Here is a 57,671-nt window from a genome sequence, read left to right as displayed (position 1 = left end):
ACTTCTGCACCGATGTTAATATGTTTCAGGATAAACTGAAATGCGTCAGATAACTGCTCGTAAATAGGACCTTCAAACTCTTTTTTATCTATAAAAATATCTCTATCATTGCCTTTAAACAGGGCACACTGTATCTTAGCAAAACGAGAGTGATTATCTGTCATCAAAGAAAATGCATGTGTAGGTGCTAAGTTCCTCCCACTCCTACAGAGTAACCCCATATCCTCAAGCTTGCCTATGGTCATGTCTTTGACAGCTAACTTCTCATCCTCTGTTTCGCAATTTGATAAAGCAATTTCCTTTACTACACGGCATAACTCGAGAGCCTTATTTTCATCAAATTCAACGCCAATTTCCTGCATTGAGTCATATGAAAGGTTTGCTCCTTCAAGCTCAAGTTCTTTTAATGTAACAGAATCTGCCGGTCTGCTGGTTCCGTTAACCCTTACATATGAAGTGTCTTCTTTGGTTTTATTTGCCAAATAGTATGGCCTGTGTTTTCCCGGAAAGACCTCAACAACAAGAACTGTCTTGCCTTCCACTGATTGGGGATAAATGTCGGTCTCAATAAGCGGTGTACACGAATCTGATATCATCGATGAAATTGAATCAGAGAGCTTAAACGGACTCTGATCCCCAATACCTACAACCTCTTTTGTCTCATCAACAATTCCAATTATACTTTTCCCACCACTCGTGTTAGCAAAAGCAATAATATCCTTTAAAAACTTCTCATGTTTAGATGGGATTTCCTGCTTAAATTCTACTTCTTTATTTTCTCCAAAGTACTCTTTAGATACCATAGGTAAATCTCCTCTGTTTCAATCATGTCATCCAACATGGATTCTCCACCAACTTGGTGGAGAAATATAATTACAATGATTTCTGAAGCAGCTTGCTTCAGTTTTTGTTTTTCTCCATGGCTTCCCATTCAGCCTTCATCAGTTCCAGCATCCGTTTCCTCTGCTCATCTTCCGGAATGTCAGAATGATCAACCTTAGTAATAGGGATATCTCGCATAGTCTCAATAAAATACTGCTTCTCACGCTCGTAGCTTTCCTGTGAGCGCTCAAATCTGCGCAGTTCACTGGTAAGCTTATACGCCTTTTCAATAGCAGCACACAAATCCTGATTCAGGGTTGCCTTCGGATCATGGAAAACTTCATTGTGATAGACCTTTAGCTCAATCCAATTTCGGTTCTCATCATCTGTAGCATCTTTTTCCTCTATATCAACACGATCATGGACTGTTGTCTTAATTGAAAATTCCTCTGTCTCATATAGCTCCAGGAAGCATGACAAAACATCTCCAACGCTTCCCAGATGGAAGGTCTCATCTCTTCCACAGAGCCAATCCATTGAAATCCCGCATTTATCTGCAATATTTATGATTGCATCAACAGTGGGCTTAATCTTTCCGCTTTCGTAGGAGGACAATGTTGGCTGAGGAATGCCTAACTCTACAGCAAAGTCCTTCTGCGATTTATTTCCCTGCAAAGAACGCAACATTTTGAGACGTTCACCAAATAGATTATCTTTATCAGCCATGATCCAGCTCCTTTCTTAATACAAGATATATTTTATCACATTCCATAAAAGAAATATATTATTTATATAAATATAGCTTATCCTAATATTGACATATAAAAATAATATTGTTATTATAAATATAGCTTAAGATGATATAAATCATAAAAAGCTATTAGAAAACTAAATAAACCGGTTCGAAAGAACCCGTAGTTTCCCGGATGATTGGATGTCACCAAAAGTGTTTCCCGAAACAAAGCCGGATGTCGACGATACAAAAACCATTATTAAGCGTGTTTGAAAGGAGGATGATAAGTTTGAAAACACGAGCAAAGCAGCGAGCTAATCGCAAATTGAAATTGGCAATGCTGGATCGAAGAGATGCATGTGGAGTCTATGATCCCACACCTTACGAGGCAGTGAAAGAAATGATCGAAGAGAACAGAAGAAACAAGGGAAGGAGGGCAAGCTAATATGGAATATAAGAATTTTCTGACAGAATATGATGATGTGCTGAGCATAAAAGATATCATGAAAATCTTAAAGATCGGAAGAAACAAGGTCTATGAATATCTCCAGAATGGCACAATCAAATCCATGATGATCGCAGGTAAGTACAGAGTTCCAAAGTTATATCTTCTGGAATTCATGTATCCTGACATGGAATTCATTAAGGAGGCAAGTTAATTCATGGCAAAACCAAAGAAAGATGGCAAAAGAGCCACCGGAGTTCAGGGTAAGAGTGGTTATCTCTATATAATCTCTTACCAGCACATTATGAAAGACGGCGTTAAGGTCAGACAGAAGCAGTGGATTTCCACCGGCCTTAAAGATACCGCTGAAAACGTAAAGAAGGCTTCCGAAATGAGAGCCAGGCAGCTTAACACCAAACACACTGATGTTTCCACAGACAGAAATATAACCTTAGCAGACTATATCGATAATTTCCTAAATAAAAAGAAGAGAGAGGTTTCCGACACGACCTCCTCTTCTTATTTTTATAGAGGAAACAGTATAAAAGAATTCTTTGGAGATATAAAAGTTAAGGAAATAACCGAGTCTATGGTGGAGTGCTTTTTGGATGAGCTGTTTGAGGAGCGACATCTTCAGCAGAGAACAGTAAAAGACATCAAAGTTCTCCTTAGCACCATTCTGGATAAGGCTGTAAAAGAAGGCATAGTAGCTTACAATCCGGCAAAAGAAGTAGTCATAAACAAGAAGCTGGCGCTCAAGTATGCCAAAGAAAAAAATACAGAAGATGAATTCTTCTCTTATGGAGAAGCGCAGACATTCCTGGACAACATCAAGGAACTTGATTGCTATGAAATGTACTACGTTGCCCTATTCTTTGGCTTAAGGCGAGAAGAGCTCCTTGGCCTTCGCTGGTCTGCAATCGATTTTAATTCCAAAACAATGAGCATCAACCACACTGTTACAAAAGGTATGACTGTCAATTACGTCAACTCAACTAAGACTGACGCCAGTAACAGAGAATACCCTCTGACAGATGAACAGATAGAGATGTTCAGACAGCTTAAGACCAAAGAAGATTTTAATCGAAAGCTCTTCGGCAACTGCTATATCGAGAATGAGTATATCTTCAAGCATGCCAATGGTAAGCTTTTCTATCCGGACTATCCAACCAAGACTTTCAAAAGTCTGATCATCAAGATGCCGGCGCTTCCACAGGGCATAACACTTCACGGTCTTAGAAGCTCCTGCGTATCCATCCTTGTTCATCAGGGCATGGATGTAAAGAGCATTCAGAAATGGGTAGGTCATGCAGACTATGAGACCACTCTTAAGATCTATGCAAAAGTAAAAGACAAAGAAGCAAAGAGAGAAATCTCTGACAAAATGACCAGTGTCATTACACTTAAGGAATACACTGACCACAACATCGAACAGTAACTTGACAACAAAATATAGTTTATAGAGAGTTTTCCATGTTTTTGGGGATTAACTTCAGAATAAAATCAAATGGGTAGAAAAAAAGTAGAATTGGGCATAAAAAAATCGGAGTGACAGGATTCGAACCTGCGACCTCGGCGTCCCGAACGCCGCGCTCCACCAAGCTGAGCCACACCCCGATGAAAAAACTATTCAGTTGAAAAAGATGAAAATCGCGCAACGTCCCGAACGCAGCGCTCTACCAAACTGAGCCACGCCTCGATATAATATCGCTGATGTGATTTCAAACGCATCAGCGACATTATCGATTTTATTATGATAGTGAAAAAAAGTCAATTACTCTCAGCAAATTCTTCTTCGGAATTCTCAGAATTATTCTCTGATTCGTTTGCTGAAAGTTCATTTTTATCTTCACAGGTCTCTTCCTTGGCTGTTACTGACAACTGCTGTAAGTCTTCAAGACAGATAGTCATCATATCTTCGCCGGAAGGATTTTCTATGGTTGAAACTCTCTTGGCCTGATTTGTTATTATTTCCTCAAAAAGATTTCGAATTTCTCTGGCATTTGCAAAGTTATCAATATTCTCAATCTTTTTTGCTGTGATAAGAGCTCTTATCTGGTGTTTAACATCTTCATCAACTTTGTAGTCGTACTTGTCACAGTTCATGTTGAAAATCTGCTCAAGTTCATCAATACTGTAATCAGGGAATTCGATGTATTTATTGAATCTCGATTTAAGTCCCGGATTGCTTTCAATGAATTTCTTCATCGGATTGGTATATCCGGCCACGATAACAACAAAATCGTCTCTATTATCCTCCATTGCCTTAAGGATAGTATCAATCGCCTCCTGACCAAAAGCATCGTCTTTTTGTGAAAGTGAATAGGCTTCATCTATGAAAAGAACTCCGCCCATAGCTTTCTTGATCTGCTCCTGTGTCTTGATGGCAGTCTGTCCAACATATCCTGCCACAAGGCCTGATCTGTCGACTTCAACCAACTGGCCTTTAGAAAGGACACCAATCTGCTTATAAATCTTAGCAATGATTCTGGCTACAGTTGTTTTTCCGGTTCCCGGATTTCCTGTAAAAACAAGGTGTAAAGATACCGGAACTAATTTTAGTCCCTGATCTTTTCTTGCCTTCTGAACCTTTACAAATGCTGTAAGCTCTTTAACATCGTCTTTTATTGTACTAAGTCCAATGAGTTTCTCAAGTGTCTCCATTGGATCTTCTTCAGGCTCTTCCGGTTTCTTTTCCTCTTCCTGATTAACCTGAGGACCATTTGCCAAAAGAGTTTTTGCTTCATCAAGAGCGGCGTTTGCGTTCTTTACGGCATCTTCTGAACTATCTGCTTTACTATCAGCTGATAAATCCTGACAGTTTCCAAAACCTTTTACAGTACTGCCACTAGCACCTGTGGAAACAGGCTTACTACCTGCTCCACTACTGGTACTCTTAAAAAAATCTCCATAGATGCTGCCAAGCAGATCTTTTTGCATATTTGTTATCTTGTTTAGTGTTTCCAGTTCTTTATCTCTTGAATTAGTCATTAGCTTCCCAATCACCTCTCGAAAGGAATGTTCTGTTTGTAACCAGAGCGTTTATATCTTCTCCGATGATTTCAGAAGCTTTTGTCTTATATGCTTCCTGCTGTGGTGTTCCCATAGCTTTATAGAAATCATATGCCATCTTGTGAGAGCCATCGAGATTCTTAAGTCCCTGTGCTATATGTGACTCCATCTCATGAGCATCATCTGTCTCTCTAAAGAGCATAAAACTTGTGATATAAGGATTATTTGCAGCCATTGTATATGCATAAGCTATTGAAGCTGCCTGTTTTTCCTCACCAAAGGCTGATGTAAATCCAATCTCAGAAAGAGAAATGGCTCTAACCTGCCCGTTTGGATTAAGGAAGGATTTCTGGCACATGTAATCTGTTAAAAGATAGATATTTTCCATTGTGATATACTTTGTGGAAATATCATTGCTTACATATCTTGCCTGCTGCTTCCAAGTATAAGGATCATACAAAGGAGCATTGTAAGGATGAACTGAAAGTCCCCAGTCAACATTTCCTTCTCTCAGCATGTAGTAATTGAATCTGTCGAGGAAGTCCTTGGATAAAGAGCATCCCGGATTAGATTTTCTCTGCCACTCCTGGTCAATTGAGTTGAACACTCTTGCATTTCCGTTTACAGCCTTGATCTCATTATAGAAAATACGGAAAGCCTTAACATACTCACTTACATTAAGCTCAAGATTTGTTGAACTCATGTAATACCATTCTGTTCTGGCATTTACTTCATTTCCGATTACCCAGTTATCAATTTTGCCATATGGTCCTGAATATCTCTGAGCAAGGAAAGATGCAATAGCCTTAAGATGCTGTGTTCCGCCATCTTCCTTTGTATTCATGGCATAACCCGGGCAAACATGTTCATCTCTTGAAAGAGGATGGATCAGATCAGCACCGGCTTCTGTCTTATTATTAAGAATTGTCATTGTAACCTGGAAATTGCTAAATCCACACCACTGAACAAAGTTGTCGTACTGTTCAAGTGCAGCTGTATTAAACTCATAATCCACACCGTTATAGTTAAATACAGTTGTAGGCATTGCAGGATTTGTGCTTGGTCCAACAATATCTCCCATGTAGATGTTGTAAACCATCTGGGAAACGCCAAGGTCCTTAAAAGTTGCTTCATCAGTATAAGTTGGAAGGATTCCCTTAATACCATGATCATTTCTGGGAACGCTCATATATGCATTTCCCTCAGGATTTGTGATATAGTGCTCATCACTTACCTGATACATTGAACCGCCGCTTTTTACAGCAACCAGGAACTTCTTTGAAATATTTGATTCAGGAGTGTTGTATCCCAGAGGAAAAGAAAAAGTTGCACTCTTCCCAGCCTCAGTTGAAGCTACAACAGTTCCTGTTGTTCCATCCTGATAAACCTCATCAGCAAAAAGATAAAACTTGCCATCGTCAGAAGAAGGAACTGAATTACATGATGTATTAACTACAACATTTTCACCTTCGATCTGACATGAAGTTATGCTAACAACTCTTCCTGCCGCTTCAGCTACGACTCCTGCATTCCCATTCACAATATGGGAACTCAACACGCCACAAGCTACAGTAACTGCAACTGTAAGTGCAGCCACCACTTTTTTAGCCACATTCATATTTTTTTTCACACCTAACCTCCAAAATTCTTAAATATATCATGCTTTAGCTATTGATTCAGTAAATGACTCAATGCTATCACAATCTGATTTATGCAATGCACTTTTTATTGTAAGACTCTCTTCGAGAATTGTCACGTTTTTTAATCCCTGAAGCTTTTCTGTCATAAGCTTAACAGTTACAGGCGCCCATGTTCCGTTCTGTGCAAGAGCAAAAATTCTATTCTGAACTCCAAGTGCATTCATGTCATTAAGAAACGCTTCCATTGGAGGATAAATCCCATTGTTGTAAGTTGGGCACATAAGTACCAACTTACTGCAGCGCCATACTTCCCCGATAAGATATGACACATCTGTTCCCGAGACATCAAATACCTTAATATTTTTTCCTGTCTTTTCACGAAGAAGGCTCGCAACAGCTTCCGCAGCACTCTTTGTATGTCCGTAAAGACTTCCATAAATAACCGCAATATCATCCGTTTCTGCCTCATATGTGCTCCACTTCTGATATTTATCCAAAAACCACGATATATCTTTTCTCCATACAGGCCCATGTAAAGGAAGTATCATTTCAATATCGATTGTCGCAGCCTTCTTAAGCGCTGCCTGCACCTGCATTCCATACTTACCTACTATATTTGCATAATAACGTCTTGCTGAATCCAAAAAGTCTTTTTCAAAATCATATTCATCTGCAAAGATTCCGCCATCAAGCGCTCCGAAAGTTCCAAATGCATCTGCTGAAAGCAGTGCTTTGCTCACTTCATCATACGCAAAAAGAACTTCCGGCCAATGAACCATTGGCGCTGTTACAAACTTAAAAACATGCTTTCCTGTCGATAATGTATCTCCTTCTTTAACCTCCAATTTCTTGTAAGACGCGGACTCTGGGAAAAACTGTTCCATAAATGTAAAGGTCTTGGCATTTCCTACAACAGTAACTTCGGGGTAAAGACCTGCAATTGTGCTGATAAGTGCACAGTGGTCAGGTTCCATATGAAGAACCACCAAATAATCAAGTTTCTTTCCCTCAAGGCAATCCTTAAGATTCTCAAGATACTGATCTGATATTGATATATCTGCAGTGTCAAAAACCGCTGTTTTTTCATCATCAATAAAATAACTGTTATAAGAAACACCCTCCGGGATTGGGAAAATATTCTCAAACCTTTCAAGTCTTCTGTCACTTCCACCTATCCAATAGATTCCATCTGTTATTTTTTTTACTCCGTTCACGTCTTTTCCCTCCATCTTGGAACATTTTTTATAAATTTTTAAACTCAAGAATAGTTTTCTCTACAACTCTTATATCAATTGGCTTCGAAACATGGGCATTCATTCCTGCGTCAAAGGCCTGCTGAACATCATCTGCATATGCATTTGCAGTCATCGCAATAATTGGTATTCTCTGAGACCAGTCAGTGCCTAGAGCTCTGATTGCTGCGGCAGCTTCGTATCCGTTCATTACAGGCATCTGAATATCCATAAGGATCATGTCATAATCGCCTTCCTGAGCATTTTTAAACATTTCCACAACTTCCTGTCCATTGCAGCCTCTTGTGACGGTTGCGCCCTCCATACTCATAAGTTCTGTAAGGATATCAGCGTTAATATCATTATCTTCTGCTGCAAGGAACCTCATTCCTTCAAGCGGATTCTTTACTTCCTCCTCTTGTGTTGAAGATCGTTTCATGATGTCATCAATTATTTCCATGAGTATTGATGCAAATACCGGTTTCTGCAAGATTTCGTTACAGCCTGCAGCCCTAAGTTCATCCTCGACCATATCATAGTTATCTGTAACCGCTAAAATAAGGCTATTATTTCTCTTATCTTTTCCTCTTATGCTCTTTATAAGCTCTGCCGGCTTCATGTCTTCAATCGTCTCATCGACAATTATAATGTCAAAATAAGAACTTTTCTCTGCTAGCTCATCTACTGCCTTTATCGCCTCAAAACCGGTCCATGCCTTCTTAACTTCAATATTCTCCGTATCTATGCTGTTATCAAAGCTCTTTTTATATGCTTCATCAACCTTTTCGTCTTTATTAACAACAAGCATTCTGGAAATTCCGTGTGCTTTCCAAAAATCAACATTATCAACTTCAACAGCTTTAAGCCTTAGGTTAACAATGAAAGTACTTCCCTTGCCTTCCTCGGATTCTACTCGTATTGTTCCTCCCATCAGTTCTACGAGACTCTTTGTTATCGCCATTCCAAGTCCTGTTCCCTGGATAGTCTTTGTTGCCCCCTTCTCTTCACGTGAGAACGCATCAAATATCTTATCCTTGTACTCAGCCTTCATTCCAATTCCATTATCTTTTATTGTGAACTTTACATTCTGGAATCCTTCTGATGAAGATGGCGATTCATTTATGATAAACTCTATCTTTCCACCCTCTGGCGTATACTTAACAGCGTTTCCAAGAATATTCATAAGTATCTCGTTGATTCTCTGTTTATCACCCATAAATACATCATGCTGAAGAGATTCAACTTTAAGCTCATATTCCTGGTTCTTAGCCTTTGCCTGGAAACTGATAACCGAATTAATTTCCTCAAGCAAAAGACCTATCGGCATTTCCTTGATATCCAGCGTCGTCTTTCCGCTTTCAATCTTACTCATATCCAAAACATCATTAAGCAGTGATAAAAGATTCTGCGATGCCAGACTTATCTTATGCGTGTATTCTCTTACTTTGTCCGCTTCCTCTGCATGCTTGTCGATCAGAAGATTGAAGCCTGTGATTGCATTCATAGGAGTCCTGAAATCATGTGACATATTTGCCAAGAAGCTCGTCTTTGCCCTGTTGGCAGTTTCTGCTGCATTCAGTGCCTCCTGAAGCTGATGATTTCTCTTATACTCCTGAGTTCTGTCGTATAATGCGATAGCCATTCTCTTTCCGCCATCGTCTATAGTGCATACGATTACTCCTCTGTAATATAGATGTTCGTTGGTCTTTTTATTTTCAAATTCTATCTCATCAAGGGCAAGGGCTTCTCCGGTAGTCATACTTGAAGCTATAAGACTTGACAGAGTCTGTCCTTCAACCCCGCTGGATATTACAGCTTTATCTATATTTCTTATATCCGATTTCATTTCCTCAATCGGTATTCCCAGTACAACATCCACGTTTGAAGTTATAAAACTAGGCTCATATTCATCAGTTCCAAGAACTGCAAGAATATCATTATTTTTCTCAACAACGAAATCAAATAGCCATTCTCTGTAATGAATATCACTTTCCTTCATTAGAAGATCCTGCACATTTCTGGCATTGATCTCTTTTACCATCTCTTCAAGCTGCTTGGCCATATCAACCATTGACGCAGATAAAAGACCTATCTCATCCTTAAATTCAATATCATCAGTCACATTGAAATCCCGACTTTTAATTCTGTTCGCCATTTCATTCAGATGTGTTATCTGCGCGCTTCTTCTTGTGGCATAGATTGATGCCACAAAATAAACTACTGCAAACAGAACTATTGCCATAATGATATCATTAATAAGAAGTGATATTACATCTGCTCCAATTGTTTTTCTGTCAACATAATAAAAAAGTCTCCAATCATTATCCAGCTTTCTTGAAACAGCCATGAAATAAGAATCCGTAGTTATGAAAGTATCCTCAGAAAAATTACTGTCATAGCTTATGGCATCATTTTTTATTTGTTCATCAAGAGTGCTATCTTCAATGTTTTTGTTCAGAATAACATTCTGATCATAGTCAACGATCAAAACGCCATTATCCAGATAGCTTGCCTGATTTATCATGGAAAAGAAATTACTGGTATTTATCTCCAAAACAACTATTCCTATGAGCCTTGATGACGTTGCAGAATCAAGGAGTGCCTTTATAAGGTAAACTCCGCCTTCCTTGTCACATACCCACATTGTGCTGTATTCTGCCCTGCAATAATCATACCATTTCTTTTCAAGATCAGTTTCGGGAATGCTTAAAAAATCACCAATATGATCCTTAGGTAATAAATCTGAATATATGTGTATTGACTTCAGATTCATATCACTTCCCTGGTAATACCATATAAGAGGCTCAATTTCGTCATTCAACTCCTCTGTAAGAGCATAAGGATTACTATTCGCACGTTCCAAGACTTTTCTGAAATTTTCTTCATAGGTAAAGAACTTTATTACATCATTTTCTATCTTGCAATTATTTTCAAGAGCTGTGGTTATTACATCAATATTTCCCTGAATTGCCATCTGCGTCTGTGCAATCAGGTTCTTTTTTGCCGCCATATACATATAAACTCCCAGTATTAAGATAGGGGTAATAATTAATACTGCAAGAATTGTGCGAAGCTGTGCCTTGAATCCGTATTTTCTGAGAAAGCTTTCCTGATTATTGCCCATCTGACCACCTCTTAATTGTTTTCCTTATGAATCTGCCTTACCTCATCATCTATCACGTTAAACGCAATTTCCATTGATCTTTCCCCTAGTATAACCTTTTGAAGCTCTCCCCCAAAAGCACGATATATTTCTGTACTGTTTTTGCCCCATTCATTCCACGGCATGAACATTCTTCCCGAATCAACCACAGGTCTTAACGAATCATATTCATCCGGATTATCGAATTTTACATTTTTAAGATATGTCTGGCTTCCTTTTCTGTCCTTCCATAAGGCTTCCTGACCTTCTCTTGTGGCAAGATCTGCTACAATGCTTATTGCATCATTCTTTTTATCTGAATAACTGTTTACTGCAAACCCACAGTTACAGCCCCCGATTAAAACCGGCTTTAATTTCATTTCAGAAGAAAACGCCATTGTACCTAACTTAATATCAGGATTACGTTCTTTTATCAGGTTGTAATCCTCCAGATCGCCACAATACATAAGACTCTTCTCACTCGCAAATTCATCAATTGCTGCTCTGTCATCCATAAGACACATATCTTTGGTGTAATAGTGATGAATAACCAGATTCTGCCATTTACCCATATGTGGCCGTATTTCTTTTCTAAAGCTTGTTTCGCCTTCTGCTATTCTTGTGCCAAAGCCTTTTCCCTCTTCAGTTGATAAATATCCTGATGCCAGTACTGCAATTGCACTATCAGCAACTCTTTCCACGTCTTTAAGCCCTGAGGACATGGGTTTTATCCCTATCTGCTCCATATAGTCCGCAAGGTCCAATAGTCCTTCAAATGTTGTAGGAATACTCTGCCCATTTTCCTTCAATATTGTTTTATTGTAAAAAATACAGATATATCCGGTTGTACTCGGAATCGCATATATAACATCTTCATATAAAAATGCATCTCGGCCTTCATCTGTAAAATCATCACAATACTTGGTCAGATCTTCTATATATCCGCTTTTTCCATGCTTTTTGGCCATACTTTGACTGACCATTACAATATCAGGAGCTGTCTTTGAAGAAAGCTGTGAATCTATAAGTGGTTCGTAGCTGGTTTTAGAAATGTATTGATATTCAAATGAATAATCAGGAAATTTTTCGGCAAGATATGCCATCAGATTTCTGGTGCAGGAAGGCTCATACCATCCTGCAACCGTAATATTTTTTGTTTCAGAATTGTCAACTGCCGTTTCTTCACCTGCAATTGACGCACTTTCATTAGAGTGTACCTCTGACCTGGAACATCCGGAAAGTACACTTGTGCTAACTAACATCGTACAAAAGAAAATAGAAAAGATATTCTTAAGCTTAGTTTTCTTCATAAGCCCCTCATTAAAAAGCGTCATAGGAACAGGGTTTCTCTTATCTTACCAATACCTTCTTTATTTCTCCCACATAAATAATGTGACAATCATCATCTTTATAGAATTTTTTAGGAATATCCGGATCCACAAATCCGTCCAATCCTATTTCTTTTTTATAAATAACTTTACAAATCAGAACATTGCTGGATTCTTCAATAAACGGAACCCCATCAAAATAAGTAATATTAAGCCTTGCTCCCTTTAGCTTATCCTCATCTTTCCCGGAAACTGCTTCAAGGTATTTCATGGCGCCTCGATATTCCTGATTATCAAGGAAACTTAAAGAGTATTCGCCGGAACCATCAATCAGATCTTTAGTATAACGGCTTTTACGCAAACAGATAAAAGTAACTCTCTTGCCCCACATCTGACCAACACCACCATAAGACGCTGCTGTAGTGTTAATCTTCGTTCCATCTCCCGCTGTTACCAGCACCTTATCTCCTCTGAAAACATAAGCTCCATGCTCAATATCTTCTGGTTCTACAGGCTGAAATACTCTCATAATACCTCCACTTCTCTGATGTTAGAAATCCCTTATCTTGTCCTCTTCCGAAAGACCTGTGTTGTCAATGTTAATTATCGTTATTTCATAACTATAATTATCGCTTACTTTAATAGTAACACGGTCTCCTACCTTATGTCCAAGTAATTGTTTTCCAAGTGGAGATTCTACACTTATCAGCCCTTTTAACGAATTCTGTCTCATGGTAGTTACAATTTTATATGTCTCTTCGCTGCCATCTTCTTCAATACGGACTGTTACAGTCTTATTCATTCCAACTTCGTCATCTGTTGTATTATCATCAATGACTTTAGCTGTCTTTATCATTCTCTCCAGAAATCTTATTCTGCTCTCATTCTGATTCTTAGCTTTTTTAGCTGCATAATACTCAAAGTTTTCTGATAGGTCTCCCTGAGCTCGAGCTTCTTTGACATGCTCAAGCAATTCTTTCCTGACAACGCATTTACGATGTTCAATCTCTGCTTCCATGTCTTCAATATCTTTTTTGGTTAATTCGTTGTTCATAATGCCCCCTTGTATGAAATATCCTCTATGAAATACAAAAGGCGAAGCCTTGCGGCTTCGCCCATTATATTTATGCAACTACCTGCATCAAGCCTTTCCAACTGATCCAAAGAGTTCCATCTTTTCCTTAACAGTTGCCTTGATAGCATCTGCGCCAGGAGCAAGAAGCTTACGAGGATCAAATCCCTTACCCTCAAGATCCTTACCAGCTTCAACATACTTACGTGTAGCTTCAGCAAATGAAAGCTGGCACTCTGTATTAACATTGATCTTGGATACGCCAAGTGTGATAGCCTTCTTGATCATATCTGCTGGAATTCCTGTGCCGCCATGAAGAACGAGAGGCATAACTCCTGTCTTCTGCTGAATTGCATCAAGAACGTCGAATCTAAGTCCTGGCCATCCTTCAGGATATTTACCATGGATGTTACCGATACCTGCAGCAAGCATATCAACGCCGAGATCAGCGATTCTCTTGCACTCATCAGGATCAGCGCATTCGCCCATTCCTACAACTCCGTCTTCCTCACCACCGATAGAACCAACTTCTGCCTCGATGGAAAGACCAAGCTGATGAGATACATTTACAAGCTCTGAAGTCTTAGCTACGTTCTCTTCGATATCGTAGTGAGAACCATCAAACATGATTGATGTGAAACCAGCTTTGATGCACTTATAGCATCCATCATATGTACCATGATCAAGATGAAGTGCAACAGGAACTGTGATTCCAAGGCTCTTATCCATAGCCTTTACCATAGCTGCTACAGTTTCAAAACCTGTCATATATTTACCAGCACCCTCTGATACACCAAGGATTACTGGGGACTTAAGCTCTTCTGCTGTAAGCAGGATAGATTTTGTCCACTCCAGGTTGTTGATGTTGAACTGGCCAACTGCATAGTGACCTTCCTTTGCTTTTACAAGCATGTCTTTTGCGGATACTAACATTGTTTCTCTCCCTTGCTAAGTAGTTTATAGTTGATTACATTATATACTTCTTAAGTTAAAAAATAAAGTTTGCTCAGCTAAAATCAAGTATATTATCTGCCCAGAACTCATCTTTGGAGATAGCTTCAAAGCTATTATAACGAAGAATCGTTCCTGATTTACGGGAAAGTGTAATCGTGATCACTCCATTCTTGGATGTAACTCCTGCGCCTCCGGGAATATATCCCATGTTGTCCGACATAATGATCGTGCTAAGTCTTGCATCCTTTGGGATTCCAAGCTGCCAAACCTCAATATCCTTGGTCACTTCATAGTCATTATTATTTATTGCCACAACAATTGCTGCTGTTCTGTTAAATCTTCCGTAGGCAATATAATTATCATCTGCCAAAAGTTCCCTGATAGAACCTGAAATAAGCTCCGGATATCTTTTGTGAATAGATATCATCTCTTTATGAAAGGCAATCATTTCTTTATCTTCATGCCCCCATGGATAGGTTCTTCTGTTGTCAGGATCAGTAAATCCGCACACGCCTGCTTCATCACCATAATAGATCGTTGGAGCGCCAGGCCAGGTAAACTGGATAATAACGCCTTCTCGCATAACTGCTTTTCTTACGCCTGTTTCAGCTGACTGAGGCATGAGATCTCTGCTTCGTCCAACTTTCTGTGATGTCCTTGTCAAAAATCTTGAGTGGTCATGGTTTGAAAGCTCATTCATCGCTGTATAAAGTGACGGCATACTAAAGTTTTCACCGCCGTTATACATCATTGCATCAAAGAATTCCCTTGAATTTCCCATTCTTGATGGCATGAACTTATCACTGTGCTTATCCATTCCTGTCAAAAACCAGGTTACCGGCTCCATAAAGGCATCATAATTCATGACTGTATCCCACTCCTCGCCCTGAAGCCATGCTCCGGCAGGTCCATAATGTTCAGCCAGAATAAGCGCTGATGGATTGGCTTTTTTAACTTCATCCCTGAATCTTTTCCAAAAATGATGATTATACTCTGGTGAGTGTCCAAGATCAGCACCCACATCTAATCTCCAACCATCTGCATTGTATGGAGGTGAAACCCATTTCTTTCCGATTCCAAGAATATAGTTTTCAAGTACGTGAGAGCCTTCATAGTTTAGCTTTGGAAGTGTAGAATATCCCCACCATCCATCATAATCATTATTATATGGCCAGTCTCCTCCCCTAAAGGAAAAGAAATTACGGTACGGGCTGTTTTCAGAAACATATGCTCCTTTTTCATACCCTGGCTGGCTCTCGTATATACGCTCTTTATCCAGCCATTTATTGAATGAACCGCAGTGGTTAAAGACTCCATCTAAAATAACCTTGATTCCTCTTTTATGAGCCTCTTCCACAACCTTTGCAAAAAGAGCATCACTGGCTTCAAGGTTCTTCTTATTTGTTACTCTTGAAATGTATCTGGTAGAATTTCTGTTATCATCACCATCACTTTGTTTATGAAGATCACCTTTATCTTCAATAATTACACCAAAATGTGGGTCTATATGGTCATAATCCTGAGTATCATACTTATGAGATGACGGTGAAACAAAAATAGGATTAAAATAAATAACATCTATTCCAAGATCAGCAAGATAATCCAGCTTATCAAGAACCCCTTGCAGATCTCCTCCATAGAACTCGCCAAAATCCCAATCAGGATCAGGATACTGGCTCCAATCTTCAACTCTTATGCTTTCATGACCGTTATATGTATACTCACCTGTCAGAACGTCATTATTCTTATCGCCGTTGCAGAATCTATCAACGAATATCTGATACATAACTGCTCCCTTGGCCCAATTCGGTGTTGAAAAGCCCGGGAACACTCTGAATTTCATGGAATCTAATATATCTTTCTGACATCCCCTTTTATCGTATATATAAAAGTTGTCATTTTCTGTTCTAATTTCAAAATAATAACTTACAGGATCATTTCCTGTTTTTACTTCTGTATCATAATAATTAAATTCGCCATTTGTTTCGGACAATGTCATAATAAATTTCTCGTTGCCCCAAACAAGTGTGACTTCGATCTTATCATCCTTATGTCCACGAAACCTTAGCTGAGTTATTCTGTTTTTATCCGGCTCAGCTGGTCGCAAATAATCCAGCGTCATGTCGTGAAATAAAGCTTTAATATTCATATTACTCCTCAAAAAACATATTCTCTGTACACCAGACCTTCTAATAAAAGGTCCAGCGCTCTGCTAAAATGCAAAAAAGACAGCTGCGAGGCTGTCTTTTTAGAGAAGGTATTTCTTTCTTATGGGGTATAGCAAAAAACTATATAATGTATTGGGGGGTTACGCCTATTATACTATCACCGCCTCAATCCCGCGTAAAGACTAACACTTCACAAATATATCAAAAACAGTGCTTCGTTTTTGTGCATTTTTTACAAATTAAATATCAACCTCAACATCAGATATCATCTCATGCCCTTCAAACAGAGCCTCAAACTCTTCTCTTCCAATTTTTTCCTTCTCAACAAGAAGGTTTGCGCTGCTGTGAAGAATATCTTCATACTGCAGGATGATTTCTTTTGCCTTAGCATAGCACTTATCAATAATGATCTTAACTTCCTTATCAATCTCACCGGCCATGAATTCACTATGCTTCTTGGAATGAGAAATATCATATCCGATAAATACATCTTCTTCATTCTCATCATAGTTTATAACGCCGATATTTCCTGACATTCCATACTTGGTAACCATATTTCTGGCTTCCTGAGTAGCTTTCTTTATATCACTGGAAGCGCCTGTTGTAATATCACCAAATATGATTTCCTCAGCAATTCTTCCACCAAGAGATACCATAATATCCTCAAGCATTCTCTTCTTGGTAATAAACATCTCATCTTTTTCAGGAAGAGGCATTGTATAGCCTGCAGCTCCAAGTCCTGTAGGAATTATTGATATTGTATGGACAGGTCCAACTTCCGGAAGCACATGGAATAGGATTGCATGACCTGTCTCATGATATGCCGTGATTTTCTTTTCCTTATCAGAAATAATGCGGCTATGCTTCTCTGTTCCAATTCCAACCTGGATAAATGCCTTATTTATATCACCCTGGTTTATATATTTTCTGTCAGCCATGGCTGCATTTATAGCTGATTCATTAAGTAGGTTCTCAAGATCAGCTCCGGTAAAGCCTGCAGTAGTCTGAGCTACCTGCTTAAGATCTACATCCTCTGAAAGAGGCTTATTTCTAGCATGAACCTTAAGAATTTCTTCTCTGCCGCCGATATCAGGTCTTGCAACTGTGATCTTTCTGTCAAATCTTCCTGGTCTCATGATAGCCGGATCAAGAATATCTACTCTGTTTGTTGCAGCCATAACAATGATTCCTTCATTGACACCAAAACCATCCATCTCTACAAGCATCTGGTTCAGTGTCTGTTCTCTTTCATCATGTCCGCCGCCCATTCCGGTACCACGTCTTCTGGCAACAGCATCTATTTCATCAATAAAGATAATGCAGGGCGCATTTTTCTTGGCGTCTGCAAACAAATCTCTAACTCTTGAAGCACCAACTCCGACAAACATTTCAACAAAGTCAGAACCGGAAATAGTAAAGAAAGGAACACCGGCTTCACCTGCAACTGCTTTTGCAAGTAAAGTCTTACCTGTACCAGGCGCGCCCTCAAGGAGTACTCCCTTTGGAATTCTTGCTCCAACCTGTGTAAATTTAGATGGATCTTTTAGAAATTCAATAATCTCCGCAAGCTGTTCCTTTTCCTCTTTAAGACCTGCGACATCATCAAGCTTTGTCTTGTTATCCTCACTGGTGGACATTTTGGCTCTGCTCTTACCAAAATTCATCATCTTGGAATTGCCGCCTCCGCCTGCCTGAAGATTTCCCATCATTGTAAAGATAAATACCATGACAACCAGTCCCACAATGATAGGTATAATGCCGTTTATCAGAATATTCTCCGATGGAATGTCCTTTACTTCAAGCGGAATTGCTTCCCTTGTAAGAAAAGATTCAACTACAGAAACATCTGTAGAATAAAACATTATGTCATCTGAACCATCGTTAAATGAAACCTTAACAGCTCCTGTTGGTGTCTCGGCATTTGGCATAATTACTGCATTTCTGACCCTACCCTCACTCACATCACTCTGAAGCTTGGAAACATTGTAGACATTACTGCTCTTGGAAAGAAGATTACTTCCATATTCGAGTATGACTACAAATGCCAGCAGTATCATTGAAAAAATCAGTATTGTGTTAAAACTTCTAGGTTTGTTATTCAAGGTTCCCCATTACCCCCTTTTGTGATAATGAACATTAATTAAACTCAACAACACCAATATATGGAAGATTACGATATCTCTGATCATAGTCAAGTCCGTATCCAACAACGAACTCATCAGGAATCTCAAATCCTGTATAATCGACCTTAACATCAGTAACTCGTCTCTCAGGCTTATCAAGAAGTGTGCAGAGCTTGATGCTGGATGGTCCTCTGTCTCCCAACATCTTAATAAGATAAGAAAGTGTTCTTCCTGAGTCTACGATATCCTCAACAATAAGAACGTCTCTGTCCTTAAGAGGTTCATCCAAGTCCTTAACAATTTTTACAACTCCGCTTGATTTAGTAGAACTACCGTAGCTTGATGCTGACATAAAGTCCATAGTTACAGGTACTGTGATACGCTTTGCAAGTTCACACATAAAGAAAACTCCACCCTTTAAAACACATACAAGGTGAACTGATTTTCCCTGATAATCCCTGCTTATGATGTCACCAAGCTCCTGTATTCTCTTATCTACCTCTTCCTCTGTAAGCAATACTCTAACTGATTCAGCCATTTATAATACCTCCATGATCTATTTGTATTTCCAAAATCCTCTCAGTACGATCACTTATCTTATAAGCGCCGCTCATTCTCACTCCCGGCACCCACAAAACATTGTTGCCATCTGCTAAAAGAATAATGTTCTCTCTCTCTTGCCTGGGAACTTTTTCATCCGTTAACAGCTTACCTATTTTTTTCTTAAAAAGAGCTGTCTTATTTTCAATCAAAATGTAGTCTTCCGGCTCTTTTTTCCTAAAAATAGCCCTTTGTATTCTATCATAATCAAACCATTTAGTATACGCAGAGGTTGGAAATAGTTTCCCACCATTATATTTCAATATACGAATGTGTGCTACACCCAATTTAGGGATATCAATATCAACTTCATCCCCAATGCCCATTAAATTCGGTATTTCAACACTCTTATTCTTATCTTGTAAAATTTTTGTGTCCTTGTTCTTTATAAAAAGTTTATTATAGCTTCTTATTGCAACAAGCCCATAGGGTAAATCTGCAGTCGCTGTTCCATTGTTATCTTCTGTAAGTGACAGGATGAAATCCACGTGTGCAGATGTGATATCCTTTCTATGCGGTGTCAGTTTTTCTAAAATAAGCAATATTACTTCTTCTCTTATTATGTTGTCAAACCCTCTTAAAACACAAAGGTCAGCTTCTGCCTGCCCATCTCTTATCCTTGCAGAACTTTCATAGGCTTTTTCCGCCTGCTTTCTTATATATTCATCTGCCCTTGAAAAATTTGTTGCCACCCTGAACAAATGCTCAGTTGTTTTTGTATTTATATCCTTCTCCATGACCGGAATAATAACATTTCGAATAATATTTCTGGTATGGATATTATCATCATTTGTGGCATCATGACAAAATGACTGATTTTTTTCACTTAAATACTGTTCTATTTCACTTCTGCTGACACATAAAAGAGGTCGTATAACGTTATCTCTTTTTGGTCTTATCGCACCTGCGCCGTGAAGTCCGCTTCCTCTGATAAGATTCATCAAAAGTGTTTCTGCAACGTCGTTCTGGTGATGTGCAATGGCAATAAGTGACGCTCCTGTCTTTTTTGAAACTTCTTCAAATGCCTGATATCTGACCTTTCTTCCAGCCTCTTCCTCAGTCATTTTCCACTCTTTTGAAAGTCTCGGAACATCTATCTTTTTGACAATGCATTCTATACCACGTTCCTTACAAAAAGACTCTGCAAAATCCGAATCATTACCGGCTTCTTTGCGAATCATATGGTTGATGTGAACTGCAATTATTTTGATATCCAGTATTTTTCTAAGTTCATAGAGGCAAAATAGAAGCGCTGTCGAATCAGCTCCCCCTGAAAATCCAACTATCACAGAATTTCCAGGTTCTATCATTTCATTATCTTTGATAAATTTAAGTACTTTATTTTCAAAACTATTCATCATAATTAAGACAAGCGCAGACCTATACGACTCAACGTACTATAGCCTGCGCTTATATATTGTTCCTAACTAATTGTTCTCATTTTTAAATATAATCTCACCCGGATAAACAAGTCCCAGTTTGTCTCTTGCTGTATCTTCTATGTACTTACGCGTCTGTGTATACTTCTCAAACTCAGCGATTTCCTCACTGCGCTGCTTCTCCTGTTCTATCTGTGAGACAAGAGCAGCTTCTCTAGCCTGATAATCATCTGCCTTCTTCATGAGTCCTATGCTTTTAATGGACACTGCCGTTACTAAAATAAGTACAACAATACATGCCCAAACCATTCCCGCCGTATTTTGGAAGCGACGCCTCTTATAGCGTGCTTTACCTGCCATCTTTTTAACCTCTAAGAAAATATGAAAAAACCCTAATTTAATAATAATACAGCAAAGATAATGGTGTCAAACACATACATTAAATATATTTATATAATGAGCTTACATCTTCCTTGTGAATCGTTTCCTGTACATCAAGAACTTCCACGCTTACATCCTTGTTGCCAAATCCGATCGTAATCTTATCCCCAACCTTTACTTCAGCAGATGCCTTTGCAGGGCGCCCGTTTATCTGCACTCTTCCGGCATCGCAAGCCTCATTGGCAACTGTACGCCTTTTGATCAATCTTGTTACTTTTAAATACTTATCTAATCTCATACTCTACTCCCTGTTTATTAACAGGGAAATCATTATGATTTCCCTGAATTTCATTTCTAATTTTATTTCTCAATTAGTGCTCGCACGCTTTTAAGTTCATTCCATTAACCAATTTGCGCATTTCCTTCTGAACATTGACTTATTTTAATCAGTTTTCTGCTCGGAATTAGATTCCTCTCCACTCTCAAGCGCAGCTTCTTCCGGCGCTTTTATTGGCTCAGCTTCAGTGCTCTTCTTGTTAGCATTATCATCTTTATTTTCTTCTGAGTCCTTTTGGGAATCTTCTGCATCATCTTTTTCAGAGTTAGCAGTTTTGGCGCTGTCATCCTTTGATGAATCATCGCCTTTTTCCTTATCATCTTTCTTCTTGCTATCACCAGAATCATCTTTTTTCGAAGTATCAGATGTGCCTGCCTCTTCACCTGTATTTTCCTTGGAAGAAGGATCTGATGCATCACTTGTTGAAGCTTCTTTGGAAGTATCATCTGTTGTTGCTTCCTTGGACTTATCTTCTGTACTTGCCTCAGCCGAAGTATCTGCTTCAGAAGGCGCATCATTTCCACTTATATCCATCTCAGGCTCTTCTTCTTTTTTGATAGATTCTTCTTCGCCTTTAACTTTTACAAGCTGCGGGAACTGATAATTAAGATCTACTTCATTATAATCAATATTGATTCTGTAGCTCTTTGTCTCATATCCGTCTTTTTTAAGGATAATCTCATGATTTCCGGAAATCTTAACTACGCTTGTAGGAATCATTCCGATATAGCTTCCGTCAAAATAAAGCTCAGCTTCGTATGGCTCATCAAAATAAATCCTATAGCCTTCTATTACTTCATACTGAGACCTTACTTTCTCAGTCTTTTCTTCTGTTGAATTTTGTGAGGATGCGCTGTTCGCGCTCACAGGCTGAACAATTACAGTGCTGCTTGTTGTACTTGCCTCAGCAGGAACTGATTCCTCGGAAGAAGCACTTGTTGAAGTCTCAGATTCATCTTTTTTCTCCTCTTCTTCCTCCGCTTCTTTTTCCAGTTCAATGCTTATCACAGACTTAGGTGTTCCAACCTTTAAATATTTAGTCTGTGTCTTGTACCCATCTGCTATTATCTTAAGGTTGTGATATCCGTACTGCACGCTTTCAGGAACTCCTGTCAGCACCTTTGTTCCATCGACAAAAACTTCTGCTGTATCCGGCACTATTTCAAAAGTCACAAGTCCTTCCTTTGGTTTTGCAATAGTGACATGGCTTGTATCCACAACAGTTTCCTGATTACGGCTTATATTTACTTCTTCCTGATAATTTGCACCATTTCCTAAAATCTGCAGAGTATAATCGCCTTCCGGCGCACTAAGCAGCATATTCGTAGATATCTTGTGAATAACTTCATTATCAAGTTCTATCCACGCCCCAACAAGGCTCTGATTATCTACAATATCAGAGGAAAGGCTTACATATCCGTGACCGCTTTGTACAACAACACTATAGATTTCTTTTCCCAGACCACTTGCTCTAATGCTGTCTGTAGAAAGCACATCCTCTGCAAGCGCAATATCCCCATCAGCCATAACAAGAGTTCTTGGGTCAATCTTATAAACTTCCCCATTGATCACTGCTGTCCCATCATTCCTTACAAGGTCATGCTTTCTTGTGTTTTCCACAACCCATGCCTCTTTAGACACATTAAGAGTTGTGAGATGCTTTGAACTTTTAAGGAAAGTCACATCAACTATTTCCCCGGCTTCAAGAAGTCTTGGAGAAAGCACATTGCCGTAGATATCATACATCATACTGGTATTATCATAGTTAAGTGTATAATTCTTTCCGGTAGAATGATTCCTTAGCCTTATTTCTTTTCTTTCGACATCTATTTCTCTTATTGCCGCTGTATCCGCAGAATCATACTTACCTACCAGCGAAATTGTTATCTGGTCACTCGAACTTGCAAAAGAACTAAACGTAGACGCACCAACAAGTACACCCACGATACCAAGCGCAAAAACTGCCTTAAACAATCTGTTTGCTCTCTTCAATTTTGCCCCCTTACTGATCCCTCATGAAAAAACTTAGGCGCTCCGGCTCTAGCAAATACTCTTTTGTGTTGTGTTCTGGATTTTCAAGTACATCCATAAGCATGGCATTTAATATTGTTCCGATCATCTTACCCGGTGCAATCCCTCTTTCAATCAGGTCCTTACCACCAACAGCAAGATCTTTTAATGATACACAATCTTTATTCTTAAGAATCTCCTCGTAACAAGCTCTGGCTTCCTCTACAAGCTTTAATTTCTCTTCTCTCTTATAATCACTCTGGGCCAAAGTATCAGCTATTCTGATTTCCATTAGCATTGATAATTCTTCAACGCCAACCCTGTTCATTGCTTTCCTGATATTTTTAATCGTTGGAGGAAATCTATAGTCATGATACTGAACAAGTTTAGCTACAAGGTCCATCGTGTAACGGTCAAACTTAAGCCTTTTAAGGATTTTTGTGGCCATTTCTACGCCTTTGATATCGTGTCCGTGAAAATGGCTTACTCCTTTTTCGTCTACTGTCATTGTAACAGGTTTTGCGATATCATGCAGCAGCATGGTAAGTCTCAAAACCCTGTCAGCACGGATATATTCTAGTGTTTTGATTATATGTTCACCCACAGTAAATGCGTGATGCTTGTTATTCTGCTCTGTCTCCATGCAGGCATCAAATTCCGGAAGTATTACTTTTGTAATCCCAAGCTCATATGCATCTCTTATTTTTTCCGGGTGGTCTGATAAAAGAAGTTTGACAAGCTCCACCTGAATTCTCTCTGCGCTTATCTTTTCAAGATTTGGCGCAAGTTCTTTTATTGCATCCCTTGTCTTTTCTTCAATAACATATCCAAGCTGAGCAGAAAAGCGTATTGCTCTCATAATCCTAAGGGCATCCTCAGAAAATCGTTCTGTCGGATCTCCGACGCATTTTATCAGCCCTTTGCCGATATCTTCAATACCTCCAAATCTGTCTATCAGGCCCTCTTCCTCGTTGTACGCCATGGCATTTATTGTAAAATCCCTGCGTTTCATGTCCTCAGTCAGATTCTTGGTAAATGTTACTTCGCTTGGATGACGGCTGTCCTCATACTTGCCATCGATCCTGTAGGTTGTTATTTCATATCCCTCTTTTCCAAACATAACAGTTACAGTCCCATGCTCAAGGCCTGTATCAATTGTCCTTCTAAAGAGCTTTTTTACTTCCTGCGGCATTGCATTGGTAGTGATATCCCAATCCCCCGGTACCCTTCCAAGAATTGCATCACGTACACATCCGCCTACTATGTAAGCCTCATATCCGGCTTCATGCATTGTATCCAATATTTTTTTTACATTTTCTGGCAAATTAATCTTCATAACACAATAATAGCCCAAAGATTGCATATTGTGAAGAATTTACTGGGCATTTTCTTTGAATAGACGTATACTAATTATATGTAATAAAGAGGATTTAAGTATGAAATATCAGAAAGCAAGGAAGATTTCTTTTCTTATTTTTTTGATTGGAATAATCTTTTTATTCGTGATTATTGCCTTAAACAACAATGAAAATATACAAAAAAATCCTTCTTCTGTCTCTCTGTTCAATGATGGCTGGACAGTAAATGTAAAAGGCAGGATTATTGAGTGTGCTGATATTGCAGAAGCTGACACTGGTATCATAAATGATCACGAATCAATTATTATTACCAAAACACTTAATGATGCAGGTTTTGATAATCCCTGTATAACTCTCTATACTATACAGGCAATCGTCAATGCTTATATTGATGATGAATTAGTTTATACATTTGGACAAACCTATTATGACCAAAGAGCAAGCGTCCCAAAGAAATATCACTGGTTTTCTCTGGGGGATGATTACACGGGCAAAACTCTACGCATAGAGATAACCGGTACCCGTCGTGACTGCTTTTCCGGTCTTTCGCAGATGTATATCGGTACAATTGATGACCTCATCACCAATGCCATTCGTAATCTCTCAATACAACTTGTCACAGGACTTTTTCTTTTTACTTTAGGAATTATCCTGATAATTCTATCTCCCTATATGTTTTTATTCCATAACAAAGACCTTAGGATCCTTTTTAGTGGGTTAGTTTCCCTCATGCTTGCTGTCTTTATCCTTGGCTTTAATGGCATCTTTGATCTTCTCGTTGGAAAGAGTTTTCTTAACACTGTCATGGAATATGTCGCCCTTTATAACCTTCCTACCTTTATCGTGGGTTATCTTATGTCAACCTATACTGGTCGGGCAAAAAAAATTTTTACAATCATGTTTTATATTGATTTCTTTTTATTCGCAAGCTCATATATAATGCATTTTACTCATATTGCCCGCTTTTCAAATATAACTATTGTCCTTCAGTTGTTTGCAGGAGCTGAGTTTATATTTACCTGTTATGTCATCTACAAGAGCTATGCCTCAAGAAAAAAAGACCATTTCCAAAATATTTACACAGCAGAGGATATATTTGTATTCGGTCTTATATTATTCATGGTATTTTGTTTCCTCGATATCATAAATTTTAATATCCTTAAATATGGCCATGGTCCTGGAGAAATAAGCGCTACACTCCATGGATTTACTATCGGCGCCCTGATCTTTGTCATCTGTCTGATGGTAAGCTATCTCTTTTACAATATTTTCAGCTCAGATTATGATTCAATGCAAAGCCATATCATGGACCTTGCCTATACCGATGCTTTAACAGGTCTTTCCAACAGAGCTCGCTGTGAACAACTCATGGAAATGCTTTCTGAAAACCATGGTTCCTATGCAATAATAAGTCTTGACCTTAACAGGCTCAAATATGTCAATGATACCCTTGGTCATCATGAAGGCGACAGGCTCCTTACCGGATTTGCCACTATTTTGTCTGATTGTTTCTGGGATGCGAATCTCATAGGAAGAATGGGCGGAGACGAATTTGTTGTAATTATGATAGAAGACAGGACATTGAATCTTACCAAACGTATTCATGAACTGTATACCCTTATCAATGACTGGAATAATAAAGAGCATATGTTTAAATACAGCGCATCCTATGGCTACGCCTACAGTTATGAAGTTCCAAACGGTTCTGCAAAAGAAGTTTATATGCTTGCGGATAACAGAATGTATGAGATGAAAAAAGAACACCACGAAAATGTCAGAGAGGAGGTAATGGTAAATGCGTAAATACCTTCCATTTCTTTCCCTTTCGCTGGCAATAATTGCCATGGTTGTAATTTTTCTTCATAATCTTTACCACTTTACTCCTGCTAATCATATTACAAGATTGTCAAAGGACTGGTCTGTTACTTTCAGAAATGAACAATATGTTAATACAAATCTTGAGAAATTAAGTAATCAGGTAGGCTCAACCTTTTCAAAAGGTGATAATATCACCCTTCTTTATACTAAGCCTTTAAATTTCTCGGATTACCAGTTTCCTTACCTTATGTTCAAAACACAGTTTTGCTCTTATGAAATATATCTTGACGATAAAATGATTGTTTCAAATCATACCGAAGATCTTTTTAATTATAATTTCGTGGGAAAAGGCTTTAATTATGTTGCTCTTCCAAAGGATAATTCAGGTGCAAGTCTTTTGATCAAACTTTTTGTAACAGAGAATAATACCAGAGCTGATATTTTCAGTCCAATGGTAGGCGATCTGCCTGATCTTGTCAGAGAAATCTTCCATACTGCCATGTATCCGGCATTTACAGGTGTATTTCTTGTTATCTTTGGCTTCGTATTTCTTGTCATTTCTTTGTTGTTTTACTTAAGGACTTCCGGCGTGGCAAACCAGGTAATCTGTTCTCTTATAAGCATTGCCGTCGGCATCTGGATGATAACTGCCTATGACCTTACCGATTTTGCCCTGCTTCCATCTTTTTCTACGACTATAGAATATGGAGCTCTCTACATGGTTGTTCCGCTTATGTACATTCTTATCTACAATCTTCATAAGCGCTACAACAATATAGTCATTACATTTTTAGGCTACACAAACATGCTCTTTAGTCTGCTTTTTATTCTTTTGCACCTTTTAAACATAGTTCATATCAATCAGTTTCAAAAGCCTTACTTTTTAATGTCACTTATTGGTCTGTGTCTGCTTGTTATCTATGTCTTCATGGATATTAATATAAAGACCACCAGTTCATCAACAAAGATATTAATGCTTGGCCTTACTGTGCTTGCCTTCTCACTGGCTTTCTATGCAATTGTAGCCATAAACCAGAAATATGTTGATTACAGACAAAACCTGCTCTTATATTTCATTATTCCATCGGGAAGTCTGTTCTTTGTAGTAACCCAAATGCTTAATTATTTCATTTTTATGACCCGTTCTTTTGCCCAGAAAAAAGAATATGCATCCCTTACACAGATTGCTTACAACGATAATCTCACCGGAATTCCCAACAGAGTTTGCTGTGACAAAGCTCTCGTCAAGCTTGATGAAGGCAATTTCGATTTCTGCATTTTAAGTCTTGACTTAAACGGGCTAAAATATGTTAATGATAATTCCGGACATCCTGCCGGCGACCGTCTCTTAAAATCCTTTGCAGAAAGTCTCACTTCTGCTGTAGGCGATTTCGGTGAATGTTTCCGAGTTGGTGGTGATGAGTTTGTAGTTCTTTTTAATGAGATAAAAAAAGAAGATCTACAGTCAATTCTGTCAAAACTTGGAAGTAAGCTTGAAGCACTGGATAAGAGCGATCCCGAAATAATTCACAGCGTCTCCTACGGATTTGCTTTTCGCTCGGAAGCCTCTCCCAAGGACGCCCATACTGTTTATATGCTGGCAGATAAAAGGATGTATGAATACAAGCGCACTTATTATAGCCATTTGATGCGGCATTGATTTATACGAATATGTTTTTACATAATGTCATAAACCCGCATTTTCTTCAATTTTCATGCAACAATACATCGATAATTAAAAAATAAAAAGACTCATTATTTTATCCCTTATCTGAAAGGGCAAAGTAACGAGTCTTTTTTTATGCATCAATGGTTATCTAATTCTTTTTTCTCATAAAATACGTATCTAGCACGCATTTTTTATCTGACTTTCAACCTGATTATTAATATGCTCTTCCCCAGTAAACCATCTTCTTAGCAGGTTCTCCGCATATTACGCACTTCTCTGAAAGATTATCCTGCTCAAATGGGATACAACGGCTTGTTACATTGAATTCTTCCTTGATCTTATCTTCGCACTCACGGCATCCACACCACATTGCCTTTACGAATCCCTTTGTCTCCTTAAAGGCTTCTGCAAACTCCTCTTTGTTGTGAGCTTCAAATGTATGTGCCTCAAGATGCTTCTTTGCTCTGTCAAACATATCCTTCTGGATCTGATCCAGAAGTTCACCTACTTTAACAGATACTTCTGAGATAGCACATTCAATCTTTTCTCTTGTATCTCTTCTTACAAGTACACATTTGCCTGCTTCAAGATCCTTAGGTCCGATCTCAACACGTACAGGGATTCCTCTCATTTCCTGCTCAGCAAACTTAAATCCTGGTGTTCTGTCTGTATCATCTGTCTTTACTCTGTAAGCAGAAAGGCTCTTTGCAATATCGTAAGCTGCATCAAGAACGCCTTCCTTCTTCTGCTGGATAGGAATGACTACAACCTGGATAGGAGCAATCTTAGGAGGTACTACAAGTCCTGAATTATCACCATGAACCATGATCATAGCACCGATTGTACGTGTTGTAAGTCCCCATGAAGTCTGGCATACATAGTGAAGCTGGTTATCTTTTCCTGCGTACTGGATTCCGAAAGCCTTAGCAAAACCATCACCAAAGTTATGGCTTGTAGCACTCTGAAGAGCACGTCCGTCATGCATAAGCGCCTCAACTGTATAAGTTGCTTCTGCACCTGCAAACTTTTCTTTATCAGTCTTCTGTCCCTTGATTACAGGAATAGCCATGTCATTTTCAAGGAAATCAGCATATACGTTAAGCATCTGCTGTGTACGTGCCTCTGCTTCTTCCATTGTGGCATGAGCAGTATGGCCTTCCTGCCACAAGAACTCACGGCTTCTAAGGAATGGTCTTGTCTCTTTTTCCCAACGAACTACGCTGCACCACTGATTAAGAACCTGTGGAAGATCTTTATAAGAATGGATCTCTCCCTTGTAATAATCACAGAAAAGAGTTTCTGATGTTGGACGAACACAGTATCTCTCTGTAAGTGGTTCAAGTCCTCCATGTGTTACCCATGCTACTTCAGGCGCAAAACCTTCAACGTGATCCTTCTCCTTCTGAAGAAGTGACTCAGGAATGAACATAGGAAGATATGCGTTCTGAACTCCTGTCTCTTTAAATCTTGCATCGAGATGTTTCTGAATAAGCTCCCAGATTGCATATCCTGCAGGTTTGATTACCATACAGCCCTTGATATTAGAATAGCTTACAAGGTCAGCCTTAATGCACACATCTGTGTACCACTGTGTGAAATCCTCATCCATAGATGTGATTTCTGCAACAAGTTTCTTGTTATCAGCCATGATTTTCTCCTTTTCTTTTTTAATATGGCAAATGAATTTGTATGTAAGCATCCATAGCGGAGCGTTTTTATTTCATAGGAATGCGGAGCAATTTCTATGAAATAAAACAAACGACCTTCAATCCCATAACAGGGACCGAAGGTCGTCGGCGGTACCACCCTATTTAAATTCGCAATAACATTTCAAGCGAATTTCTCTCAATTTACCCCTTAACGCGGGAAACGCTGTATTTACACAATCCTTATTTAAATCTTCATTACTCACTTTTAAAGAATTGCTTTCATGCAGGACTCCAAGGCAGGTTCACTGTTTAGTCGTAAGAGCCTCGCACCATCAGCTCTCTCTCTGAAACGCATTCACAATTACTATTCCTCTTCAACGTCTATGAATTTATTAAATGATTGTATTAGCATTAACTATTATTGTCAAGATTTTCATTTCTGTGCACATCATATATATCATTCAATTGTTACTGTTCACTCGCTTGCAGCTCGCTCCAGTAACGAATTCGCGCATTCATTCCAATTCGACTTCGTCGAAGGAATGCGCTCACTCCTGATTCACTTTCTCACGAAATGCGCATTTCTGTCTGAACAGTAACATTCAATTCTAATGTATTATAGATTGTTTCGCATAATGCGTTCTCATAATTCTTCGTAACAATCAGAAATCATTCTTACATAGCTGTCAATAGCATCAGTATAAGTCTAACAATCAGCGCTACAATCCATGCAATAACGCACTGCCACAGCACAACTCCCACAGCCCATTTTCTTCCAAGTTCTCTTTTGATTGATGCCACTGCAGCCACACATGGTGTATATAAAAGGCTAAATGTTAACATTGTTGCAGCTCCGATTGTGCTAAGCGCGCTTTCAACCTGTCCTTCAAAAAGAATTTCCATTGTTGCTACAACACTTTCTTTTGCAATAAATCCACTGATGAGGGATGTGCAGATTCTCCAGTCGCCGAGGCCAAGCGGTTTGAAGATCGGCACTAATAAGCCTGCAATCATCGCCATAATACTGCTATGTGAATCGCTTACAAAGTTAAACAACAGATCAAATTTACTCAAAAACCATACAACAATTGTTGCAATAAATATGATTGAAAAAGCTTTCTGCAAAAAGTCTTTAGACTTTTCCCACATAAGCTGCATGACACTTCTCGGACTTGGCAGTCGGTAGCTTGGAAGTTCCATAACAAATGGAACCGCTTCCCCCTTAAATACAGTCTTTTTTGACAAAAGAGCCATCAGTATGCCTATGATGATTCCAAACACATATAGCGCTGTGATTATAATTCCGCCTTTTCCCGGGAAAAACGCACTTACAAAAAAGGCGTAAATAGGAAGCTTCGCCGAACAGCTCATAAACGGTGTAAGTATAATTGTCATTTTCCTGTCTCTGTCACTTGGAAGCGTCCTTGTTGCCATAACTGCCGGAACAGTACATCCAAAGCCAATAAGAAGCGGAACCATACTTCGCCCGGAAAGTCCTATTTTTCTAAGGAGCTTATCCATGACAAATGCTACTCTTGCAATATATCCGCTATCTTCCATGAGAGATAGGAAAAAGAACAATGTCACGATTATGGGCATGAAGCTAAGTACACTGCCCACACCTTCGAAAATACCGTCAATAACCAGCCCTCTGAGAACTTCATTTACATTGGTCGCATCAAATATCGCGTCCACTTTTTCTTTTCCAAAGTCAATTATTGTTTCAAGAATCCCTTGGAAAAACGGACCAATAAGATTAAAAGTCAGGTAAAAGACAAGTCCCATGATCAGGATAAATACCGGTATTGCAGTGTATTTTCCTGTGAGAACTTTGTCTATCTGATTGCTTCTTGCCTGTTCCTTGCTTTCTTTTGGTTTCTTAACACATCTTTTGCAGACTTTCTTGATATAAGAAAAACGCATGTCAGCTATCGCTGCGCTTCTATCGAGGCCTCTTTCTTTTTCCATTTGAGATACGATGTGTTCAAGTGCATCCTTCTCATTTTCATCAAGTCTGAGCTTATCAATTATCAGCATATCGCCTTCGATTGCTTTGCTCGCAGCAAATCTAAGAGGTATACCTGCTTTTTCTGCGTGATCTTCGATCATATGCATTACTGCATGCAGACACTGGTGCACAGCGCCGCCATTATCATCCTTCGAACAAAAATCCTGCTCAATCGGCTTTTCCTGATACTTGGCAATATGCACCGCATGAGATATAAGCTCATCTACACCTTCATTCTTTGCAGCAGCTATTGGAACAACAGGCGTTCCAAGCATTTCTTCCATTGCATTGATATCAACTGCGCCGTCATTTCCTGTAAGCTCATCCATCATGTTGAGCGCAACAACGGTCGGTACATCCATCTCCAGAAGCTGCATTGTAAGGTAAAGATTTCTCTCTATGTTTGTTACGTCAACAATGTTTATGATAGCCTTTGGCTTTTCCTGAAGTACATGATTTCGTGAAACTATCTCTTCACTTGTATACGGGGACATCGAATATATACCCGGAAGATCTGTCACAAGGGTATTTTTAACTCCCCTTATCTCACCATCTTTTCGGTCGACTGTAACACCCGGAAAATTACCAACATGCTGCTTTGAACCGGTCAACTGGTTAAAAAGAGTTGTTTTTCCACTGTTCTGATTTCCAACCAGCGCAAAAGTAAGTGTTGTCCCTTCAGGAAGTGGATTCTCATGATCCTTGTTGTGATAAATACCATCTTCTCCAAGACCGGGATGCTTTGTCTTAAAATCACCCGATGTTTCCGTATTTTCATCCATATCCATGGCCGCATCAACTGAATTCTTATCACTCTTTGAAGCATTTAAATTCTCAGCTCCGATTTTTTTATTTGCTGAAGGCTCATATTCCTCTACTTCAATCTGAGCTGCTTCAGCAAGCCTTAAAGTCAGCTTGTAGCCATGTATAACTATTTCCATGGGGTCTCCCATAGGTGCAAGCTTTTCAACCTTGACCTTTACCCCCGGGATTACACCCATATCCAAAAAATGTTGGCGAAGAGCTCCTTCTCCGCCAACTTTTATTATTCTGGCACTCTTGCCTGTTTTTATGTCTTTTAAAGTCACAATATTACTCCTTAATGAAAATAATTCTCACTTAAAGATATGGTAAACCTTTTTGCTAATGTTAGCAACAGCTAAGTCGTTTTTAGACCGATACATCAAATCCACCTGTAACTGTTGGTGCAACCTGATTTCCGCCTGCTGCTGCGCCAGGCATTGATATTATAGGAGTTATTTTATGTGCAGATGAGGAACTTACAGGTGATGGTGAAGAAACAGGCCCTGTTGGCATTGCACCTCCTGCAGCCTTACTCTTTTCATGCTCCATAATACCTTTTAAATAATCCTTATCCGCCTCAGCAATTTCCTTCATTTCCTTGGTGCGGTGCTTAATCTTTAGCATTTTAAGGTCATCATCAGACATGTTTGGATCAGGAGCATACAGCGATTCTGACAGTTCTGTTAAATCCATTTCTTCAAGCATTTCTGACATTTCATCAGATAATTCTTCTACATACTGTGACATAGATTCCTGAGCCTGTGCTATAGCTGCTTCTCTGTCAGATGAAAGCTCCTTCATAAGTTCCTGCATTTCAAGCTTCATCTCATACTGATATTCTTCCATCATCTGAGCTATTTCATCATTTATCTCTTCAAGTTCAGAATCAGCCATCTGATCCGAATACTCTCCTGCAAGCTCGTCTAACTCAGCATCTTCTAAGTCCTTTAAACTTTCATCTTCAGGCTTTTCTTCTCTTTCTTTTTCAAGCTCTTCCAGCGCTCCTGAAAGGCCTTTCCCATGCCTTTCTACCATCTCTTCCTGCTCAAGATGCACAACTTTTTTCTTTGCCACCTTTTCCATAGACTTTGCATGGTCAATAGCAAGCTGCAATTCCTCTTCATCATATTCGCCGCTTCCTTTAAGCCTCTTAAGCCTTTGGATTTCCCGCTTTGCTGCCTGAACAGCTTTCCTTGCGCTCACAGAATTCTTACTTCTGATTATCTGAGAAGAAATCTTTTTAAAGCTATACTGAACTCTCTTTTTTTCAAGAGCTACCTCTTTTGCCTTCGTTCTTGATGCGTGAAGCTGATCCGCATAGCTGATATTTTGATCAACTACACTTTTCTGCCTGGCTGCCACTCTATTTTCATACTCAAGCTTTCTTAAAGCCCCGCTCTCATCATGTGATTCACTTTTTTCCGCCGATTTTTGCAGAATACTGCCTTGAGAATATCTTCGAGAATTAATTCCTGATTTTTGACTGTAATTATTAAGAATACCTATGGACATACGCATCCTCCTTGACGCTTATCATCACTTTATAAAAATGATGATCTATGCACATTTCAAATCCATTTTACAAGGTTTCTCATTTTGTATATCGGTAGCATCAATTACAATCTTTACACCATAAAAATAAAAAACCCTAAGGCAGACTTTATTTTGATTCTTAAACCTTCCTTAGGGATTTTATACATTTCATGATTTATTACAACAACTATAAAATTACCAGATCAATTAGCATTTATCGTATCCATGAGTTTCTTTATACGTGTATATTATTATTTATGACCATCGATAACTTAATACAATGTGCAGATTTATATTTAGCAAGCGCATAGTCGCATTAATTTATAACAGCTACACTAGCCTTGATGTATCTTTATCATTGTACTTGGATAATACAACAGTTCCTTTCGCTAAAGACTCCTTCACATCAATCACTCTCTGATTTTCAGACCCTCTGAATCTTAACATAAGATTCTTTTTATCAAGCACAAACTCTCCATCCACAAGAACATCTATCATCCCAAGAATCGCGTCAGTATCTTCGCCATGACATCTCGTATTTGCAGGATCTGTCAGCTCCTCCCATAAATATCCTGAATAAATCCAGATAGTCGCTCTTGGCACATCCTTCTTTATTCTTTCAATCAAAGGCCTTATCTCCTTCTGATTGACAATCTCCATCGGTTCCCCGCCAAGAATTGTTAGACCTGCTATATATTCCGGTTTTAAAGACTCAATTATCTCATCCTCAACCTCTTTCGTATAAGGAACTCCATAATTAAAGTCCCATGTCATTTCATTAAAGCACCCCTTACAATGATGCGTACATCCTGATACAAACAAAGCCGTCCTGCACCCAACACCATTTGCCACATCATTATAATAAATCTGCCCGTAATTCATGCTTTACACCCCGTTTATTTATAAACATCCTAACCGCTTATTGCCTATTCTATCACAGATAATATCGCTCTTACAGCATATCTATGATATCTGCGCTGTCATGTCAGCCATATCTTGGTAATCAATTTTGAAATGTGCAGACGAACAGTCATCAGACCGGTGGGCTGCTTAGAAATGTGCAGTTCTCGGACGAGCAAGATGATTTACAAAATGAAAAATCGAAGGAAGGTCGACTGTTTTGAACAGCGCTGAAAGGAGACCTTCCTTCGATTTTGAATTTTAGTAAATCACTGCGCAGACGAACACAAACATTTCAAAGCTGCCCACCGGTCTGATGACGTCCTAGAAACAACAATCGTCACACAGGGACCCATCTCAGATCTTAGGATTGCTCATGTGAAGCACACGCTCCTTGATTTCCTGTGTGCGGCCCTGATTCCAGAACTGTGTTCCGATGTAACCACATGTACGTCTTGCCACATTCATCTTGCTCTGGTCGCGGTTTCCACAGTTAGGACACTCCCAGATAAGCTTTCCATCCGTATCCGTAACAATCTTAATCTCTCCATCATATCCGCAGCACTGGCAGAAATCTGACTTCGTATTAAGCTCTGCATACATAATATTCTCGTAAATATACTTCATAACAGATATTACAGCTTCAATATTGCTGTTCATATCCGGAACTTCAACATAGCTGATAGCTCCTCCAGGTGAAAGAGCCTGGAACTCAGATTCAAATTTAAGCTTTGTAAATGCATCAATCTGCTCTGTTACATGTACATGATAACTATTTGTAATGTAGTTCTTATCTGTTACCTCAGGAATGATTCCAAATCTCTTCTGGAGGCACTTAGCAAACTTATAAGTTGTTGATTCAAGTGGTGTTCCATAAAGTGAAAATGCAATATTTGTCTCAGCTCTCCACTTAGCGCACTTATCATTAAGGAACTGCATTACCTTAAGAGCAAATTCTTTTCCCTTCTTATCTGTGTGGGAAACACCCTTCATATACTTGGTACACTCGCAAAGACCAGCATATCCAAGTGAAATAGTTGAATAATTTCCAAACAATAACGGATCAATTACTTCCCCCTTCTGAAGTCTTGCAAGAGCTCCGTTCTGCCAAAGGATTGGTGCCACATCAGAAGGTGTACCTAAAAGTCTGTTGTGACGGCACATAAGAGCTCTCTTACAAAGTTCTGTTCTTGCTTCAAGGATTTCCCAGAACTTCTCCTCGCTCTTATATGAAGAGCATGCAACATCAACAAGATTGATTGTTACTACGCCCTGATTGAAACGACCATAATACTTGTGATCTCCCTCATTGAAATTCTGAGCATGAGATTTATTTCCCTTGTTGCAAAGACCTTCTGCATTTTCCTCGCTGTCAGGAGTAAGGAAAGATCTGCATCCCATGCAAGGATATACATCACCCTTCTTGAGTTCCTTCATCTTCTTGGCAGAAATATAGTCAGGAACAAGTCTCTTTGCAGTACATTTAGCAGCAAGCTCTGTCAGATACCAGTACTTGGAATCCTCATGGATATTATCCTCATCAAGTACATAAATAAGCTTAGGGAATGCAGGTGTTATAAGCTGGCCTTTTTCATTCTTAACGCCAAGGATACGCTGTTTAAGCATTTCCTCTATAACCATGGCGAGGTCTTCTCTCTGCTGTCCTTCAGGAACTTCATCAAGATACATAAAAACAGTGATAAATGGAGCCTGACCGTTTGTAGTCATAAGAGTGATGACCTGATACTGAATAACCTGGCATCCTCTCTCGATTTCTTTTCTCACACGCATCTCTGCGATATCATCTACCTGCTTCTTATTTACTTTAACGCCGGCTGTTTCAAACTCAAGCGCTACTTCCTTGCGGAACTTCTGTCTGCTCACATCTACAAATGGAACAAGATGTGAAAGAGTGATGCTCTGTCCGCCGTACTGTGAACTTGCTATCTGTGCAATTGCCTGTGTAGCAATGTTGCAGGCAGTTGAAAAGCTCTTTGGTCTCTCAATCATTGTCTCAGAAATGACAGTTCCATTCTGTAGCATATCTTCAAGGTTTACAAGACAGCAGTTGTGCATATGCTGTGCAAAGTAATCTGAATCATGGAAATGGATAAGTCCTTCTTCATGTGCCTTAACCACATCCTCAGGTAAAAGAAATCTCTTAGTAATATCCTTGGAGACTTCTCCTGCCATATAATCTCTCTGAACACTGTTGACAGTGGGGTTTTTATTGGAATTCTCCTGTTTAACCTCTTCGTTGCTGCATTCAATAAGAGACATGATCTGCTCATCAGTTGTATTGGATTTTCTGATGAGTGCATGTTTGTAGCGGTATGTAATATACTTTCTTGCTACATCAAATTTCCCCAGCTTCATAAGGCCATCCTCTACCATATCCTGGATTTCCTCAACGCTGGCTGCTCTTGTAAGTGTCGCGCACTGTTTTTCTACACTTGTGGCAATGTCACTGATCTGACCTGCTGTCAGCCTTCTCTCCTCAGTAACCTCGTTATTTGCGCGCTCTACCGCAGATGAAATTTTACTAACATCGAAAGCAACCTCTTTGCCGCTTCTCTTAATGATTTTCATAGTAACCCCTTTCTAAGAATATATAAAAAACTTATAGTTTTTTGCCCGCTCAAATATTTATTTAATAATTGTGAATATCAAGCAATGAATATATTTATTGAAAACTGATCCTGTCAGTTTTTCGTAAGCTGAAATTGAAAAAGACTTTAGTCAGCGTATCTCTAATCATAGATATAACCACAAGATTCCTTTCGGTAACTACATCTTGTGGTTACAATATAATAATAATACAACATTTTGATTAATTCAAGACCGATAAAATCAGACTTTTCGAACTGCCTCCAGCCGATTATGCAGTCGTTTCAAGCGTTCCAGCGTTTCTATATTTTTTACAAAATTTTTAGAAAAATAATATTCGGTTTTCTCTTGACACAACATATTGTGGTAATCTTCAAAATACACCTCTTTATCTTGGTCATAATTGAATGGCAATCCCAAAACATCTGCCAGGTGATGTATTGTACCATAATTCCCATCAATTAGCAGTGTCTCTTTTCCACAAATTTCTCTGAATATCGGTTTAAAATAGTTAAAATGCGTGCACCCCAGTACCAGTGCGCTATATTCAGACTTATCAAATCTGCTGAATTGCTCTGTAATGTAGTCAACAACCTCATTTGAATCAAATTCTTCATTTTCGGCAAATTCAACAAGTTTTGGCATTGGAAGAAGATCAACCCTGTGTTCTTCATCAACCCTGTGCAATAAGTCTTTTAACTTATCTTCTCTGATAGTAACAGGTGTTGCTATTACCATGATCCGCTTATCCTCAGTGCCCTCAACAGCAGGCTTAACAGCAGGCTCCATTCCAAGTATCGGTATATCAAAACGATTTCTCAGTTCCTTAATAGCAACACTCGTTGCAGTATTACATGCGACCACAAGTGCTTGTGCGCCTTTTTCAATGAGAAACTCTGTGTTTTCAATTGCAAATTCAGTTATCTGCTGTGGAGTCTTTAGTCCATAAGGAACATGGTCCACATCAGCATAAAAAATATACTCCTGCCCCGGAATTCTGTGATAAGCCTCATGCAATACCGACAATCCGCCTATTCCGGAATCAAAAATTCCTATTTTCATATTCTGGTCCTGTCTTTACATTTTATAAAAAAACAATTAATCTATTTTTATGAGCGAAAAAAAATTCAACGAACTACAAAAACTATATAATAATGACAAAATCGGCACTCTTGTACAGGAAATCTGTGAATATTATGCCACACAGGATGGTTACGAAGATAATTCCTATCAGGATGAGATAGAACCACCTGAGATTGTGGAATCCATCTATCTTTTATTCTGCCTTCAGAGCCGTGAACAGATCCTTGATGAGCTTGATATTGTGCAAAAAAAATATCCCGAATTACATAAGACTCTTAACGGGATGCACAATACACTGCTAATTAATATGGATTGTCATGCTCTTGAAGAAACTTGCGGTAAAAGAATCGCTGAGTACGCCAAAGATACAACTCTCTCGGAAGTATTATCCCATGCTGATTCCTTTACACGAACAAGTGATAATCTATGTATGGCAGTTGACAAATTTTATAGTTGGCTGCACACAAGAAGTCGTTGATTAATTTGTATTAGTTGCTTTCTTTAACTGATAGGTATTTCATTGATGCATATACCTTAGAGCCATTGTACTCCACAAGAGCCCATGTGCCATCTTCCTTCACTGCCAGTCTTTTTAGTTCTGTGCCATTAGATACTGATGTGACAATGGTCGTGTCGCTGTCTTTGTTATCAACACTTCTTAAGTTAAGGCTCACAGCAGCCGTAACGACAACTGTATCATTCTTTTCTATATACCCTGCAGGGAGCGCAGCTACAACCGTCTGCACCTCGTCAGGGTCTTTTACAAAGTATTTATCAATAAACTTAACCTTCACAACAATTCCAAGTAAAATTAAAATTACTATTCCGGTTATTATCGATGATATTCTGATAAAAAGCTCAATTGGGAATCCTCCTTCTGAAGCTTCTTCCTCATCAGCCTCTTCATCATAATCATCCTCATAACTATCAGGTTCTTCTCTTTTTACTGCCTCACGCCTTTTTCCTGATTTTTTCTCACGAAAAGAAAGAGATGCCTCTTTTTCTGATTCATCTCCATTACGAGGCTCCTCTTTTTCTTTTGCTTCTATAATCTCTTCTCTTTCAGCTTCTTTTTTAAGCGCCTCAGCATTGGCTTCTTTCTGGCGTTCCTGAAAGTATTCTTCGCGTTCCTGCTCGTTAAAAAAATTATATGGATCCTCTATTTGTATATCAATGTCGGTATCTTCGACGCTGCCTTTTTTCTTGTAGTCTTCAAAATTTGTGATCTTATCCGCCAACGTTATACACCTCTAAACAAAGTGCTGACCTTTTAGGCCAGCACTTTATCTATCATTCCCTGCAATTTAGACTTATTAAGTGCTCCAACTGCTGTCTCGATAACCTCTCCATTCTTAAAGAAAGCGAACATTGGAATTGACATAACATTATACTTCTGAGCTATATCAGGAGACTGATCAACGTTGATCTTACCAACCTTCATTTCTCCTTCATACTCAGCAGCAAGTTCATCAATAACAGGTGCCATCATTTTGCAAGGTCCGCACCAATCTGCTGAAAAATCAACGAGTACCGGAATGTTACTTTTTAAAACTTCTGCTTCAAAATTCTGGCTGTTTAAACTGTAGTCCATTAATTACTCCCCTTTCTGCTAACAATGTATTTGTAAATTTGGTTACCTAGTGATGAGAATTTTTCCTCGTATTCTGTCATTACATTACCCTCATTCATCACTGGGTCATTATGAAGGTCATATGTAACCGCATCCAAGGTCCAGCCTGCTGGTTCAACTTCCTCAAGTGCAAAATCAAACAGATCCTTGTTATCTGTCTTGAATTCTACAACTCCATCCTTTTTAAGAATCTTATCATACCTGGATAAAAATTCTCTTGAAGGAAGTCTTCTCTTAGCATGTCTGTCCTTCGGCCACGGATCAGAAAAATTAAGGTAAATCTTATCCACCTCAGACGGAGCAAAAACATCTGCAATATCTTCAGCATCCATACGAATAAACTTCACATTCGGAAGCTGACGCTGCTCCTGCTTTTGTATTGCCCTAAGGAGAACGCTGGAATACTTCTCAATTCCAACATAATTTATATCCGGATTCAGCTCCGCCAAGTCCATCAAAAATCTTCCCTTGCCCATTCCAATCTCAATGCGAATTGGGTTGCTGTTACCAAATACTTCCTTTTTCCAGAGTCCCTTTTTGGTCTCAGGGTCTTTCACAGTGAAGGTACTCTCTGCAATAACTTCTCTGGAGCCTGCAATATTTCTTAAGCGCATTTCTTATCCTACCTAACTTTCTTATATAAGAATTTTACAACATTTGCGGGCTCTTGGAAAGTAGTGTATTATTCTATATACCATGAGTAAATGTAATTACCTTATAATAAGAAAAAAATTTCATAGATTATTTTCAGCTGTGCTTATGTTTATTTTGGTTATGTCACAGCTTTATTTGCCTGTGCACGCTACTGAGAACATCGATTATGAAGCTGAAGCCTTAGAAAGAAAAGAGCTTCCTATTCAGAGTAACGAAATCGCAAGCTGGCCTGAAGGCCCGGCCATAGGCGCAGAAGCTGCGATTGTAATGGAAGCTAAAACAGGCACAATTCTTTATTCCAAAAACATCCATGAAGAGCTTTATCCTGCAAGTACTACAAAGATAATGACATGTCTTTTGGCTGTTGAAAATGCAAGCTTAAGTGACCGTATCACTTTTTCACATGATGCTGTTTTCAGCGTCCCAAGAGATGGTTCCTCTATAGGAATGGATGTGGGTGAATCTATTTCCCTTGAGCAGGCTCTTTACGGAATAATGGTTGGAAGCGCAAATGAAGTTGCCAATGCTGTCGCTGAACATGTAAGCGGAAGCATCGATGACTATGTGAAGCTGATGAATACACGGGCAAAAGAACTTGGATGCACTAATACACATTTTAATAATACCAACGGACTTCAGGACAGCAATCACTACACCAGCGCTTATGACCTTGCACTGATTGCGAGAGAATTTTTTAATAACGATTTTTTGTGTAAAGTTGGAAACACGCCAAGATATCACTTTGAACCTACAGATACACAGCCAGATGATTTTTACCTGAATAACAAGCATAAGCTTATTACAGGCGAGGTCAAATATGACGGCATCGTCGGTGGGAAAACAGGTTACACTGGCCTTGCAAGAGAAACTCTTGTAACATGCGCAGAAAAAAACGGCATGAAACTTATCTGTGTAGTATTAAAAGAAGAATCTCCTGCTCAGTTTACGGATACAGTAACTCTTTTTGACTATGGCTTTAATAACTTCAAAAGCGTAAATGTTTCGGATAACGATTCAAGATACATGCCTGATGATTCACTGTTTTTTGAATCTGAACATGATGTATTTGGAAAATCAGGTACTATCCTGACTCTTGATTCTTCAAGCAACATTATAATTCCAAAGATATCAAGCATTACCGAAACTGCTTATTCTGTTTCATATGAACTTACAGAATCAGAAAAATCTCTGCACAATTCCATCGCAAAGATTTCTTATACTTTTAGTGGTGTCCCGGTAGGAACTGCTCTTATTAACTACTCTTCTTCGGATGGGCAAAAAGAAAGCACTTCTGCCACAAAGTCAAACACTATTTATATAAATATATTAGTGCTTTTCATCATAGCAGCCGTGCTCTTAATTATAGTTTCAATCATAAGTTCCATGAATTCACGTTCTGTCCCCGGCAAAAGATATTTCAGCAGGAGTGACAAGATTAGATATAACCGTAGAAAACGTGAATTCAAAAAAAATAAACACAATTTTTAAGAATTCTGTTCTTTGCTTTTAGCCTTGCGTTGGCGCAGTTTCATTGCGTCAACGTCTTCCGGCGATATGAACTTCGTCGTTTTAACAACAAACAGTCTTCCGTTCTCAGCTTTTTTTATCCTTACCTTTGCTTTCATAAACCCATGGACATCACAATAGGCTACAGAATAATAATGTTTTCCGTTAGGAGAAAACCATTTCACTTTTCGCCTTATATTCTTATGACAAAGATAGCACTTTGTACTCATAACTTCTCTGTTTTCAAGAACATCTTCTTTAGTATCAAATTCCCTTGAAATGTATTTATGATAGTTGTCAAAAGTTATATGTATCTCTTGTTTTCTAGTTTTTGGAGTCACATATGTGTCAAAAGAAACCTTCTGAAGAGTACTGTCTTTGAGTAACCTAAAGATTTTTGCTGTATATTCTGCATCTGCAAGTGCCCTGTGAAAAGGAATATCCTTGCTAAGAGAGAGCTCATCAACTGCTGTTTCAAGAGATCTTCTTGACTTCCCATCATCAAAAGAAAGACTGTAAAGTTTTTGTACATCATAAAAAGCTATTGGTCTGTCTGATAATAATGGCATTCCAAAAAAGTCCAGATTTCGCTGAAACTCAGTCAGATCAAGTGGTCCCCAACTGCAAAAAACAGGATTTTCACCACACCACTCAAGGAAATCCCTGGCCACTTCGTTAAAAGACTCTCCATTTTCCAGATCTTCCATAGTCAAGTGGATAAGTTTTCCTGTGATTCTATGCATATGCTTATGTACGCGAGGCTTAATGAGTCTTGAGAATTCACCAATCTTCTCTTTTTTTCTATTAAGCTTTACAGCGCCAATCTCTACTATTTCAAAAGTAAGTGTCTTTCCATCCACTGTAACCGGCGCATCACCCTGATTCCATTCAAGGTCAAATACTATATAATCATTCATAATAATTCTTAATTATCCTTTGATTAAATGCATAATCAGAAACACGCATTTTCTGTGTTTTTTCATTTGCTTTTATCTTCTACTTCATAATATATGATTAGTCATGACAATTTGCAACTTACTAATTTCTAAATTTACCCCTTGACATTTTAAATTGCGTACAATATAATTTGACTATCTTAAACGTGACTTGCTAAGAATTGTTAACGAATTTAAGTTTTGTTAGTTTATTATTTCAATAGGTTCTTAGCTTCTATCATAAAAAGGAGGATTATAATATGGGATTTTATGATTACAGTGTAACTGATGCTCAGGGTAATGATTTTTCAATGGAGAATTATAAAGGAAAGGTTGTTCTTGTTGTTAATACTGCAACAGGCTGTGGTTTTACACCTCATTATAAAGATATTGAAGAACTGTATGAAAAGTATCACGATGCAGGACTTGAGGTTCTGGATATTCCATGTAACCAGTTTGCCGGACAGACTCCCGGAACCGATGAGGAAATTCATGAATTCTGCCAGCTTCACTACAATACCAAGTTCCCTCAGATGAAAAAATCAGATGTTAACGGTGAGAATCAGCTTCCTCTCTATGCATATCTCAAGCAGCAGAAAGGGTTTGAAGGTTTTGGCAAAGGTCCTGCAGCTCTTGCTATGGGAGTTATGCTTAAGAAGATTGATAAGAACTATAAGGAAAACCCTGACATCAAGTGGAATTTCACAAAGTTCGTGGTTGACCGCGAAGGCAATGTTGTTGCCAGATTTGAGCCCACTGCTGACATGAAGAAGGTTTCAGAGTTCATTGCAAATATGTTCTAAAGTATAATTGATTCATTTAACTTTCCCTACATTTTAATATATAAGTTTTCTTTTCCCCTCTAAGATTAATATAAAAAACCGCTGAAGATTGATCAATTTTCAGCGGTTTATTTTACTTGAACAGCTTTGCTCTCACAAATAATCTACCTTTGCGTGTTGTGTTATCAACTCCAAGGTAAATGAATTTACCATGCCCTTTTACAGATACTCTTGCCCCGGTTTTTAGATCATATCCTGCACTATAGGCAGTCTGTCCGTCTATAAAAACAGACTCACTCTCTATGAGCTTTTGAGCTTCTGATCTGGATAAATGATAGACAAATGCAAGTATTGCATCAATTCTTTCTGAAGCAACGCTCCCGGAAATTTCTTCGAATTTTGGCTCTATCGTGCATTCACTTGCATTTACTATCCGGCAGTTAACCGACGTATGCCTTATCCTTACCAGTTCTTTTACCATCATTTCTGCTATATCAGATGTGGCAATAACAAAAGCTTCCTTGTCACCGGAAAGAATATCCCCTATCTGGTCTCTCTCAATTCCGGTATTCATTATTGCGCCAAGATAATCCCTATGGTTCAGATCATCTGAAAACTTCGCATTTAGTGGCTTAATATGAACACATTTCAAAACTGTATTCTCATTTTTTTCACTTAAAAGAAACGTTTCCTCATCCAGATAATCCGGCAAAAAACACACCATTGCTCTCTCAGCATCCTCAAATCCTCCATAAACCACATAATGCGCTCCGCAGTATTCATGTACATTTGAAGATATTCCTTCAGAGGAAAGTATCTTATAAAACTCTGCAATTTCTGACACAGATAAAAAGTCTGTATGTGTCACAAAATTATTTGTATATGCTCTTTTTGCCAGGTCTCGAATTCTCCCGGCAAGAAAGTCTCTTGATTTTTCTTCCATTGGTTTCTTATATATAATCTCTAGAGTACTAACTTTTTTATTTTTTGAACATATTGTATTGCACATGAGTTCATATTGAAACAATTGTACTCATCATGAATCAGTCAATACACCAACACTTTAGTTATACTTTAAAATGTTTTAGTCCCAACACCACATTAGTAGCTGATTGTAGGTGTCCAGTATTTCTGTCCATATATATCTGTAAAGCAGTATGTTTCCAAAACTTTACCATTACCTACAGGCAGATTGTTTATTACCATTTTATCCATCTCTTTATCGACTGTAATCTGGTTTCCTATATAATAGCTGTCCTGATAGCTCTTATCATAACCATAATAGTCACAAACAAAATCGATTGTATCTCCACTATTTAATTCCGTGAGATTCTTGGCAATTGTTTCTGTCTCACCTTCCACATAATCATAGCATGCTCCTGCAACATAGCCGTCTTCATGCTCTGAATCAAAAACAAGGATGAGATTACATCTCTCACCATTTAATTCACAAGGAACTCTTCCGGTAATCGTATAATTATTATCATCACCCTGAACATCTACAACATAGAACGCTACTACCTGTCCTTCTACCGCAAGCCATGTCTTATCTGTCTGAGCTAAAAGATTTCCATCTTCATCAAACTCAAAGATATTATCCATTCCAAGATCTATGTAGCCTTCACCGTCATCATAGAACATATTAAGCTGTAAATTCTGAATCTTGGACCATTGCTCCTCTGAAAGAACTATGCAGTCATAATCTTCAGCATTTTTTGTCCATATAAGGGCCGATGAATCAAACTGGTTACCTGCAATATACTCAGCTGCTTTCTCTACATCAAGGCTCTTTCCAAGGAAAGATGTATTAGAAGAATTAAGTCCTGAAACGCTGCTAAAATCACTTGATAAGAAAGAGTTCAAAAGCTGAGCTATAACATCTGCAGAGGAAACTCCTTCTCCTGTACTTGTACTTGTGCTTGTGCTAAACAGTGATGAAGCAGGAGTTGAACTTCCGCCTGCTGCAACCTGTCCCGCAACTTCAAGTGATGCAAAGTTCTGAATACATTTTGCATAATCTTCATCCATTCCAATTGCGTCATAGGTGCTTACCATCGAATCAACCTTTGATGCCTTTTTATAAGGAAAATAGATAGAAAGGCCATAAGCGTTTGTCATGTTTGAACTTGTTCTGTTATATTTGATTGCGCTCTTTAATGCTTCTGCGAGTTCTTTTGACTCATTAGTTCCAATCCTGTTTGCAAAATCAACAAGGTCTACCTGGTCTATCTTTGATGAAGAAGCAAATTCTCTTGTGCTGCTGCGGGCATTTGATACTGTCGAATAATCGTTTCCCTTTATCATTTCTGACGTATTTTTGGAAAAATCAGCAAGTTCCGTTGGGACTGTAGCTGACAGTTCAGCCAAATCTATAAGGGAAAGTGTGGTCTTCTGCCCAGGACAAGTCTGAGCACATGCGTTGGTAAAAGAATCAATGATATTTTTACCAATCTCAGTAGTTGGCATTGATGTATTATTTCCAAACGCAGTCAGCCAGTCTGTGTAATACCAGCCAACTCCAGGCTCTGTTTCCTCTGATGCAACAAGATAATCACTGTAATTAGAAACTACCAGTGCATTTTCAACAGTAGCCATAAGGCATGTATCAAAGCCTACAAAATCAAATGTCACTCCGCCATCTTTAAGCGCCTGATTTATTCCTGCAAGCGACATTGAACCTGCTGTCTGGAATTTTTCGTCATAGCCGTAACCTCCTGTTGAGCCGCCGCCATGATTCCAGAAAATAAGCTCATATCTGTCTGCCGGGAAATTCTTGGCACCCCACTTGATATACTGTGAAAGTGTATCAGGTTTTGTCATCGGAAGTTTTCCGACATTATCAACAAGACGTGTAAGAGATCCGTCTTTTACCTGATATATCTGGTTGGTCTGCTCTGAAATTACATTATTCTGCCATTTCTTGGCTCCACCGGTATAAATGATAAGATTTATCTTATCTCCCAGCTTAGCCGCAAGCATTTCCTGGATATCCTTAGAAGCCATTCCGCTTCTTGATTCAAGATCAGCGCCGCACATGTAAACAAGGATTGTAACAACGTCCTGTCCGCCGCCTCTTATAACAGTCCTCTTAGCTCTTGCATTAGAAGCTACAGAAGTATTAAGTTTACCTGTATTTGGTGCATCACTCCAACTTGCAGAAGCCATACTTCCACCGGAAAAAGAACTGTCTGTCGAACTTCCAAGAAGAGCACCTAAAAGTGATAATCCGGAATCAGTGCTAAAAGAACCTCCTGAAGAAAAGCTGCTTTGATCCGACTGAGAAGTCTGACTCTGCGTTCCCTGTCCTTCGTACTGAGTATAACTTGAAGTTTCAGAATCACCTGAACCACCGAGTAATGAAGTGATTCCTCCACCCCCACCAAGCAGAATGATAATTATCACAATTATCGTAAATAGTGGGCTTCTTCCTCCGGATCTTTTCATCCCACTTCCATTACCACCTGAAGAAGCTGATGAATATCCATTACTGCTACCGACAGGACCTGTGCCTAAACCATCACCCCTTTTATGGACTCCGCTTCCACCTTCTCCAACATTCTTTTTTCTTCCTACTGGTCTGTTCTCCATACACTGCCTCCAAAATATATTTATAGATTGTTTTTACCTGATGATATATGTTGTTATTGAACTTCCCTTTACAGTTGCTGTAAACATTTTTCCATTAACATTTATATTATCTGATTCAGTAACATTTTCCCAGTTTTCGCCGTTATTTACGTCACCGCTGGTTCTTATTGCTGTTATTTCTTTCATATCAACATCAAAATCAGAAAGATCAAATTCCCAGGTGAGGTCATCCGTATTGCTGTTCATAGCAACTATTACAATACTGTTGTCCTCTGGATTATATGCTGAAACTGTAACATTACTTGATTCAACAAGACAATATCCGGGGCGGATATACCTGGAAAACTGTCCATAAGCATAATACTTTTTACTTAAAAGAAGTTCCTTCGTATCATGGTCAGCAATCGCTATTCCCCAGAATGGCAATCCCTGGTCAATTATTCTGTCCGCTTCTTTTCTTGAACAATTATCAAACTTATTTTTTGAATCCACATGAAGATCAACTGCATCCCACATAATCCAGGCTGTCGGCATAAGTCCGTTTAGATCTGTCATCATTGCCTCAGCAAAACCAAGTGCTGCACTCATTCCAGTTTCTGCTTCGCCTATGGAATATGTTCCATCCACTTCACTCATCCAAAGATTTATACCGGCTTTTTCAGCTGTTTCCTTCAGACTCTTTCTCATTGAACCCATATAGGTATGAGTGTCAATTCGTGTGACAACTTTTTTAGCCTCATCACTAAGACGGTCATAAGAAGCAATTGCTGCATCTATACTCGTTTCATCTGTTCCACAAATGATTATGTTGATTCCTTTTTTCTTAAGTTCCTTATCAAGTTCTGTCAAAATTCTTGATTGGGACTCTCCCTGTGAAAAATGACAACCTTCCTGTTTGTCACTGTTTGCTCCCCAATAACTGCTTGCAGGTTCGTTCATAGGGTCGACGCTCTGGAAATCAATGACTCCTTCCTTTGACCAGTGCTCAATGACATCTGCCATGTAGCATGCAAAAGCTGTATAGGAATCCTCTCTGAGATTGTCTTCTCCCGGATTCTCATTTCCTGATGAGCAACCACTGACTGTCATAAAATATGGCGGTGAATTAGAAAAAGCTTCTCCGATAAATTCATCACCTGATGCTTTTGCCGCAGCTTTCAGGATATTCATCTGCCTCTTGTCTGCATCCCAGTTATAATTCCACGCAAAACCACACTCAAAATCCGCTCTTTCAAAATTGCTTTCGTAATATTCCTTAGTATTCTCAGTAAGATCTATCTTTGTAACATCTTTGCAATACCCCGGAACAACTGAGTCTGATCTTCTTATATGTTCTTTATGAAGAAAAGGATTCTTTTCCTTCATTGTAACGGTAACATCTCCGGCAATTACATTATCTCCACCTCCGATATTATAGCGTCCGATGTTCATTCCAAGACCTGTTTCCTTATTATAGAAAGCTTCTGCCGCATCCTGAGTCAACTTATCGTTGTAACCAAGGCGATTTGCCCACCAGCAAAGGGATGTTCCCCACCCCTCAAACTCGCCATATCCATCACCATTAGTATCATTGAATTTTTGCACATTGCTTTTATTTAGTTTTATAGTTCTTGCTATGTCCATTTCTGCCCCTTTATCCGTATTATCGGCAAGTTCTATTTCTGATTTTTCATTAGTAGCAGACTCTGTGGCATTAGGACTTCCACATCCCGAAAGCATAGATAATGTCATAAGCCCAACAGCTACTTCTGAGATAATCTTTTTATACAATTTTTTTTTCTTCATTATTACTATATCCATTTACCTATTATTTTTCGAATTCTGCTGCAACATCTTTTAACAGAGAACGAATTTCAAGATGCTGAGGACATACATTCTCACAGCCACCACATTCTACGCAGGAGCTTGCACTTCCACCACTCTTATTTACAATCTCATTGTAATAATCATTCTGATTCCAGTCATTAAATACTTTCTTTGTATTTAAGCAGGCAAAAAGCTCAGGAATACTGATATTCATCGGGCAATGATTTTCTTCCACGCAGTAATGACAGGATGTACATGGAATAATATCCATTCCTTTATATATAGCTGTAACCTTGGCAATTGCAATCTTTTCATCCTCTGTAAGAGGCTTAAAATCTTTCATAAAGGAAACATTATCCTTCATCTGCGCCATATCACTCATTCCTGACAAAACAAGTCTGATGCCCTCCTGATTAGCTGCAAATCTTATAGCATAACCGGCATTTGACAACTTGTTTTCCATGCTGTCAAATACCTTCTGTGCTTCGTCAGGGAGCTTTATAAGGCTTCCACCCTTTACAGGTTCCATTACAATAACAGGCTTGTTGTGCTTTCTGCATACTTCCCATACTTTACGGCTCTGCACTCCCGGATCCTCATAATCAACATAGTTAAACTGAATCTGCACTATCTCAATTTCCGGATAAGTTGAAAGAATATTATCAAGAACCTCCGCTTTATCATGGAAAGATAATCCCACATGCTTTATCTTTCCTTCTTTCTTAAGTTCAAACGCTGTCTCATAAGCTTTACATTTTTTGTATTTCTCAAAGTTTTTTGCGTTCTGGGCATGCATAAGATAAAAGTCAAAGTATTCCACACCACAGGCATCAAGCTGAGTCTGGAAAAATGGTCTTATATCCTCCTGCTTCTCAAAGTATATTTCTGTCAGTTTATCTGTTAAAAGATATTTTTCTCTCGGATATCTGCTTGTAAGCGCCGCCTTGATAGCTGTCTCTGATTTACCGTCAATATAGCACTGAGCAGTATCAAAATAGTTAAACCCGTTATCCAAAAAGTAATCTGTCATTTCCTTGAACTGCTCAATATCCACTTCACTCCCTATCATGGGCAATCTCATACATCCAAATCCGAAGAATGTCTTAATCTCTGAAAAAGAATTATCCATAAGTAACCTCCATACCATTATTGCCAAATTAATAATTGTTTGCCATTTTTTACAGATTGAAACATCTGATTCAATGACTATTTTATCATACACGTTCCTATCATATATACACAAAAGCTTCTCATTTATTGCATTTTTAGTACACAGAAATATTTAACAAAATGTAAATCATCTTTTAATATTATTGAAGTATTTTACACACGCAATAGTGATAATATAATGATAGGGTATAAGCGATTTTTATTATCAATATGTCGTTATGTTATGAGAGGCCACGGATGGACATTGTAGCTAATTCAGATATTCTTTTTAATATTCTAGCGCTTATTCCAATAGGCGTTTTCTGGAAGGATAAAGACAGGAAGTTTCTTGGAGCAAACCAGATGTTTCTTGACTACTATGGTTTTACTTCTGTTGAAGATATATTGGGAAAAACCGATGAAGACATGGGTTGGCACATAGACCCTGAACCTTATCGTTCCATCGAACTTAGAGTTATTAATAATGGTGAGATTGTAAAAGATGTTCCGGGACAATGTATCGTAAAAGGACGGGTTCGCGATATTAGGGCATCCAAATGTCCGCTTAAGGTAAATGACACAATTATCGGTCTTGTTGGATATTTTGTTGATATCACAGAAGAACTTGCAGAAAAAGGAAGACTTTCCGTTCTATCTATGACTGACGAACTTACCGGTGTTTTCAACAGAAGAGCCTATAGTGAGATTGTTGAAAAATACGCAAAGCAGTATGAAAAGGACAATACCGACTTTGCGCTTTACATGATAGATCTGGATGATTTTAAGAATGTTAATGATAATTACGGACATGAGTTTGGTAACCTTGTCCTTAAATCTTTATGTAAAAGTTTAACCACAGTTGCCGCTGATAACTGTGTTCTCTTCAGATACGGCGGAGATGAATTCGTAATACTTCATCAGATAAAAGATGCTGATGAAGCAGTTGTTATGCAAAAACGCATCCAAAAAGCAATCGACGCTCCGCGAAATATTGACGGAATCCATCTCTCAACCAAGGCATCAATAGGCTGTGCCCTTTACTCTGAAACACTTTATCTTACTGCTCTTATAGAAAGAGCTGACCAAAATATGTACAAAATGAAAAAAGAACATAAAGCATCCAGATAAAATGATTTATTGAATAAAACATATAACCAAAAAAACTTGTAAATACATTTTACTAATCATAAGTATTCTTACATGTTATTCAAGCCATCCCATCTTATTTCTCAGATAGTCTGTAAGTTCCTTACTTGCATTTTCATGGGATTTAAAACCAGGATGCATATGTGATCCAACTGTCTCCATGGTTGTGTTTGGCAATTGGAAAAACGACACATTATTATCCTTTGAACTATCTCTGTATTTGTTTATCGCTTCTGTAATAGTAAGGTTTAAGTCAGAACCAAGCATTCCATAGCACCATGCGATATGTGCTTTTTTGTTGTGCTTTCTTAACACGGTAAGAAAGCTTACTATCGCATCCTCTATTTTAAGCTCATCCTCTCTGTTATAGCTTCCGTCTTCGTTTAAGCGCATCTTATATGTCTTACCATCCTCCGGATTGTAAAATGGAGGCTGGTTAAAAGATGTTGCATCGTTTGTTCCAAGATTCACTACTATTACGTCAGGCTGCCAGCTGTCAAAATCATATGGCTCCTGTGTTCCAATCGCTTCATTAGATGGACCTGAAGATAGTCCGCACACTTTTTCATATACAGAAGGAAGATTATGTCTTACATCATTATCCCATCCGCAATAGACTCCCCATCCGCCTTGTGAAATCAGGTGATAATCAGCGTTTAAGTTTTTAGCTGTAAAAGTTGCATAATTAACGGATGCACTCATATACATTGCAATCCAGTCAACATCTGCCATCGCTCCATAGCTTCCTTCACCTGATGTAATGCTGTCTCCAATAAATTCTATCTTTCTCTTATATTCAGGAACTTCTTTAAATTCGCCATTTATTCCGATTCTTTTAATCAAGACTTTACTGCGGTCATCTTCGCTCATCGCCTGTAATTCTCTTATAAACCTTATTCTTTTAGGCGTACTTGGTTCCATATTTCTGAAAAGACATATATTATGCTCCCCGGGCAATAACATCTGTCTTCCCATAAATGCTCCATTTACTTCATATGCAACCCATGGCTCATGAAAATCAGAATCAGTCTCAAGTTCAATCCATAGATCTGTTCCTGTCACTACAACCTCTATTCCGCTTCCGTTAAAAAGAAGTGGTAGTGGCTGCTTCTGTCTCCCCATTCTTCCGAAAATATGAATATTCTTTTCGGGAATTTCACTAACCTCAAAATACTTAATACTCTCCATATGCTGTCTCCTTCTTGTAGTCAAAAAAACATCCTCTTATCAGTATACCACTTCGTTTGTGCAAATTTGCTAATAACTTTTCGTATTTTTATTATACATATTGCAAAACATAGAAAACGATATATAACCAAAAAAATTTATTGCATTTCAATCATACCTCCTATATAATCCACAGTGGTTTAAATATTAGGCAAAGCAGGTGAAAGCCTGTGGCGCAAAGCTATAGGGACTTTAACATGTCAGCCAGCTGCATTCTTCATTAATTTCGACTCTACTAAAGCATGGGACATGTTCCTGTGCTTTTTATTTTATCTTTAATAAAATTATTCTCAAACCTGAAACCCTTAATTAGTTTTTTTACTATTCATGAAAGGATTACTATGAAAAAGAAAAGTAGAAACATGGTTCGTAGCATTATCGTTCTTGCCTCAGTTTTAGCACTTATAATGGCAGCTTTTGTTGGAATTATCGGATATAACCATATTAAACAGGCATATTATTCTTCATTCCAGGAAGGACTTCATGCAGCTGCTGTTCTTATGGAAGATGAAATTGCCCATGAGTGGGATGGTGACTGGTCATTATCAGAGGACGGTCAGCTTATGAAGGGTGAAACTGCAATTCACGACCTATATCAGTCACAGCTCGATAAACTTCATGAAAAAACAGGCATGCACTACACTGTTTTTTACGGAGACACAAGATATATCACTTCACTTGTCGATGCACAGACAGGTAAGAGAATGGAAGGTACAAAGGCTTCTGACGTTGTTGTTGAGGAAGTTCTTAAAAAAGGAAATGAATACCTTGCTACTAACTTTGAGATCGCAGGTCAGAACTGGTACGCCTACTATCTTCCAATAAAGAACTCAGATGGCTCTGTAGTTGGTATGATATTTGCCGGTCAGGATACTTCAATTGTTGCAGGAAATATGAATGCAGCAGCAAAAGCAATCATTGGAACATTTTTATTTTTCTTCTTATTTAACTGGGTAATCGCACGTATCATCATCACAAGATCAAATAAATCTATCAGCGATATCATTGGTGGTTTACAGAAGCTTGAAGACGGAGAATTATCTTTTTATATTGAGGACCGCACATTCAACCGTAAAGACGAGCTTGGCGTTATAGCATCAAGTTCTGCCCAGGTAAGAGACAAGCTTCAGGATGTTATTAGCGCTACAAAGAAACTTTCAGATGATGTTACTCAGTCAGGTATAAATCTTGCAAATTCAGCAGAATCTGCTTCTCGTGTTGCTGAACAGGTTACATGCGCTGTTGAAGATATCAGCCGCGGAGCTGCATCACAGGCAGAGAGCATGGAAAGTTCTGTTAATAACACAAACGAAATGGGCGACAGCATTGACGATATCACAGGAAGAATTGAGGATCTTTCAGCAGCTGCTAATGATATGCTTTCAGGTGCTAAGCGCACAGTTGATACACTCAGCAATTTGATGGACAAGAACATTTCTGTAATGAATTCAATGCAGGATATCAACACTCAGATTCGCCATACTAATGATTCAGTAAAAGATATTGCCGAAGCTTCAAGCGCAATCACAGCTATTGCTGAACAGACTCATCTTCTTTCTCTTAACGCTTCTATCGAGGCTGCAAGAGCCGGAGAATATGGTAAAGGCTTCTCTGTAGTTGCATCTGAGATTGGTACTCTTTCAAACCAGTCCAAAGAAGCTGCTGTTTCTATTAAGAAGATTGTTGAGACTCTTGTTGCTGAATCACAAAAGAACGTTGAGACCATCGAACTTTTAAGTGAAAACATGAAGGAACAGAATACACAGCTTACTTCAACAAAGGTTGATATGGACTCTGTTGTTGAAAATGTAAATAATGTTGACAGTTCTACTAAGCTTATTGCTGAAAAGATTCATCTGTTAAATGAGCTTAAGACAAGTTTCTCAGATATTATTTCTGAGCTTTCAGCAATATCTCAGCAGAACGCTGCATCTACTGAAGAGACAAACGCTTCTATGGAAGAGTTAAATGCTACATTCACACTTATAAGTGATGCTGCTAATGATCTTCGTGATATGGCTGAAACTCTCAATGAAAAGATGTCATATTTTACATTAGATGAAATGACAGCCTGATTTATTGATTAAAGACTATTTACTCACATTTACAAAAACAAAAAACTATATGTAACTCTTTGTGTACCAGTAACATCAATAGCTCATCATTTATTTTCTCATAGAAATGCTGATCTATTTTCTTAAAAATGAGTAGGAAGCAAAAAACTTCCTACTTTTTTTTTATTACATTTCTTCAGGACATTCCATTCCAAGAAGTCCACAGCCATCAGCCACAATCTGTGCAGTTACATTGAATTCTGTCAATTTAATTTTATATATCAAATTTAGAATAGTTTTTTTACCTTTTAAAGTTTTTTCCAAAGTTATTCCAGAAAAATCCGTACTCTTCATTTCTTGCAAAAACAAACGCATAATGTGCATTTGTTTTTTTCTGTTTCAAAAATTGTATATATTCCTGCTGATATGGAACAGAAAAGCTACGATTCTCATAAATAACTATAAGTGGAATATCATAAAAATCCTCAGCTTCTATGTTTATCTTTTTATCATTCTCATTATTGATAAGCCTTATGGGAATCCTGACAAGCTCCGACATAAAGTAGGAAGCATAATCAGGAATCTCTTTTTCCATACTGCTTAAGTATGTCCTTACCCATTCTTCTCCAAGTCCCTGCGATGCATAGCTCTCTGCGGAATTGATAGTTGGTGAGAACATCGGTAAACTTACCTTTTTACCATATACCAGTTTTTTAATAGTTTCCGGTGAAAGGTAGAATTCTTCCGCTATCTCTAATATTGAGTGTCCGGCAGAATACCGGTTACAGATCATAGCATTACGCTTGTTTAATCTGTCCCGATATCCTGATGCTTCACCCCATCCCTTGGAGGCTTCTTTCTTTGGAATATATATTACTTTCCCGGCTGCATATTTTTGAACTTCTTCTAATAGTTTTTCCGGCAATATATTTTTAGCATTTTCATATTTCATACAAGTTTATTAAGTCTTTCCTCTAGAGCGTTAATTGATTTAACGACGGAGTTGCAAGATTCAAGATCATCAATTGATGCGTGCCATCTGAGTGTTACAATTCCTTTATAGTATGCCATACATAAGAAGCGCTCTTTGAAATTTTCTATTTTTATATTCTTTTTCTTAGCATATTCGTAGAGCTTTTCAGGAACCAAAAGATATGGCTTATTAAGATCAAGGATTGCAAAATCCATCATAAAATCCATGATTCCTGCTCTTCCCCAATCAGCACAATATGTCTTTCCATCATCTCCCACAATCATATTGCAAAAGAATGTATTGTTGTTTGCAAGAAATCTCTGCCCTTCACAAAAAGGAACATATTTAAGAGCCTTAGAAGCAATTTCGTTATAGTAATCTTCCTCAAGAAAAGTTGTTCCAAACATTTCTTTCCAGTTCTTCCAATAGCCATCCTCCGGTTCCTCTACCATATCTGCACGAATGAATTCTTCCAGAGTCTTATAAGGAGCTTTGTTGTTTTCATCAAATTCTCCGTATCCTTCTACTGAAGTTACATCAGTAGCTGCAATCTCAAATATCATGTCAAAAAAATTCTCATAGCAGTTTTCAAATTCTTCAGGTGAAAGTTCATTTGCCTTTCTTCCCTTTGGGCTCATCTCGATTTTTTCTTTAGTAAGGTTTCTTATAAAAATGTCTCTATTCATTATTTTTCCCTCTTTTATAATCTGGTAGTGTCAAATTAACTACCCGTTTTTTAGTTCTAAAACCTTGATTTATCGGGAGTTCAAAATAAAAAGAGCATTGACCTCCCTTTTTGGTATAATGTCAGCGACCAAACTCACAAAATAACCAGGAGACAATGCTCGTGAACATTATACTTTATTTACTTCAAATCATTCAACAACTCTATCAGCAAAACTGCTGGCTGATTAATTTCATCTGCAGATATATACCTCTAAAGCAGTGGGCTTTCGATGATTCTCATTCTCCCAAATATCAAAAGTTCAAAGTCGATGAACTCCCTAAGATTGTCTATTACCATCAGGATTGGGACTGGAAAGATCTCAATAACTACTATGCCCAGCGCTATGGTAAGGCCATCAAACCGATCAAGCGCCGCACTGAATGCGATATTCCAGAGGACTGTACCTGTCCTTCATGCCATGCCCCACAGCCTTATCTTTACAAGAACAATGGTAAGGCAGGACAGCTCATGTGTAAGATCTGCCAGACTGCTTTCACTCCCGGAGATAACCGCTTTGATAATCAGATGTCTCTAAAGTGCCCTCACTGCCAGCATACCCTCGTTCGTAAGAAAGACCGTAAGCATTTCGTCATCCACAAATGCGTTAATCCTAAGTGTCCCTACTATCTCCACAACCTCAAGAAAGTCGATAAAGAAGATCTTGCTGAAGACCATGGAAAGAACAAA

At 38.5% G+C, this 57,671-nt stretch carries 46 protein-coding genes, 1 tRNA gene, 1 pseudogene, 1 riboswitch and 1 other annotated feature (1 of these 50 running past the window's edge); of the genes and pseudogenes, 11 read left to right on the top strand and 37 right to left on the bottom strand.

Features of this window, described 5'->3' with window-relative positions:
• Both BM086_RS16900 and BM086_RS16895 read right to left on the bottom strand, forming a co-directional pair.
• Nucleotides 1-803, bottom strand: the 5' portion of a protein-coding gene (locus BM086_RS16900) for an ATP-binding protein (protein ID WP_175560345.1). 640 nt of this gene lie to the left of the window's left edge; only the first 803 of its 1,443 coding nucleotides appear in the window; its start codon is at nucleotides 801-803; the stop codon falls past the left edge of the window.
• A gap of 97 nt (nucleotides 804-900) precedes the next feature.
• The gene (locus BM086_RS16895) at nucleotides 901-1,548 is read right to left on the bottom strand and encodes a helix-turn-helix domain-containing protein (RefSeq protein WP_092329874.1); all 648 of its coding nucleotides are present in this window, start codon (nucleotides 1,546-1,548) and stop codon (nucleotides 901-903) included.
• Nucleotides 1,549-1,844: 296 nt separating this feature from the next.
• On the opposite strand from BM086_RS16895, the gene BM086_RS21095 reads away from it, so the two are divergent.
• Genes BM086_RS21095 through BM086_RS16885 form a run of 3 tightly spaced genes read left to right on the top strand, consistent with a single transcriptional unit; the run spans nucleotide 1,845 to nucleotide 3,438 of the window.
• Nucleotides 1,845-2,000 carry a hypothetical protein gene (locus tag BM086_RS21095; RefSeq protein ID WP_175560344.1) on the top strand — a complete coding sequence of 52 codons (156 nt, stop codon included), beginning with the start codon at nucleotides 1,845-1,847 and terminating at the stop codon, nucleotides 1,998-2,000.
• A gap of 1 nt (nucleotide 2,001) precedes the next feature.
• The gene (locus tag BM086_RS16890) at nucleotides 2,002-2,214 is read left to right on the top strand and encodes a helix-turn-helix domain-containing protein (RefSeq protein WP_092329872.1); all 213 of its coding nucleotides are present in this window, start codon (nucleotides 2,002-2,004) and stop codon (nucleotides 2,212-2,214) included.
• A 3-nt stretch (nucleotides 2,215-2,217) separates the two neighbouring features.
• Nucleotides 2,218-3,438 carry a tyrosine-type recombinase/integrase gene (locus tag BM086_RS16885; protein ID WP_092329869.1) on the top strand — a complete coding sequence of 407 codons (1,221 nt, stop codon included), beginning with the start codon at nucleotides 2,218-2,220 and terminating at the stop codon, nucleotides 3,436-3,438.
• A 105-nt stretch (nucleotides 3,439-3,543) separates the two neighbouring features.
• Here the strand turns inward: BM086_RS16885 and BM086_RS16880 are convergent.
• From BM086_RS16880 to BM086_RS16800, 17 genes are all read right to left on the bottom strand, one after another.
• Nucleotides 3,544-3,617 (bottom strand) — tRNA-Pro (locus BM086_RS16880).
• Between the two features lie 153 nt (nucleotides 3,618-3,770).
• Complete coding sequence (locus BM086_RS16875) at nucleotides 3,771-4,991, bottom strand: AAA family ATPase (RefSeq protein WP_092329866.1); 1,221 nt, start codon at nucleotides 4,989-4,991, stop codon at nucleotides 3,771-3,773.
• Nucleotides 4,984-6,642: a DUF5722 domain-containing protein gene (locus tag BM086_RS16870; protein WP_092329863.1), complete on the bottom strand. Its 1,659-nt coding sequence runs from the start codon at nucleotides 6,640-6,642 to the stop codon at nucleotides 4,984-4,986. The genes BM086_RS16875 and BM086_RS16870 overlap by 8 nt, the downstream gene beginning before the upstream one ends.
• A 27-nt stretch (nucleotides 6,643-6,669) precedes the next feature.
• Nucleotides 6,670-7,866: an FprA family A-type flavoprotein gene (locus tag BM086_RS16865; protein ID WP_092329911.1), complete on the bottom strand. Its 1,197-nt coding sequence runs from the start codon at nucleotides 7,864-7,866 to the stop codon at nucleotides 6,670-6,672.
• Between the two features lie 28 nt (nucleotides 7,867-7,894).
• Nucleotides 7,895-11,008, bottom strand: coding sequence for a response regulator (locus BM086_RS16860; protein ID WP_092329861.1), 3,114 nt, complete (start codon nucleotides 11,006-11,008; stop codon nucleotides 7,895-7,897).
• 11 nt (nucleotides 11,009-11,019) lie between these two features.
• The gene (locus BM086_RS16855; protein WP_175560343.1) at nucleotides 11,020-12,336 is read right to left on the bottom strand and encodes an ABC transporter substrate-binding protein; all 1,317 of its coding nucleotides are present in this window, start codon (nucleotides 12,334-12,336) and stop codon (nucleotides 11,020-11,022) included.
• A 40-nt stretch (nucleotides 12,337-12,376) separates the two neighbouring features.
• The gene (locus tag BM086_RS16850; protein ID WP_092329859.1) at nucleotides 12,377-12,883 is read right to left on the bottom strand and encodes a flavin reductase family protein; all 507 of its coding nucleotides are present in this window, start codon (nucleotides 12,881-12,883) and stop codon (nucleotides 12,377-12,379) included.
• A gap of 21 nt (nucleotides 12,884-12,904) precedes the next feature.
• Complete coding sequence (greA, locus tag BM086_RS16845; protein WP_092329857.1) at nucleotides 12,905-13,408, bottom strand: transcription elongation factor GreA; 504 nt, start codon at nucleotides 13,406-13,408, stop codon at nucleotides 12,905-12,907.
• 87 nt (nucleotides 13,409-13,495) lie between these two features.
• On the bottom strand, nucleotides 13,496-14,359 hold the full coding sequence (gene fba, locus BM086_RS16840) for a class II fructose-1,6-bisphosphate aldolase (protein ID WP_092329856.1): 864 nt from the start codon (nucleotides 14,357-14,359) through the stop codon (nucleotides 13,496-13,498).
• A 73-nt stretch (nucleotides 14,360-14,432) separates the two neighbouring features.
• Nucleotides 14,433-16,529 carry a glycoside hydrolase family 13 protein gene (locus BM086_RS16835; protein ID WP_092329855.1) on the bottom strand — a complete coding sequence of 699 codons (2,097 nt, stop codon included), beginning with the start codon at nucleotides 16,527-16,529 and terminating at the stop codon, nucleotides 14,433-14,435.
• Nucleotides 16,530-16,787: 258 nt separating this feature from the next.
• Complete coding sequence (gene ftsH / locus BM086_RS16830; RefSeq protein ID WP_092329909.1) at nucleotides 16,788-18,605, bottom strand: ATP-dependent zinc metalloprotease FtsH; 1,818 nt, start codon at nucleotides 18,603-18,605, stop codon at nucleotides 16,788-16,790.
• 79 nt (nucleotides 18,606-18,684) lie between these two features.
• Entirely contained in the window at nucleotides 18,685-19,209 is a 525-nt protein-coding gene (hpt, locus tag BM086_RS16825; RefSeq protein WP_092329854.1) for a hypoxanthine phosphoribosyltransferase, read from the bottom strand.
• Complete coding sequence (gene tilS, locus BM086_RS16820; RefSeq protein WP_175560342.1) at nucleotides 19,202-20,581, bottom strand: tRNA lysidine(34) synthetase TilS; 1,380 nt, start codon at nucleotides 20,579-20,581, stop codon at nucleotides 19,202-19,204. Before tilS ends, hpt begins: the two co-directional genes overlap by 8 nt.
• A gap of 117 nt (nucleotides 20,582-20,698) precedes the next feature.
• Nucleotides 20,699-21,010, bottom strand: a complete 312-nt coding sequence (locus BM086_RS16815) for an FtsB family cell division protein (protein ID WP_092329850.1) — start codon at nucleotides 21,008-21,010, stop codon at nucleotides 20,699-20,701.
• Nucleotides 21,011-21,089: 79 nt separating this feature from the next.
• The gene (locus tag BM086_RS16810; RefSeq protein WP_092329848.1) at nucleotides 21,090-21,329 is read right to left on the bottom strand and encodes an RNA-binding S4 domain-containing protein; all 240 of its coding nucleotides are present in this window, start codon (nucleotides 21,327-21,329) and stop codon (nucleotides 21,090-21,092) included.
• Nucleotides 21,330-21,473: 144 nt separating this feature from the next.
• Complete coding sequence (locus tag BM086_RS16805) at nucleotides 21,474-23,360, bottom strand: PEGA domain-containing protein (RefSeq protein WP_092329846.1); 1,887 nt, start codon at nucleotides 23,358-23,360, stop codon at nucleotides 21,474-21,476.
• A gap of 10 nt (nucleotides 23,361-23,370) precedes the next feature.
• Nucleotides 23,371-24,714 (bottom strand): CCA tRNA nucleotidyltransferase, encoded by a 1,344-nt coding sequence (locus BM086_RS16800; protein WP_092329844.1) that lies wholly within the window; start codon nucleotides 24,712-24,714, stop codon nucleotides 23,371-23,373.
• A gap of 100 nt (nucleotides 24,715-24,814) precedes the next feature.
• On the opposite strand from BM086_RS16800, the gene BM086_RS16795 reads away from it, so the two are divergent.
• Together BM086_RS16795 and BM086_RS16790 are read left to right on the top strand one after the other, a co-directional pair.
• On the top strand, nucleotides 24,815-26,539 hold the full coding sequence (locus BM086_RS16795) for a GGDEF domain-containing protein (RefSeq protein WP_092329842.1): 1,725 nt from the start codon (nucleotides 24,815-24,817) through the stop codon (nucleotides 26,537-26,539).
• Nucleotides 26,532-28,214, top strand: coding sequence for a GGDEF domain-containing protein (locus BM086_RS16790; protein ID WP_092329840.1), 1,683 nt, complete (start codon nucleotides 26,532-26,534; stop codon nucleotides 28,212-28,214). The genes BM086_RS16795 and BM086_RS16790 overlap by 8 nt, the downstream gene beginning before the upstream one ends.
• 223 nt (nucleotides 28,215-28,437) lie before the next feature.
• On the opposite strand, the gene proS is transcribed toward BM086_RS16790, so the two are convergent.
• The 6 genes from proS to murI all read right to left on the bottom strand — a co-directional run bounded on the left by proS (nucleotide 28,438) and on the right by murI (nucleotide 38,786).
• Nucleotides 28,438-29,871 carry a proline--tRNA ligase gene (proS, locus tag BM086_RS16785; RefSeq protein ID WP_092329838.1) on the bottom strand — a complete coding sequence of 478 codons (1,434 nt, stop codon included), beginning with the start codon at nucleotides 29,869-29,871 and terminating at the stop codon, nucleotides 28,438-28,440.
• 127 nt (nucleotides 29,872-29,998) lie between these two features.
• Nucleotides 29,999-30,259: a binding site (T-box leader), on the bottom strand.
• 288 nt (nucleotides 30,260-30,547) lie between these two features.
• A complete protein-coding gene (gene feoB, locus BM086_RS16780) occupies nucleotides 30,548-32,968 on the bottom strand; it encodes a ferrous iron transport protein B (protein ID WP_092329834.1) in 2,421 nt (806 codons plus the stop codon).
• 82 nt (nucleotides 32,969-33,050) lie between these two features.
• Nucleotides 33,051-34,196, bottom strand: a complete 1,146-nt coding sequence (locus tag BM086_RS16775; protein WP_092329831.1) for a hypothetical protein — start codon at nucleotides 34,194-34,196, stop codon at nucleotides 33,051-33,053.
• 351 nt (nucleotides 34,197-34,547) lie between these two features.
• On the bottom strand, nucleotides 34,548-35,099 hold the full coding sequence (gene nrdG, locus BM086_RS16770; protein ID WP_092329830.1) for an anaerobic ribonucleoside-triphosphate reductase activating protein: 552 nt from the start codon (nucleotides 35,097-35,099) through the stop codon (nucleotides 34,548-34,550).
• Nucleotides 35,100-35,474: 375 nt separating this feature from the next.
• A complete protein-coding gene (gene nrdD / locus BM086_RS16765; protein ID WP_092329829.1) occupies nucleotides 35,475-37,706 on the bottom strand; it encodes an anaerobic ribonucleoside-triphosphate reductase in 2,232 nt (743 codons plus the stop codon).
• A 261-nt stretch (nucleotides 37,707-37,967) separates the two neighbouring features.
• Nucleotides 37,968-38,786: a glutamate racemase gene (gene murI / locus BM086_RS16760; protein ID WP_092329828.1), complete on the bottom strand. Its 819-nt coding sequence runs from the start codon at nucleotides 38,784-38,786 to the stop codon at nucleotides 37,968-37,970.
• Nucleotides 38,787-38,835: 49 nt separating this feature from the next.
• On the opposite strand from murI, the gene BM086_RS16755 reads away from it, so the two are divergent.
• Complete coding sequence (locus tag BM086_RS16755) at nucleotides 38,836-39,285, top strand: hypothetical protein (RefSeq protein WP_092329827.1); 450 nt, start codon at nucleotides 38,836-38,838, stop codon at nucleotides 39,283-39,285.
• Nucleotides 39,286-39,295: 10 nt separating this feature from the next.
• On the opposite strand, the gene BM086_RS16750 is transcribed toward BM086_RS16755, so the two are convergent.
• Genes BM086_RS16750 through trmB form a run of 3 tightly spaced genes read right to left on the bottom strand, consistent with a single transcriptional unit; the run spans nucleotide 39,296 to nucleotide 41,051 of the window.
• The gene (locus BM086_RS16750; protein ID WP_092329826.1) at nucleotides 39,296-40,045 is read right to left on the bottom strand and encodes an SH3 domain-containing protein; all 750 of its coding nucleotides are present in this window, start codon (nucleotides 40,043-40,045) and stop codon (nucleotides 39,296-39,298) included.
• A 32-nt stretch (nucleotides 40,046-40,077) separates the two neighbouring features.
• On the bottom strand, nucleotides 40,078-40,398 hold the full coding sequence (gene trxA / locus BM086_RS16745; RefSeq protein ID WP_092329825.1) for a thioredoxin: 321 nt from the start codon (nucleotides 40,396-40,398) through the stop codon (nucleotides 40,078-40,080).
• Entirely contained in the window at nucleotides 40,398-41,051 is a 654-nt protein-coding gene (gene trmB, locus BM086_RS16740; RefSeq protein ID WP_092329824.1) for a tRNA (guanosine(46)-N7)-methyltransferase TrmB, read from the bottom strand. The genes trxA and trmB overlap by 1 nt, the downstream gene beginning before the upstream one ends.
• Before the next feature lie 145 nt (nucleotides 41,052-41,196).
• Here trmB and BM086_RS16735 point away from each other — a divergent pair, with 145 nt between their 5' ends.
• Complete coding sequence (locus BM086_RS16735) at nucleotides 41,197-42,579, top strand: D-alanyl-D-alanine carboxypeptidase family protein (RefSeq protein WP_242952249.1); 1,383 nt, start codon at nucleotides 41,197-41,199, stop codon at nucleotides 42,577-42,579.
• Here BM086_RS16735 and BM086_RS16730 read toward each other — a convergent pair.
• Nucleotides 42,576-43,514, bottom strand: coding sequence for a 3'-5' exonuclease (locus tag BM086_RS16730; RefSeq protein ID WP_092329820.1), 939 nt, complete (start codon nucleotides 43,512-43,514; stop codon nucleotides 42,576-42,578). The genes BM086_RS16735 and BM086_RS16730 overlap by 4 nt on opposite strands.
• A gap of 278 nt (nucleotides 43,515-43,792) precedes the next feature.
• On the opposite strand from BM086_RS16730, the gene BM086_RS16725 reads away from it, so the two are divergent.
• Complete coding sequence (locus tag BM086_RS16725; RefSeq protein ID WP_092329817.1) at nucleotides 43,793-44,335, top strand: glutathione peroxidase; 543 nt, start codon at nucleotides 43,793-43,795, stop codon at nucleotides 44,333-44,335.
• A gap of 112 nt (nucleotides 44,336-44,447) precedes the next feature.
• On the opposite strand, the gene BM086_RS16720 is transcribed toward BM086_RS16725, so the two are convergent.
• From BM086_RS16720 to BM086_RS16705, 4 genes are all read right to left on the bottom strand, one after another.
• Nucleotides 44,448-45,257 carry a YlmH/Sll1252 family protein gene (locus tag BM086_RS16720; RefSeq protein ID WP_175560341.1) on the bottom strand — a complete coding sequence of 270 codons (810 nt, stop codon included), beginning with the start codon at nucleotides 45,255-45,257 and terminating at the stop codon, nucleotides 44,448-44,450.
• A gap of 158 nt (nucleotides 45,258-45,415) precedes the next feature.
• Nucleotides 45,416-47,902: a clostripain-related cysteine peptidase gene (locus BM086_RS16715; RefSeq protein WP_092329803.1), complete on the bottom strand. Its 2,487-nt coding sequence runs from the start codon at nucleotides 47,900-47,902 to the stop codon at nucleotides 45,416-45,418.
• A 33-nt stretch (nucleotides 47,903-47,935) separates the two neighbouring features.
• The gene (locus tag BM086_RS16710) at nucleotides 47,936-49,687 is read right to left on the bottom strand and encodes a glycoside hydrolase (protein WP_242952248.1); all 1,752 of its coding nucleotides are present in this window, start codon (nucleotides 49,685-49,687) and stop codon (nucleotides 47,936-47,938) included.
• A gap of 22 nt (nucleotides 49,688-49,709) precedes the next feature.
• Nucleotides 49,710-50,837, bottom strand: coding sequence for an aldo/keto reductase (locus BM086_RS16705; protein WP_092329801.1), 1,128 nt, complete (start codon nucleotides 50,835-50,837; stop codon nucleotides 49,710-49,712).
• Nucleotides 50,838-51,115: 278 nt separating this feature from the next.
• Between BM086_RS16705 and BM086_RS16700 the strand changes: the two genes are divergently transcribed.
• Nucleotides 51,116-51,985, top strand: coding sequence for a sensor domain-containing diguanylate cyclase (locus BM086_RS16700; RefSeq protein ID WP_175560340.1), 870 nt, complete (start codon nucleotides 51,116-51,118; stop codon nucleotides 51,983-51,985).
• 75 nt (nucleotides 51,986-52,060) lie between these two features.
• Here the strand turns inward: BM086_RS16700 and BM086_RS16695 are convergent, their stop codons facing one another.
• Nucleotides 52,061-53,191 (bottom strand): SGNH/GDSL hydrolase family protein, encoded by a 1,131-nt coding sequence (locus BM086_RS16695; protein ID WP_092329795.1) that lies wholly within the window; start codon nucleotides 53,189-53,191, stop codon nucleotides 52,061-52,063.
• Between the two features lie 179 nt (nucleotides 53,192-53,370).
• Nucleotides 53,371-53,446, top strand: a riboswitch (cyclic di-GMP riboswitch).
• Nucleotides 53,447-53,571: 125 nt separating this feature from the next.
• Between BM086_RS16695 and BM086_RS16690 the strand changes: the two genes are divergently transcribed.
• The gene (locus BM086_RS16690; RefSeq protein ID WP_092329792.1) at nucleotides 53,572-55,305 is read left to right on the top strand and encodes a methyl-accepting chemotaxis protein; all 1,734 of its coding nucleotides are present in this window, start codon (nucleotides 53,572-53,574) and stop codon (nucleotides 55,303-55,305) included.
• Nucleotides 55,306-55,470: 165 nt separating this feature from the next.
• On the opposite strand, the gene BM086_RS21090 is transcribed toward BM086_RS16690, so the two are convergent.
• The 3 genes from BM086_RS21090 to BM086_RS16680 are packed head-to-tail and all read right to left on the bottom strand — an operon-like array spanning nucleotide 55,471 to nucleotide 56,943.
• Complete coding sequence (locus BM086_RS21090) at nucleotides 55,471-55,608, bottom strand: hypothetical protein (protein WP_175560339.1); 138 nt, start codon at nucleotides 55,606-55,608, stop codon at nucleotides 55,471-55,473.
• A complete protein-coding gene (locus tag BM086_RS21825; protein ID WP_330391627.1) occupies nucleotides 55,586-56,236 on the bottom strand; it encodes a CD3324 family protein in 651 nt (216 codons plus the stop codon). Before BM086_RS21825 ends, BM086_RS21090 begins: the two co-directional genes overlap by 23 nt.
• Complete coding sequence (locus BM086_RS16680) at nucleotides 56,233-56,943, bottom strand: hypothetical protein (RefSeq protein ID WP_092329791.1); 711 nt, start codon at nucleotides 56,941-56,943, stop codon at nucleotides 56,233-56,235. Before BM086_RS16680 ends, BM086_RS21825 begins: the two co-directional genes overlap by 4 nt.
• Nucleotides 56,944-57,104: 161 nt before the next feature.
• Here BM086_RS16680 and BM086_RS16675 point away from each other — a divergent pair.
• Nucleotides 57,105-57,671: pseudogene (locus tag BM086_RS16675) on the top strand (transposase); the annotation flags it as partial.

The organism is Butyrivibrio sp. YAB3001, from assembly GCF_900112195.1.
In the GTDB taxonomy this organism is placed as follows: domain Bacteria; phylum Bacillota; class Clostridia; order Lachnospirales; family Lachnospiraceae; genus Butyrivibrio.
Note: the sequence above shows the minus strand (reverse complement) of the source record. Positions and strands in the feature narration are given on the sequence as shown.

Excerpts from the sequence above, each read along its gene's own strand:
- BM086_RS16715 (WP_092329803.1), bottom strand. The coding sequence starts at position 47,902 with ATGGAGAACAGACCAGTAGGAAGAAAAAAGAATGTTGGAGAAGGTGGA.
- BM086_RS16855 (WP_175560343.1), bottom strand. The coding sequence starts at position 12,336 with ATGAAGAAAACTAAGCTTAAGAATATCTTTTCTATTTTCTTTTGTACG.
- ftsH (WP_092329909.1), bottom strand. The coding sequence starts at position 18,605 with ATGATACTGCTGGCATTTGTAGTCATACTCGAATATGGAAGTAATCTT.
- BM086_RS21825 (WP_330391627.1), bottom strand. The coding sequence starts at position 56,236 with ATGAAATATGAAAATGCTAAAAATATATTGCCGGAAAAACTATTAGAA.
- BM086_RS16700 (WP_175560340.1), top strand. The coding sequence starts at position 51,116 with ATGGACATTGTAGCTAATTCAGATATTCTTTTTAATATTCTAGCGCTT.
- BM086_RS16875 (WP_092329866.1), bottom strand. The coding sequence starts at position 4,991 with ATGACTAATTCAAGAGATAAAGAACTGGAAACACTAAACAAGATAACA.
- trmB (WP_092329824.1), bottom strand. The coding sequence starts at position 41,051 with ATGCGCTTAAGAAATATTGCAGGCTCCAGAGAAGTTATTGCAGAGAGT.
- BM086_RS16720 (WP_175560341.1), bottom strand. The coding sequence starts at position 45,257 with ATGGAAGAAAAATCAAGAGACTTTCTTGCCGGGAGAATTCGAGACCTG.
- BM086_RS16755 (WP_092329827.1), top strand. The coding sequence starts at position 38,836 with ATGAGCGAAAAAAAATTCAACGAACTACAAAAACTATATAATAATGAC.
- BM086_RS16710 (WP_242952248.1), bottom strand. The coding sequence starts at position 49,687 with ATGAAGAAAAAAAAATTGTATAAAAAGATTATCTCAGAAGTAGCTGTT.
- BM086_RS16835 (WP_092329855.1), bottom strand. The coding sequence starts at position 16,529 with ATGAATATTAAAGCTTTATTTCACGACATGACGCTGGATTATTTGCGA.
- BM086_RS16795 (WP_092329842.1), top strand. The coding sequence starts at position 24,815 with ATGAAATATCAGAAAGCAAGGAAGATTTCTTTTCTTATTTTTTTGATT.
- BM086_RS16890 (WP_092329872.1), top strand. The coding sequence starts at position 2,002 with ATGGAATATAAGAATTTTCTGACAGAATATGATGATGTGCTGAGCATA.
- greA (WP_092329857.1), bottom strand. The coding sequence starts at position 13,408 with ATGAACAACGAATTAACCAAAAAAGATATTGAAGACATGGAAGCAGAG.
- hpt (WP_092329854.1), bottom strand. The coding sequence starts at position 19,209 with ATGGCTGAATCAGTTAGAGTATTGCTTACAGAGGAAGAGGTAGATAAG.
- BM086_RS16705 (WP_092329801.1), bottom strand. The coding sequence starts at position 50,837 with ATGGATAATTCTTTTTCAGAGATTAAGACATTCTTCGGATTTGGATGT.
- tilS (WP_175560342.1), bottom strand. The coding sequence starts at position 20,581 with ATGATAGAACCTGGAAATTCTGTGATAGTTGGATTTTCAGGGGGAGCT.
- BM086_RS16725 (WP_092329817.1), top strand. The coding sequence starts at position 43,793 with ATGGGATTTTATGATTACAGTGTAACTGATGCTCAGGGTAATGATTTT.
- BM086_RS16860 (WP_092329861.1), bottom strand. The coding sequence starts at position 11,008 with ATGGGCAATAATCAGGAAAGCTTTCTCAGAAAATACGGATTCAAGGCA.
- murI (WP_092329828.1), bottom strand. The coding sequence starts at position 38,786 with ATGAAAATAGGAATTTTTGATTCCGGAATAGGCGGATTGTCGGTATTG.
- BM086_RS16730 (WP_092329820.1), bottom strand. The coding sequence starts at position 43,514 with ATGAATGATTATATAGTATTTGACCTTGAATGGAATCAGGGTGATGCG.
- BM086_RS16850 (WP_092329859.1), bottom strand. The coding sequence starts at position 12,883 with ATGAGAGTATTTCAGCCTGTAGAACCAGAAGATATTGAGCATGGAGCT.
- BM086_RS16695 (WP_092329795.1), bottom strand. The coding sequence starts at position 53,191 with ATGGAGAGTATTAAGTATTTTGAGGTTAGTGAAATTCCCGAAAAGAAT.
- BM086_RS16885 (WP_092329869.1), top strand. The coding sequence starts at position 2,218 with ATGGCAAAACCAAAGAAAGATGGCAAAAGAGCCACCGGAGTTCAGGGT.
- proS (WP_092329838.1), bottom strand. The coding sequence starts at position 29,871 with ATGGCTGATAACAAGAAACTTGTTGCAGAAATCACATCTATGGATGAG.
- BM086_RS16680 (WP_092329791.1), bottom strand. The coding sequence starts at position 56,943 with ATGAATAGAGACATTTTTATAAGAAACCTTACTAAAGAAAAAATCGAG.
- BM086_RS16800 (WP_092329844.1), bottom strand. The coding sequence starts at position 24,714 with ATGAAGATTAATTTGCCAGAAAATGTAAAAAAAATATTGGATACAATG.
- BM086_RS16690 (WP_092329792.1), top strand. The coding sequence starts at position 53,572 with ATGAAAAAGAAAAGTAGAAACATGGTTCGTAGCATTATCGTTCTTGCC.
- BM086_RS16810 (WP_092329848.1), bottom strand. The coding sequence starts at position 21,329 with ATGAGATTAGATAAGTATTTAAAAGTAACAAGATTGATCAAAAGGCGT.
- nrdG (WP_092329830.1), bottom strand. The coding sequence starts at position 35,099 with ATGAATTACGGGCAGATTTATTATAATGATGTGGCAAATGGTGTTGGG.
- BM086_RS16815 (WP_092329850.1), bottom strand. The coding sequence starts at position 21,010 with ATGGCAGGTAAAGCACGCTATAAGAGGCGTCGCTTCCAAAATACGGCG.
- fba (WP_092329856.1), bottom strand. The coding sequence starts at position 14,359 with ATGTTAGTATCCGCAAAAGACATGCTTGTAAAAGCAAAGGAAGGTCAC.
- BM086_RS16735 (WP_242952249.1), top strand. The coding sequence starts at position 41,197 with ATGTTTATTTTGGTTATGTCACAGCTTTATTTGCCTGTGCACGCTACT.
- BM086_RS16895 (WP_092329874.1), bottom strand. The coding sequence starts at position 1,548 with ATGGCTGATAAAGATAATCTATTTGGTGAACGTCTCAAAATGTTGCGT.
- nrdD (WP_092329829.1), bottom strand. The coding sequence starts at position 37,706 with ATGAAAATCATTAAGAGAAGCGGCAAAGAGGTTGCTTTCGATGTTAGT.
- trxA (WP_092329825.1), bottom strand. The coding sequence starts at position 40,398 with ATGGACTACAGTTTAAACAGCCAGAATTTTGAAGCAGAAGTTTTAAAA.
- BM086_RS16790 (WP_092329840.1), top strand. The coding sequence starts at position 26,532 with ATGCGTAAATACCTTCCATTTCTTTCCCTTTCGCTGGCAATAATTGCC.
- BM086_RS16775 (WP_092329831.1), bottom strand. The coding sequence starts at position 34,196 with ATGTCCATAGGTATTCTTAATAATTACAGTCAAAAATCAGGAATTAAT.